This window comes from Nocardia sp. NPDC050712, from assembly GCF_040654295.1.
Taxonomy (GTDB): Bacteria; Actinomycetota; Actinomycetes; order Mycobacteriales; family Mycobacteriaceae; genus Nocardia.
Map to the genome: position 1 here is coordinate 622657 of NZ_JBFAHT010000003.1, position 56291 is coordinate 678947.

Annotated in this window: 54 protein-coding genes (1 of these 54 running past the window's edge); 24 read left to right on the forward strand and 30 right to left on the reverse strand. The window is 69.2% G+C overall.

Going from position 1 to position 56291, the window contains the following annotated elements:
* Positions 1-239: the beginning of an acyltransferase gene (locus tag AB0H76_RS23315; protein WP_357327610.1), read on the reverse strand. The gene continues 928 nt to the left of window position 1, outside the view; 239 of the gene's 1167 nt are visible here — the first part of the coding sequence; its start codon is at positions 237-239; the stop codon falls past the left edge of the window.
* Between the two features lie 203 nt (positions 240-442).
* On the opposite strand from AB0H76_RS23315, the gene AB0H76_RS23320 reads away from it, so the two are divergent.
* Positions 443-1558, forward strand: a complete 1116-nt coding sequence (locus AB0H76_RS23320) for a DUF3068 domain-containing protein (protein ID WP_357327613.1) — start codon at positions 443-445, stop codon at positions 1556-1558.
* A 95-nt stretch (positions 1559-1653) separates the two neighbouring features.
* Positions 1654-2589: an FAD-dependent oxidoreductase gene (locus AB0H76_RS23325; protein WP_357327616.1), complete on the forward strand. Its 936-nt coding sequence runs from the start codon at positions 1654-1656 to the stop codon at positions 2587-2589.
* Here AB0H76_RS23325 and AB0H76_RS23330 read toward each other — a convergent pair whose 3' ends face one another.
* The gene (locus AB0H76_RS23330) at positions 2590-3726 is read right to left on the reverse strand and encodes a polysaccharide biosynthesis protein (RefSeq protein ID WP_357329830.1); all 1137 of its coding nucleotides are present in this window, start codon (positions 3724-3726) and stop codon (positions 2590-2592) included.
* Between the two features lie 148 nt (positions 3727-3874).
* Between AB0H76_RS23330 and AB0H76_RS23335 the strand changes: the two genes are divergently transcribed.
* The 3 genes from AB0H76_RS23335 (at position 3875) to AB0H76_RS23345 (ending at position 8052) form a co-directional block, all read left to right on the forward strand.
* Entirely contained in the window at positions 3875-4432 is a 558-nt protein-coding gene (locus AB0H76_RS23335) for a 1,4-alpha-glucan branching protein (protein WP_357327619.1), read from the forward strand.
* Between the two features lie 43 nt (positions 4433-4475).
* Positions 4476-5039: a hypothetical protein gene (locus AB0H76_RS23340; RefSeq protein ID WP_357327622.1), complete on the forward strand. Its 564-nt coding sequence runs from the start codon at positions 4476-4478 to the stop codon at positions 5037-5039.
* Between the two features lie 496 nt (positions 5040-5535).
* Positions 5536-8052 carry a hypothetical protein gene (locus tag AB0H76_RS23345; protein ID WP_357327624.1) on the forward strand — a complete coding sequence of 839 codons (2517 nt, stop codon included), beginning with the start codon at positions 5536-5538 and terminating at the stop codon, positions 8050-8052.
* On the opposite strand, the gene AB0H76_RS23350 is transcribed toward AB0H76_RS23345, so the two are convergent.
* Both AB0H76_RS23350 and AB0H76_RS23355 read right to left on the reverse strand, forming a co-directional pair.
* Positions 8042-8443, reverse strand: a complete 402-nt coding sequence (locus tag AB0H76_RS23350) for a hypothetical protein (protein WP_357327627.1) — start codon at positions 8441-8443, stop codon at positions 8042-8044. The two genes, AB0H76_RS23345 and AB0H76_RS23350, sit on opposite strands and share 11 nt — an antisense overlap.
* Positions 8444-8519: 76 nt before the next feature.
* Entirely contained in the window at positions 8520-9695 is a 1176-nt protein-coding gene (locus AB0H76_RS23355; RefSeq protein WP_357327629.1) for a glycosyltransferase family 4 protein, read from the reverse strand.
* A 232-nt stretch (positions 9696-9927) separates the two neighbouring features.
* Between AB0H76_RS23355 and AB0H76_RS23360 the strand changes: the two genes are divergently transcribed.
* Both AB0H76_RS23360 and AB0H76_RS23365 read left to right on the forward strand, forming a co-directional pair.
* Entirely contained in the window at positions 9928-10074 is a 147-nt protein-coding gene (locus AB0H76_RS23360; RefSeq protein ID WP_357327632.1) for a hypothetical protein, read from the forward strand.
* A 142-nt stretch (positions 10075-10216) separates the two neighbouring features.
* A complete protein-coding gene (locus AB0H76_RS23365; protein WP_357329832.1) occupies positions 10217-10981 on the forward strand; it encodes a class I SAM-dependent methyltransferase in 765 nt (254 codons plus the stop codon).
* Positions 10982-10983: 2 nt separating this feature from the next.
* Here AB0H76_RS23365 and AB0H76_RS23370 read toward each other — a convergent pair whose 3' ends face one another.
* Entirely contained in the window at positions 10984-11289 is a 306-nt protein-coding gene (locus AB0H76_RS23370; protein WP_357327635.1) for a hypothetical protein, read from the reverse strand.
* Positions 11290-11492: 203 nt separating this feature from the next.
* Between AB0H76_RS23370 and AB0H76_RS23375 the strand changes: the two genes are divergently transcribed.
* The gene (locus AB0H76_RS23375; RefSeq protein WP_357327638.1) at positions 11493-12938 is read left to right on the forward strand and encodes an aldehyde dehydrogenase; all 1446 of its coding nucleotides are present in this window, start codon (positions 11493-11495) and stop codon (positions 12936-12938) included.
* On the opposite strand, the gene AB0H76_RS23380 is transcribed toward AB0H76_RS23375, so the two are convergent.
* The 5 genes from AB0H76_RS23380 to AB0H76_RS23400 all read right to left on the reverse strand — a co-directional run bounded on the left by AB0H76_RS23380 (position 12935) and on the right by AB0H76_RS23400 (position 18973).
* The gene (locus AB0H76_RS23380) at positions 12935-13126 is read right to left on the reverse strand and encodes a hypothetical protein (protein WP_357327641.1); all 192 of its coding nucleotides are present in this window, start codon (positions 13124-13126) and stop codon (positions 12935-12937) included. The two genes, AB0H76_RS23375 and AB0H76_RS23380, sit on opposite strands and share 4 nt — an antisense overlap.
* A gap of 241 nt (positions 13127-13367) precedes the next feature.
* A complete protein-coding gene (locus AB0H76_RS23385; protein ID WP_357327643.1) occupies positions 13368-15194 on the reverse strand; it encodes a phosphoenolpyruvate carboxykinase (GTP) in 1827 nt (608 codons plus the stop codon).
* Positions 15195-15466: 272 nt separating this feature from the next.
* A complete protein-coding gene (locus tag AB0H76_RS23390; protein WP_357327646.1) occupies positions 15467-16993 on the reverse strand; it encodes a hypothetical protein in 1527 nt (508 codons plus the stop codon).
* On the reverse strand, positions 16980-18071 hold the full coding sequence (locus tag AB0H76_RS23395; protein ID WP_357327648.1) for a hypothetical protein: 1092 nt from the start codon (positions 18069-18071) through the stop codon (positions 16980-16982). The genes AB0H76_RS23390 and AB0H76_RS23395 overlap by 14 nt, the downstream gene beginning before the upstream one ends.
* 119 nt (positions 18072-18190) lie before the next feature.
* On the reverse strand, positions 18191-18973 hold the full coding sequence (locus AB0H76_RS23400) for an SDR family oxidoreductase (protein ID WP_357327651.1): 783 nt from the start codon (positions 18971-18973) through the stop codon (positions 18191-18193).
* A 213-nt stretch (positions 18974-19186) separates the two neighbouring features.
* On the opposite strand from AB0H76_RS23400, the gene AB0H76_RS23405 reads away from it, so the two are divergent.
* The 4 genes from AB0H76_RS23405 to AB0H76_RS23420 all read left to right on the forward strand — a co-directional run bounded on the left by AB0H76_RS23405 (position 19187) and on the right by AB0H76_RS23420 (position 25298).
* Positions 19187-20662, forward strand: coding sequence for a lipase family protein (locus AB0H76_RS23405; protein WP_357327654.1), 1476 nt, complete (start codon positions 19187-19189; stop codon positions 20660-20662).
* 126 nt (positions 20663-20788) lie between these two features.
* Positions 20789-21502 (forward strand): tRNA (guanosine(46)-N7)-methyltransferase TrmB, encoded by a 714-nt coding sequence (gene trmB / locus AB0H76_RS23410; protein ID WP_357329834.1) that lies wholly within the window; start codon positions 20789-20791, stop codon positions 21500-21502.
* Positions 21502-22224, forward strand: coding sequence for an NYN domain-containing protein (locus AB0H76_RS23415; RefSeq protein ID WP_357327659.1), 723 nt, complete (start codon positions 21502-21504; stop codon positions 22222-22224). Before trmB ends, AB0H76_RS23415 begins: the two co-directional genes overlap by 1 nt.
* Positions 22224-25298 (forward strand): MMPL family transporter, encoded by a 3075-nt coding sequence (locus AB0H76_RS23420; RefSeq protein WP_357327662.1) that lies wholly within the window; start codon positions 22224-22226, stop codon positions 25296-25298. The genes AB0H76_RS23415 and AB0H76_RS23420 overlap by 1 nt, the downstream gene beginning before the upstream one ends.
* A 42-nt stretch (positions 25299-25340) precedes the next feature.
* Here AB0H76_RS23420 and AB0H76_RS23425 read toward each other — a convergent pair whose 3' ends face one another.
* Complete coding sequence (locus AB0H76_RS23425; protein ID WP_357327665.1) at positions 25341-27548, reverse strand: DUF2339 domain-containing protein; 2208 nt, start codon at positions 27546-27548, stop codon at positions 25341-25343.
* Positions 27549-27638: 90 nt separating this feature from the next.
* Complete coding sequence (locus tag AB0H76_RS23430) at positions 27639-28097, reverse strand: hypothetical protein (protein ID WP_357327668.1); 459 nt, start codon at positions 28095-28097, stop codon at positions 27639-27641.
* A gap of 287 nt (positions 28098-28384) precedes the next feature.
* Here AB0H76_RS23430 and AB0H76_RS23435 point away from each other — a divergent pair, with 287 nt between their 5' ends.
* A complete protein-coding gene (locus tag AB0H76_RS23435) occupies positions 28385-29575 on the forward strand; it encodes a helix-turn-helix transcriptional regulator (protein ID WP_357327671.1) in 1191 nt (396 codons plus the stop codon).
* 4 nt (positions 29576-29579) lie between these two features.
* On the opposite strand, the gene AB0H76_RS23440 is transcribed toward AB0H76_RS23435, so the two are convergent.
* From AB0H76_RS23440 to AB0H76_RS23455, 4 genes are all read right to left on the reverse strand, one after another.
* Positions 29580-30218 (reverse strand): DUF1707 domain-containing protein, encoded by a 639-nt coding sequence (locus AB0H76_RS23440; protein ID WP_357329836.1) that lies wholly within the window; start codon positions 30216-30218, stop codon positions 29580-29582.
* Between the two features lie 90 nt (positions 30219-30308).
* The gene (locus AB0H76_RS23445; protein ID WP_357327674.1) at positions 30309-30968 is read right to left on the reverse strand and encodes a response regulator transcription factor; all 660 of its coding nucleotides are present in this window, start codon (positions 30966-30968) and stop codon (positions 30309-30311) included.
* Complete coding sequence (locus tag AB0H76_RS23450; protein WP_357327677.1) at positions 30965-32152, reverse strand: DUF5931 domain-containing protein; 1188 nt, start codon at positions 32150-32152, stop codon at positions 30965-30967. Before AB0H76_RS23450 ends, AB0H76_RS23445 begins: the two co-directional genes overlap by 4 nt.
* On the reverse strand, positions 32130-33386 hold the full coding sequence (locus AB0H76_RS23455; RefSeq protein WP_357327679.1) for an AI-2E family transporter: 1257 nt from the start codon (positions 33384-33386) through the stop codon (positions 32130-32132). Before AB0H76_RS23455 ends, AB0H76_RS23450 begins: the two co-directional genes overlap by 23 nt.
* A gap of 182 nt (positions 33387-33568) precedes the next feature.
* Between AB0H76_RS23455 and AB0H76_RS23460 the strand changes: the two genes are divergently transcribed.
* Genes AB0H76_RS23460 through AB0H76_RS23470 form a run of 3 tightly spaced genes read left to right on the forward strand, consistent with a single transcriptional unit; the run spans position 33569 to position 36602 of the window.
* Positions 33569-35089 carry an adenylate/guanylate cyclase domain-containing protein gene (locus tag AB0H76_RS23460; protein ID WP_357329838.1) on the forward strand — a complete coding sequence of 507 codons (1521 nt, stop codon included), beginning with the start codon at positions 33569-33571 and terminating at the stop codon, positions 35087-35089.
* A gap of 4 nt (positions 35090-35093) precedes the next feature.
* Positions 35094-36188 (forward strand): YbhN family protein, encoded by a 1095-nt coding sequence (locus AB0H76_RS23465; RefSeq protein ID WP_357327683.1) that lies wholly within the window; start codon positions 35094-35096, stop codon positions 36186-36188.
* Positions 36189-36233: 45 nt separating this feature from the next.
* On the forward strand, positions 36234-36602 hold the full coding sequence (locus AB0H76_RS23470) for a DUF3054 domain-containing protein (protein ID WP_357327686.1): 369 nt from the start codon (positions 36234-36236) through the stop codon (positions 36600-36602).
* A gap of 1 nt (position 36603) precedes the next feature.
* On the opposite strand, the gene AB0H76_RS23475 is transcribed toward AB0H76_RS23470, so the two are convergent.
* Complete coding sequence (locus AB0H76_RS23475) at positions 36604-38226, reverse strand: NTF2-like N-terminal transpeptidase domain-containing protein (RefSeq protein WP_357327689.1); 1623 nt, start codon at positions 38224-38226, stop codon at positions 36604-36606.
* A 416-nt stretch (positions 38227-38642) separates the two neighbouring features.
* Here AB0H76_RS23475 and AB0H76_RS23480 point away from each other — a divergent pair, with 416 nt between their 5' ends.
* Both AB0H76_RS23480 and aroQ read left to right on the forward strand, forming a co-directional pair.
* Positions 38643-39248: a hypothetical protein gene (locus AB0H76_RS23480; RefSeq protein ID WP_357327692.1), complete on the forward strand. Its 606-nt coding sequence runs from the start codon at positions 38643-38645 to the stop codon at positions 39246-39248.
* 14 nt (positions 39249-39262) lie between these two features.
* Positions 39263-39706 (forward strand): type II 3-dehydroquinate dehydratase, encoded by a 444-nt coding sequence (gene aroQ, locus AB0H76_RS23485; RefSeq protein ID WP_357327695.1) that lies wholly within the window; start codon positions 39263-39265, stop codon positions 39704-39706.
* Here aroQ and AB0H76_RS23490 read toward each other — a convergent pair.
* Positions 39699-40145, reverse strand: a complete 447-nt coding sequence (locus tag AB0H76_RS23490; RefSeq protein WP_357327699.1) for a nitroreductase/quinone reductase family protein — start codon at positions 40143-40145, stop codon at positions 39699-39701. The two genes, aroQ and AB0H76_RS23490, sit on opposite strands and share 8 nt — an antisense overlap.
* Positions 40146-40293: 148 nt before the next feature.
* Here AB0H76_RS23490 and AB0H76_RS23495 point away from each other — a divergent pair, with 148 nt between their 5' ends.
* On the forward strand, positions 40294-40536 hold the full coding sequence (locus tag AB0H76_RS23495) for a helix-turn-helix transcriptional regulator (RefSeq protein WP_357327701.1): 243 nt from the start codon (positions 40294-40296) through the stop codon (positions 40534-40536).
* A gap of 1 nt (position 40537) precedes the next feature.
* On the opposite strand, the gene AB0H76_RS23500 is transcribed toward AB0H76_RS23495, so the two are convergent.
* Both AB0H76_RS23500 and AB0H76_RS23505 read right to left on the reverse strand, forming a co-directional pair.
* Positions 40538-41395, reverse strand: a complete 858-nt coding sequence (locus AB0H76_RS23500) for an NAD(P)-binding domain-containing protein (RefSeq protein WP_357327704.1) — start codon at positions 41393-41395, stop codon at positions 40538-40540.
* Complete coding sequence (locus tag AB0H76_RS23505; RefSeq protein WP_357327707.1) at positions 41392-42270, reverse strand: NAD(P)-binding domain-containing protein; 879 nt, start codon at positions 42268-42270, stop codon at positions 41392-41394. The genes AB0H76_RS23500 and AB0H76_RS23505 overlap by 4 nt, the downstream gene beginning before the upstream one ends.
* A 129-nt stretch (positions 42271-42399) precedes the next feature.
* Here AB0H76_RS23505 and AB0H76_RS23510 point away from each other — a divergent pair, with 129 nt between their 5' ends.
* Entirely contained in the window at positions 42400-42753 is a 354-nt protein-coding gene (locus AB0H76_RS23510; RefSeq protein WP_357327710.1) for a helix-turn-helix domain-containing protein, read from the forward strand.
* 12 nt (positions 42754-42765) lie between these two features.
* Entirely contained in the window at positions 42766-43143 is a 378-nt protein-coding gene (locus tag AB0H76_RS23515; protein WP_357327713.1) for a VOC family protein, read from the forward strand.
* Here AB0H76_RS23515 and AB0H76_RS23520 read toward each other — a convergent pair.
* Both AB0H76_RS23520 and AB0H76_RS23525 read right to left on the reverse strand, forming a co-directional pair.
* Positions 43140-44267, reverse strand: a complete 1128-nt coding sequence (locus tag AB0H76_RS23520) for a glycerate kinase (protein WP_357327716.1) — start codon at positions 44265-44267, stop codon at positions 43140-43142. The genes AB0H76_RS23515 and AB0H76_RS23520 overlap by 4 nt on opposite strands.
* Positions 44268-44349: 82 nt before the next feature.
* Positions 44350-45906 (reverse strand): alpha/beta fold hydrolase, encoded by a 1557-nt coding sequence (locus AB0H76_RS23525; protein WP_357327719.1) that lies wholly within the window; start codon positions 45904-45906, stop codon positions 44350-44352.
* Between the two features lie 171 nt (positions 45907-46077).
* Here AB0H76_RS23525 and AB0H76_RS23530 point away from each other — a divergent pair, with 171 nt between their 5' ends.
* Positions 46078-46389 carry a GNAT family N-acetyltransferase gene (locus AB0H76_RS23530; protein WP_357327722.1) on the forward strand — a complete coding sequence of 104 codons (312 nt, stop codon included), beginning with the start codon at positions 46078-46080 and terminating at the stop codon, positions 46387-46389.
* Here AB0H76_RS23530 and AB0H76_RS23535 read toward each other — a convergent pair.
* Positions 46383-47186: a 1-acyl-sn-glycerol-3-phosphate acyltransferase gene (locus tag AB0H76_RS23535; protein ID WP_357327725.1), complete on the reverse strand. Its 804-nt coding sequence runs from the start codon at positions 47184-47186 to the stop codon at positions 46383-46385. The two genes, AB0H76_RS23530 and AB0H76_RS23535, sit on opposite strands and share 7 nt — an antisense overlap.
* Before the next feature lie 86 nt (positions 47187-47272).
* Between AB0H76_RS23535 and AB0H76_RS23540 the strand changes: the two genes are divergently transcribed.
* Positions 47273-47917 carry a YqgE/AlgH family protein gene (locus tag AB0H76_RS23540; protein ID WP_357327728.1) on the forward strand — a complete coding sequence of 215 codons (645 nt, stop codon included), beginning with the start codon at positions 47273-47275 and terminating at the stop codon, positions 47915-47917.
* Positions 47918-47963: 46 nt separating this feature from the next.
* Here the strand turns inward: AB0H76_RS23540 and AB0H76_RS23545 are convergent, their stop codons facing one another.
* The 5 genes from AB0H76_RS23545 to AB0H76_RS23565 form a co-directional block, all read right to left on the reverse strand.
* Positions 47964-48758, reverse strand: a complete 795-nt coding sequence (locus tag AB0H76_RS23545) for an ABC transporter permease (RefSeq protein ID WP_357327731.1) — start codon at positions 48756-48758, stop codon at positions 47964-47966.
* A complete protein-coding gene (locus AB0H76_RS23550; RefSeq protein WP_357327734.1) occupies positions 48755-49711 on the reverse strand; it encodes an ATP-binding cassette domain-containing protein in 957 nt (318 codons plus the stop codon). Before AB0H76_RS23550 ends, AB0H76_RS23545 begins: the two co-directional genes overlap by 4 nt.
* Positions 49712-49821: 110 nt before the next feature.
* Positions 49822-50343, reverse strand: a complete 522-nt coding sequence (locus tag AB0H76_RS23555; RefSeq protein WP_357327737.1) for an EXLDI protein — start codon at positions 50341-50343, stop codon at positions 49822-49824.
* A gap of 44 nt (positions 50344-50387) precedes the next feature.
* Positions 50388-50699 (reverse strand): hypothetical protein, encoded by a 312-nt coding sequence (locus AB0H76_RS23560; protein ID WP_357327740.1) that lies wholly within the window; start codon positions 50697-50699, stop codon positions 50388-50390.
* 541 nt (positions 50700-51240) lie between these two features.
* Positions 51241-51642: an SdpI family protein gene (locus AB0H76_RS23565; protein WP_357327743.1), complete on the reverse strand. Its 402-nt coding sequence runs from the start codon at positions 51640-51642 to the stop codon at positions 51241-51243.
* Between the two features lie 106 nt (positions 51643-51748).
* Between AB0H76_RS23565 and leuS the strand changes: the two genes are divergently transcribed.
* Positions 51749-54592 (forward strand): leucine--tRNA ligase, encoded by a 2844-nt coding sequence (leuS, locus tag AB0H76_RS23570; protein ID WP_357327746.1) that lies wholly within the window; start codon positions 51749-51751, stop codon positions 54590-54592.
* A 48-nt stretch (positions 54593-54640) separates the two neighbouring features.
* Here the strand turns inward: leuS and AB0H76_RS23575 are convergent, their stop codons facing one another.
* Both AB0H76_RS23575 and AB0H76_RS23580 read right to left on the reverse strand, forming a co-directional pair.
* Complete coding sequence (locus tag AB0H76_RS23575; protein WP_357329840.1) at positions 54641-55414, reverse strand: polysaccharide deacetylase family protein; 774 nt, start codon at positions 55412-55414, stop codon at positions 54641-54643.
* A gap of 141 nt (positions 55415-55555) precedes the next feature.
* Positions 55556-56254, reverse strand: a complete 699-nt coding sequence (locus tag AB0H76_RS23580; RefSeq protein ID WP_357327749.1) for an SDR family oxidoreductase — start codon at positions 56252-56254, stop codon at positions 55556-55558.
* Between the last annotated feature and the right edge of the window lie 37 nt (positions 56255-56291).

The following is a 56291-nucleotide window of genomic DNA, read 5'->3' on the forward strand; positions in this document are numbered from 1 at the left end:
GCGTGCGGGCGCCACAGCAGGAAACCCGACAGCGCGAAGAACACCGCGACGGCCATGTCGAAGCGCTCCCACACCTTGCCGACGACCGGCATCGAACTCGCTCCGGTCTGGAATGCCACGTGCGTGACGATCACGCCGAGGGCGGCCATGCCGCGCATCCCCTCGAGGGCGGGAACGAAGCCGCGCGATCGGGCGGGGGCGGCCGGGGTGGCGGCGGACACAGGGGCGGTGGCGGTCATCGCGCTCCAGTCTGCACTATCGATTTCCCAGGTGAGAACACTTCGTTTCACTTTTCGCGCTACACTCAGCGCGATTTTGGTCGGAAACCGGACTCGGCAGGGCATGTTACTACTCGGTCCTGTTAGTGTCGGGGCTCACGAGTGCCGCGGGCTGCCCGCAGTACGCGGAACGACCTGTGTGTTCTAAGACGAGGAGTGTTTGCATGGCACTGAGTGCCGGAACCAGAAGGACGGTGGCCTGCCTGCTCGTGGGTCTCGGCGCGTTATTGATCGTGATGGCGCTGATGATCCCGGCCTACACCGTCGGCAAACTGGCGAAGACTCCTCTCGACCTCGAGATCACGACCATCGCCAAGAATGCCCCCGGCTCCGAAAGCCAGGTGCTCGACGCCAAGTCGCTCACCTCGCCCGAGGGTTCGGCCAAGGTCGACAGCAACGTGCCCCTGGTGTCCCAGCGGTTCCTGACTGTCGAAGAGCCGTCCGACGCCAACGAGCTGACCGTTCAGGCCGGTCAGACGCTGCGCCGCATCGACAAGCAGGGCGACACCGGCCTGCTGACCGCGTCGGTCGACCGCGTCACCATCGACCGCAAGACCGGTGAGCCGGTCGCCACGCAGCCCAACGGCTCCATCGCCGTCGGTGTCGACAAGGAAATGAAGAGCGTCGCCGAGCCGGTGCAGCACGTCGGCCTGCAGTACCGCTTCCCGCTCGGCACCGAGCAGAAGACCTACCCGTACTTCGATCTCAACGCCCGCAAGACCTTCGACATCAACTTCGTCGAAGAGACCGAGATCAACAGCATGAAGGTCTACCACTTCTCGCAGACCATCCCGGCCACCAGCATGTGGGACGTCGTCAAGGCGCCGACCAACAAGCTGGAACTGCCGGCCGCGAAGTGGGGCGTCGAGGGTGACGGCCCGGTCACCATGACCCGGTACTACACCAACACCCGCGACCTGTGGGTCGAGCCCGAGACCGGCACCGTCATCAAGGGCGGCGAGCAGATCCACATGTACTACGCTCGCACCGCCGACAAGCCCGAGGTCACCGCGCTCAAGGGCAACATCGTCTTCGACGAGAACACCATCGAGTCGCAGATCGCGGTCGCCAAGGAGAACATCGACAAGCTGTCGCTGTACGGCCGGATCATGCCGATCGTGCTCGGCGTGCTCGGCGCGATCCTGCTGATCGTCGGCGTGCTCATCGGCATCCGCGGCGGCTCGGCTCCGGCCGGCCGTAGCAACAACCGCCTCGCCGGCGGCGGCCCGGTGCGCGGCGACGATTCGCCGACCCAGGTGATCGACACTCGCAACCTCTGACCTCGTCAGGTTCTCGAATTCGGCCCCCCGGCTTTTGCCGGGGGGCCGAATTCTTTTTGCGCACATGGCTTCTCGCGCGTTGTTAGGGTGCCGGTATGAGTGACGCGGATGTGGTCGTGCTGGGTGGCGGGGTCGCCGGACTGACCACGGCGATCGTCCTCGCCGAGCGGGGCGCGCGGGTCCGGATCTGGGCGAAAGAGCTGGCCGCCTGGACGACCTCGGCGGTGGCGGGCGCGCTCATCTGGCCGTATCACATCGAGCCCGCGGAGCTGGTCGCCGTGTGGGCAGTGCGGTCGCTGCGGGAGTATCGGGAGCTGGCCGGCGATCCCGCCTCCGGCGTCCGGTTGGTGACCGGAGTGCAGGCCGAGACGCCGCTGGATTTCATGCCGGTGTGGACCGACGCGCTCGACGGCGTCCGAGAGGCAACCGCCGCCGAACTACCCGTGGGCTGCGGCCAGGGGCTGCGGGCCACGGTGCCGCTGCTGGATATGCGCGTGCACCTCGAGTATCTGGCGCGGCGGCTCGCGGCCGCGGGCGGGATGATCGAGGAGCGCGCGGTCGCCGGGTTCGGTGCGGCGGCGCGAGTAGCGCCGGTGGTGGTCAACTGCACCGGTCTCGGCGCCCGGACGCTGGTGCCCGACACCTCCGTGCGGCCGGTGCGCGGGCAACTCGTGATCGTCGAAAACCCCGGTCTCACCGAGTGGTTCGCGCACGCCGGCGCCGAGCTGACCTATCTACTGCCGCGACCGGGGTACGTCATCCTCGGCGGCACTTCACAACCCGGCTCCTGGGACCTGACCCCGAATCCGGCGACCGCCCGCGGGATCGTGGACCGCTGTGCGCGCATCCATCCCGAACTCGCCCACGCCCGCGTTCTGGAACACCGGGTCGGGCTGCGACCGGCCCGGCCCAGCGTGCGGGTCGAACGGGAAGAGCTCGACGGTGCGCTGCTCGTGCACAACTACGGTCACGGTGGTGCGGGCGTCACCGTGGCCTGGGGCTGCGCGGAGGCCGCGGCCGCGCTGATCTGATTACTCGCGCGCGGTGCCGGCGGTACGCAGCACGGTCGCGGCGACCACCGCGGTCGTGGTCGCGGCGACGCAGACGCACAGGGTGATGAGCGTGGAAATCGAATGGGCGAACAGCAGGGTCAGCGTGACCTCCACCGCAAGACCGACCCAGGCCAAGGTGGCCAGGGCGGTGCGGTCCAGGGCGATGGCCGAGAGCACCGCGCCCTGCAGCACCGCGAGGATCGCGCCGTGCAGGGCGAACAGCCAGAGCAGGCCTTGGATCGGGGCGTAGTCCGAGCCCGCGAACAGCGGGGCCAGCGGGGCCGCGACGGCCGCGCCGAGCACCGCGACGACACCGATGCCCGAGAGCACCGCCAGCGCGTCCCGGATGGCCCGGGCAGACTGGGTCGGCTGCGCCATCCGCGGATAGAGGACCACTCCGACGGCCTGCGGCAACCAGAAAGCTATCTTCGCGGCGACCGTGCCGAGCGCGTAGCGGCTGGCGTCGTCGGTGTCGCCGAGCACCATGCGGACCACGATCAGGTCGGCCGAGGACAACGCCATCAGCGCCGCCTGCACCTGGGCCGCCCGGATCACCGGCAGCACGCCCACCGTGTGCTCGGTCAGCACGGCCCGGACCTGCGGCGCACCGGCCACGAAACGCGCGAAGGCCGCCGCGGCGGTCAAGCCGAGCGCGGCCGCGGCCAGCGCGGCCGCCGTGCCGCCACCGAGCACCAGCACCGCCAGCGCGGGCACGACCCGGGCGATCCCCGCGACACCGAGCACCACCGCCAAGCGGCGGAAACGATTGCTGCCCTGCAAGATTCCCTGCTCACCGGAGAGCAGGACCAGCGCGGGCGCCGCGCCGAGGGCAGCGGCGCACGCGAGCACGTTCACGTCCAAAGCCAGCGTCACCAGCGGTACCAGCACCGCCGCGAGCGCGGCCACGATCACCGCGCACCGCCACTGCAAGCCCCGCAGCGCGGACACGCTCGCACCGCGCACCAGCTCGCGCGCCACCACGTTCTGCAACGCCAGCGCCGGCACCGCGCACAGCAGCTGCACCGCCAGCAAACTCGCGAATTCACTGAACCCGGCGACACCCAGCCACCGGCTGGCAAGCACCTGGAGCAGATACCCCGCCACATTCGCCGTCATCGCCCCCGCCGTCACCAACGTCAGATCCGCGACGGCGGGCAGGCGACGAACTTCGGGCACACCCCATCGTCGCACCTCACCACCCCGGCACCGCAGCCCAGCCCACCGTGCGGTCGCTTCCGGGCGCGCAGCTGCCTAGGGTCGGACAATGGCCGTCGTACACAACACCACGATGAAACCCACCAAGTGGGAACTGCTGACCGCGTGGCTGCCGCGCCAGGACTGGTTCCGGGGCGGCGCACCGGTGGTGCGCAAGGCGGGTGGATTCCGCCTCGACGATCCCGCGGGCGCGGTCGGTCTCGAATTCATGATCGTGCTCGACGAGTCGGTCACGCCGCCGGTCGCCTATCACGTCCCGATGACCTACCGCGACGCTCCGGTGGCCGGGAACGAGGCCGCGTTGATCGGCATCTCCGAACACGGTGTCCTCGGCACCCGGTGGCTCTACGACGGCGCGGCCGACGACGTGCTGGTGGCGCAGGCCTCGGCGCTGCTCACCGGGCAGGCGCGGGCGCAGGCGCAGAACACGAGTGACGCTCTCGATCCCACCGTCGAGGTCACGGCGGCGGCCGCCGCGACCGCGGTGCGGATCGTCCGGACACCCGGCGACCACCCGCTCTCCCCCGACGCCGTCGGGCACGTGACCGGAGCATGGCAGTCGCCGGACGGCACGCCGCGCGGGATCCTCCTCGAGGCGGTGGGCTGAAAAACGATCGCCCGGGCCCCCGCCGCGCGGGAATAATGCTGCGGTGAGCAAGCATCGGATCGCCGTGGTCGGCACGTCGGGGTCGGGCAAGAGCACGCTGGCCCGCCGGATCTCCCGGCGGCTCGGGATCCCGCACATCGAACTCGACGCCATCCACCACCAGCCCGGCTGGACGCCGATGCCCACCGCGGAATTCCGCGCCGCGGTCACCGAGCGCCTCACCCCGGAGAGCTGGGTGGTAGACGGCAACTACCACGGCAAACTCGGCGACCTCGTCTGGCGGCACGCCGACACGGTGATCTGGTTCGACCTCCCCCGGCCCCTGGTCACCTTCCAGATCGTCAAACGCACCCTGGGCCGCGCCCTGACCCACCGCGAACTCTGGAACGGCAACCGGGAGCGCCCCCGCAACTTGCTGTCCCTCGACCCGGAGCGCTCGGTGATCATGTGGTCCTGGACCACACACGCCAAAAACCGCGCCCGCTACACCGCCGCCCAAACCAACCCCGCCTACCAGCACCTCACCTTCATCCGCCTGCGCTCCCACCGCGAGGCCGACGCCTTCCTCGCCGCCCTCGGCAGCGCCGCCGTCGACCGCCAAGGCTGAGCAGTCCGCAGAGCAGCGGACCGATATCGCTGGGAGATCAGCGGCAGCGTCGGCCAGCGGTTGTGTTGGGACACCTGTCGAGCAATGCGCTGTCGTGTCGGTTGGCTGCTGTGTCGGCAGGCCGGTCGTGTCAGCTGGCTGCTGTGTCGGCAGGCCGGTCGTGTCAGCTGGCTGCTGTGTCGGCAGGCCGGTCGTGTCAGCTGGCTGCTGTGTCGGCAGGCTGGTCGTGTCAGCTGGCTGCTGTGTCGGCAGGCTGGTCGTGTCGGCAGGCTGGTCGTGTCGGCAGGCTGCTGTGTCGCCGGGCTGCTGTGTCGGCAGGCTGCTGTGTCGGGAGACCTGTCGAACAAGCACAGCCGCAGCGGCACGCTGTTGCGCGACGCGAAATCGAGGGCACCGGTCGGGGTGGGGCCGGATTTGTCGGCTCGGGGAGTTCAGCGGGCGGTTCGGGCACGTAGGGTGGCGAGCCGTGGGTGACAGGAGCGGGTGGCGGAGGTTGGTGCCGGCCGGGTACAGCGCGGTGCTGGCCCTGCTCATTGCCGGGCCGCTGCTCGGGCCCGGATATCTGCTGCTGCGGGACGCGGTCAGTACGCCGCGGTCCTACCTGACCGATTCGGCCCTGGGGCTCGGCGACGCCGCGCCGCGGGCGGTGCCGCAGGACGCGATGCTCGCCGTCCTATCCCCGATCATCGACGGCGGACTACTCGTCAAGGCGATCCTGGTGATCGCGCTGTGGGCAGCCGGCTACGGAGCCGCGGTCCTCGCGCGGGAACTGCTGCGCGCCGGACTCGGACCACAATTGGTCGCAACCACAGTCGCCCTCTGGAACCCCTACATCGCCGAACGTCTCCTCCAAGGACATTGGAGCCTGCTCGCCGGTTACGCCGCGCTCCCATGGACCGCGCTCGCCGCCTACCGCCTGCGCTCAGCGCGTGCGCCCCGCACTGACGCCGGGATTTCCTGGCGCGCACGGAATTCCCTCGGCACACAGATTCCCACCGGCGCACAAGGCTTTCCCGGTGCCCAGGATTCCCTCGGCGCACCGGATGCCCCCAGCGCTACAGATTCCCCCCGCGCTACAGATTCCCTCGGCGCCTCAGATTCCGTTGGCGCTACGGATTCGCCCGCGGCTACAGATTCCGTCGCCGCTACGGATTCGTCCGCGGCTACAGATCCCGTTGGCGCTACGGATTCGCCCGCGGCTGCAGATTCCGTCGACGCTGCAGATTCCCCTGGGGCTACAGATTCTGTCGACGCCACCAATACGCCCGGGGCTACAGATTCCGTCGGCGCACGAAACTCCCTCGGCGCGTGGGGCGCACTGGCGGCATGCTTCGCCGCCGCCGGTCTCACTCCGACCGGCGCACTGCTGGCCGGGTTGACGGCACTGATCCTGGTCCGCGGGCGCCAAATCCCCGGCACGCTGATACTGCTGGCGTTGGCCAGCGCGCCGTGGCTGACCGCGACAGCGCTCTCTGGAGCGGGGGCCGAGCCCTCCGACCCGGTAGGTATCGCCGCCTTCGCCGCCCGCGCCGAACCCGGCCTCGGCACCCTGGGCAGCCTCGCCGGGCTCGGCGGCATCTGGAACGCCGACGCCGTACCCGGTTCCCGCACAACCCTTCTGGCCCTGTTCGGAACGGCGATCCTCCTGGCACTCGTGGCGACCGGCCTCCGCGCGTTAGCCAACCCCCGGGTAGGCGACGCTCCCTCCGATTCGACCCGAGCGGGTTTACGCCGCGCAGCGAGTGCCCGCGTGGCAACGAACCACCGCACCAGCGCCTCCCCGCAAACAGGCGACACCGCCTCCGCGGCAGATCCGACCCGACCCGCATCGAGCGGCCCTACCGCAACAGACCACCCCGCCGGAATCTCTCCACGGATGAACGGCGCTTCCGCCGTGGCGAATTCGGGCCGAGCCGTGTCCGAGCCGGACAACAGCGCGCGACCAGACGACGAATCCTCCTTCATTGCTGATCCGGCGCGGATACGGACTCGGCGGGCGCTGCTGGTGCTGGCTGTGGCGGCGGTCGTGGTGCCCGCGCTGGCCGCTACCGGGTTGGGGCGCGAGGTTATGGAATGGCTTGTTGTGCAGGTGCCGGGGGCGGGGCTGCTGCGCGATACGCAGAAGTATGTCGCGTTGGCGGTGCCGGGATATGCGCTGTGCGCGGCTGCCGGTTGCCAGGTGCTCGCGAATCGATTCGGGCGGTCGAGCGGTCGCGAAGAGTTCGAAGGTGCGGATTCCGTTGCTGAAGTGAGCTATCGGGAGGGGCGCGCGGCGGAGCCGACTGCGACGGATTCCCCAGTCGACGGCAACGAAGTTCCGCGCGAATCGGCCGGTGGTGAATTGTCCACAGCTGTCCCCAGGCGCGGTGTGGATGGAACCGCCGGCGCGCGTACGCCGGGCACCACCTTGATCGCGGCCGCGTTCATAGCGCTGCTGATTCTGCCGCTGCTCGACCTGGCGTGGGGGGTCGGGGGCGCGGTGCGGCCGGTGCGGTATCCGGGTGGGTGGGAGCAGGTGGCCGCGCGGATCGAGGGGCCCGGGGATGTGGCGGTGCTGCCGGGCGGAATGTTCCGGAGGTTCCCGTACAGCGGGAAGGCGCCGGTGCTGGATCCGGCGCCGCGAATGCTGCCCAATGACGTGTTGCAGACCGGGCAGCTGCCGGTGCGCGGGGCGGTGGTGGCCGGTGAGGGTCGACGCGCGCAGCAGGTGGAAGAACTACTGCTACACGGCAGTTCGGCAGGGCAACTAGCGGGGCTGGGGGTCGGGTGGGTGCTCGTCGAGCGGACGACACCCGGGCCGCTGGGCAGGTCGGAGCAGGCGCTCGCCGAACTCGAGCCGGTGTACTCCGACGATCAGCTCGCGCTGTATCGGGTGCCGGGCGTCCAGGTCACCGAATCGCAAGCGGCACACCGGTTCATCACGGGTGGCGCGCACATCCTGTGGGCGGCAGTGCTTTTCGGCGGCCTGCTGGCGGCAGGGCGCGGCCGGACCAGGACCGAAGTCAGTCCTTGACTTCGGTGTGCTTGTCCCGCATCTCGGCCAGCGCCGCCGCCCGGCGGGCCGCGCGCCGTTCCTGCGAGGCGCTGCTGCGGCGGGACTCGGACGCGGAAGGTTCGTCGTCGTAGTCGAATTGGGGCCGTCCGACGTCGGAGATGTCGATGGCGCGCAGTCCGTCGATCAGGAGCAGGACCGGCGCGATGAGCACGACCCAGAAGATGCTGAAGGTCTCCGTGTCGGTGAATGCCGCGAGATAGATCAGATATCCGGCGTAGCCGAGACATCCGAGGCCCGTCACGGTTTCGATCGTCTGGCGAACGATTCCCAGTTCACGCAGTGACAGCGCGAGCCCGATCAACACCACTCCGGCGATCACGAGCAGCACGACGTAGGTGCCGAACACCAAGCCCCCAGAACATCAACAGCCTTGCGGCACCCGACAAATCAGACATAACGCTAACATCGACCGCCGGGTCTCCGGCTCAGAGGCGCGGTTCGGGCCCGGCGACCAGACCGGACACGTGCTCGCCGCGGGCCACCGCCGCCAGCACCTGATAAACCCCGTTTCCGGTTTGCTCCCAAGAGAATTCGCGGGCGCGGGCCCGGGCCTTCTCCCCCATCACCGTGCGGCCTTCGGCATCCTCGAGCAGGTCGCCGACGGCGGCGGTGAGGTCGGTGACGTCGTCGACGAGCAGGCCGGTGACGCCGTCGACGATGGAGTCGGTGAGGCCGCGCGAGCTGCGGTAACCGACGGTGGGCACACCGTGCTGGGCGGCTTCGATGACGGCCAGGCCCCAGCCTTCCTTGCGCGAGGGCAGCACGTGCACCCAGGCGTGGGCGAGCAGTTCGTGCTTCCGGCGTTCGTCGACGTGACCGTGGAAGGTGACGGCGTCGGCGATGCCGAGCGCGGCGGCGTCGGCCTGGAGGTTCTCGGCCCACCAGCCGCCGCCGATGACGTCGAGGCGCAGGCCGGGGACCCGGCCGCGCAAGCGGGCGACGGCTTGCAGCGCGTCCTCGATCTGCTTGTGCGGCACCAGCCGGGACAGCACCACGATGCGCGGTTCGGGTGTGCGGGTCTGCACGGCGCCGGTGGGCGCGCCGGCGGGCACCGGTTCGGCGCCGTTGCGGACGACCGCGATGCGTTCCCGTTCGACGCCGAGGGTGGCGAGTTCTTCGGCGGAGGGCAGCGAGACGGTGAGGTACTGGTTGGCGCGGTGCACGCGCGGGGACAGCCGGGATTCGATCCACCAGCCGATGCGGCCGACCAGGCGACCGGCCACCGGCCACTGTTCGCGATGTCCGTGGTGCACGAGCACGACGGAGGGCGCGTCGGCGGCCGTGGCGGCGAAGAAGGGGATGCCGTTCTGGGTGTCGATCACCGCGTCGGGGCGCAGGCCGCGCAGCGGGCCGATCCCGATCCGGCCGAGGGCGATGGCGGCGAGCGCGCGGGGGTAGACGGTGTAGCGGCCGCCGGCGCGACTGATGTCGATGCCGTCGAGGTGTTCGCGCTTGGCCGCGCCCGGATAGCGCGCGGTGCGCAGGGTGACCTTGACGCCGCGCGCCGCGAGCTGGGCGCCGACCTGCTCCAGGTAGCGCTCGCTGCCGCCGCCCTGCGGGTGCCCCGTGTCACGCCAGCAGAGCAGGAGAACTTCGCGCACGGTGGAGCTTCTCTCGGTCGTCATGATCACGGCAACGCGCTCCACAATAACCTGCCGCATCCCCGTGGCAACCCTCCCACCTGCTCAGTCGCCGGGAACGATGGCGCGAATGCGTCATGGTGAATTTATTGAAACGCCGACATTTCACAGCGAGTTCTCGATAACGTCCCTGCACCCGCCGAACCCGGCGGGCGTGGTCGGGTACCGCACTCGGCATTGATGAGGAGGACACATGAAAGCAGTACGGACTAGAACTGGCGGCAACACCGGCACCGGAAGCGGCGCGGGCGGGGACCTGGATGGCCTCCTCGGCGTAATCCTCGCCCTCATCACCTCGTCGACCTCCACCGGCAGCGGCGCCTCCAGCGGCGTCGGCTGACCCAGCGCGGGCCCGGTCGCGCGCGGCGACCGGGCCTGCCCCGCCGGAGATACCGGAGCGGCGGACAGTCCTCGACGCCGGTTATGCGACACTCGCCGTCGTGCCGAGAGCTGACATCACGCCCGCCGAAGTGACGGGACCGCTGCCCGGGTGGCGACCGTCGTCGCGGTTCGCGCGGCGAGCGAGCTTGCGCCGATCCTGGCGGCTGCTCAGTAGCTTCCGGTTCGAGCAGAGCGATCCGGCGCTGTTCTACGGCGGGATCGCCGCGGACAGCGCGGCGATGATCGCCGATTTCTACCGCGATGTCACCGGCCACGATTTGCGCGACGCGATCGTGCTGGACGTCGGGGGCGGCCCCGGATATTTCGCCGACGAGTTCGCCGGCACCGGAGCCCGGTACATCCCCGTCGAGCCGGACCCGTCGGAAATGCACGCCGCCGGCCTCTCGGTGGCGGGCGCGGTGCGCGGTTCCGGAATGGCGCTGCCTTTCCGCGACGACGCGGTCGATATCTGCTTTTCCTCGAATGTCGCCGAGCACGTGCCGGATCCGTGGCTGATGGCCGACGAGATGGTGCGCGTGACCAAGCCCGGCGGCTTGATCGTGTTGTCCTACACCGTGTGGCACGGGCCCTTCGGCGGCCACGAGACCGGACCCTGGCATTACCTCGGCGGCGAGTACGCCGCCCGGAGGTATCGCCGTAAGCACGGACGCGAACCGAAGAACCGTTTCGGCCGGTCCCTGTTCGCGGTCCGCGCCGCGGACGGATTGTGCTGGGCCGCAGGCACTTCCGCCGACGTGCGCGCCCTGTTCCCGCGGTATCACCCCCGGTGGGCCTGGTGGCTGGTCCGGGTACCGCTGATCCGGGAGTTACTGGTGAGCAACCTCGTCGTGGTGGCGACGAAGTAGCGCTATTTCTCCAGCCAGCCCCGGCGCCAGCTGCGTCTGGCGCAGGTGTTGCCGGGAATCATCTCGCTCCAGGGCGATTCCTGGATCGCGAGGCCCACCGTCTCCAGCGTGGTGAGCCCGACCTGATCAGCCAGCAGCTTGAGATAGGCGATCGCCTCCGCGGCTTGCATTGCGGCCGTGGCCTGTTCGATTGTTAACGTGCGCCCGGGCAGGAATGACACCACCCAGCCCCCGCTGCCTACGCTTCTGGCCTGATGTTCGGTTTGGTCGCTGGTCATTACCGAACGTCCGACAACTTGCACCGCCATGACCCGTCTCCCCTGCATTGGTTCCGAGAATCGAGCGAGCTGATCAGTAGCTATCAGCATCCTCGCTTCAGCAACAGAACGCAATAGTGCGTTCTCCGAGAAGCGAACCGACAGGTTGGAATTCGTGCAGTTCAACGCGGCGGCACGGAAGAAAACTGAAACATGTTACAGACAAGCGGGCAGCAAAACTGTAACGTGTTCCCATGCATTACGACAGCTTGTTCATCGGCGGCAAATGGACCGCGCCAGCCAGTTCCGAGCGCCTCCAGGTCATCTCCCCGGTCACGGTGGAACCGGTGGGCAGCGTCCCGGTCGTCGAACGCGCCGACGTCGACGCCGCGGTCGCCGCCGCCCGGCAGGCCTTCGACTCCGGGCCCTGGCCGCAAACCCCACCGGAGGAACGCGCCCAGGTGCTCACCCGCGCCGCGCGCCTGATCGAGGAGCGCTCCGCCGAACTGGTGGCCGCGCTCAGCGCCGAGATGGGCGCACCGCAGATGTTCGCCATGATGCTCAACCAGATTCCCGCGACCGCCGCCCTGGACACCTACGCCGGACTGGCGAAGTCGTTCCCCTGGAACGAGACTCGCACCGGCATGTTCGGCACCACCCGGGTCACCCGCGAGCCGCGCGGCGTCGTCGCGGCGGTCACCGCCTGGAACGTCCCGCTCTTCCTCGCCGTCAACAAGCTCGCCCCCGCCCTGCTGGCCGGCTGCACCGTGGTGCTCAAGCCCGCGCCGCTGACGCCGATCACCGCCAACATGGTGGCCGACATCTTCACCGACGCCGGCCTGCCCGAGGGCGTCCTGTCGGTCCTGCCCGCCGAGGCGGAGGTGGCCGAGTACCTGGTCTCGCACCCGGACGTGGACAAGGTGACCTTCACCGGCAGCACCGCGGTCGGCCGCAAAATCGGAGCTATCGCCACCGGGCAACTCAAGACGGTGTCGCTCGAGCTCGGCGGCAAGTCCGCAGCCATCATCCTGGAGGACGCGGATCTCGCGGCCGCCATCCCGCAGCTGGCCTTCTCCGGCCTGATGAACTCCGGCCAGGGCTGCGTCGCGCAGACCCGCATTCTGGCCCCGCGCAGCCGCTACGACGAGATCATCGACGCGCTGGTCGCCCACGTGAAGACGATGAAGGCCGGTGACCCCACCGACCCCAGCGTGCAACTGGGCCCGCTGATCTCCGAGGCCCAGCGCGACCGCGTCGAGGGCTACATCGCCAAGGGCAAGGCCGAGGGTGCGCGCCTGGTGCTCGGCGGCGGCCGTCCCGAGGGCGTGGACCGCGGCTGGTTCGTCGAGCCGACGATCTTCGTCGACGTGGACAACAAGTCCACCATCGCACAGGAGGAGATCTTCGGACCGGTGCTGGCGGTGATTCCGTACGAGACCGAGGAAGAGGCCATCGCGATCGCCAACGATTCGGAGTACGGCCTGGCCGGCTCGGTGTGGACCACCGATATCGAGCACGGCGCCGAGATCGCGGCCAAGGTGCGCACCGGTACCTACGCGATCAACTGGTACGCCTTCGATCCGGGCGCACCGTTCGGCGGCTACAAGAACTCCGGCCTGGGCCGGGAGAACGGCCCGGAGGGCATCGACGCGTTCTGCGAGCAGAAGTCGCTGCTGATGCCGCTCGGCTGGACCGGCTAGTCCGGCATCACCACACGCAAGGCGGGCTGACCGTCCGGAATGTGCGCGCCGACGACCTCGACGCGCCAGCCGGGCGGTAGCACGGCCTCCAGCCGTCCCGCGGCGCGCCGCAGCGGGGTGCTCGCGCGGACGAGTTCCAGGCCCGTGACCATCGGGATCCTGGGCCCGCCGAATTCGAGATCGGTCATGCGCAAACCACCTCTCGACTGGAAGCAGTTCAGAGCGGATAGCTAATTTTCAGCATCCGGACTGGTCAGCCGTCATCGGCTGGTCGGCGCAAGCATAAGACACCCTCTAGCAAACCCTGGGCAGTGGTCCGGCCGCACGGTCACCGGCCCGAAAACGCCGGTAGAACCCGTTGGCCGCCAATAAGAACCGCCCGCACCGTTCGGAAACGGTGCGGGCGGTCGGCGTTTCAAGCGGCGGGGATCAGCCCAGGCGCTGCTTCAGCGCCTCGAACTCGTCGCGCACACCGGAGGGCAGCTTGTCGCCGACGAACTCGAACCACTCCTCGATCATCGGGATTTCCTTGCGCCACTCCTCGACGTTCACCGCGAGCGCCTCGTCGACATCGGCCGGATCGACATCCAGGCCCTCCAGGTCGAGGTTGGTGGCGTGCGGCACGGTGCCGATGGCCGTGGCCTCACCCTCGGCCGAACCGTCGATACGACCGACGATCCACTCCAGCACGCGGGAGTTCTCGCCGAATCCGGGCCACAGGAAGCGGCCGTCGGCGCCGCGCCGGAACCAGTTGACGTAGAAGATCTTCGGCAGCTTGTCCGCGTCCGCGTTCTTGCCGAGCGAGATCCAGTGGTTCATGTAATCGCCGACGTGGTAGCCGAGGAACGGCAGCATGGCCATCGGGTCGCGGCGCACGGTGCCGACCTTGCCCTCGGCCGCGGCGGTCTGCTCCGAGGACATGGTGGCGCCCATGAACACGCCGTGCTGCCAGTCGAAGGACTCGGTCACCAGCGGGATGGTGGTCTTGCGGCGGCCACCGAACAGGATCGCGGAGATCGGCACGCCCTGCGGGTCGTCCCACTCCGGCGCCAGCGTCGGGCACTGCGACATCGGGGTGCAGTAGCGCGAGTTCGGGTGCGCGGCCAGCGTCTCGGTCTCCCGCAGGTACCAGTCGTTGCCCTTCCAGTCGATCAGGTGATCGGGCTCGCCCTCCAGGCCCTCCCACCAGACGTCGCCGTTGTCGGTCAGCGCGACATTGGTGTAGACGGTGTTGCCCGCGTCGATGGTGGCCATCGCGTTCGGGTTGGAGGAGTGGTTGGTGCCGGGCGCGACACCGAAGAAGCCGAACTCCGGGTTGACCGCGTACAGCTGGCCGTCCGCGCCGAACCGCATCCAGGCGATGTCGTCGCCCAGGGTCTCCGCGCGCCAGCCGGGAACCGTCGGCTGCAGCATCGCCAGGTTGGTCTTACCGCAGGCCGACGGGAACGCCGCGGCGATGTAGTAGGCCTTGTTCTCCGGGGAGATCAGCTTGAGGATGAGCATGTGCTCGGCCAGCCAGCCCTCGTCGTGCGCCATCGCCGAGGCGATCCGCAGCGAGTAGCACTTCTTGCCGAGCAGCGCGTTGCCGCCGTAGCCGGAGCCGTAGGACCAGATCTCGCGGTCCTCGGGGAAGTGGGTGATGTACTTGGTGTCGTTGCAGGGCCAGGGCACGTCGGCCTGGCCCTCGGCTAACGGCGCGCCGACCGAATGCAGCGCCTTCACGAACGGGCGATCGGTGCCGAGCTTGGCCAGCGCCTCGGCGCCCATGCGAGTCATCACGCGCATCGAGACCACGACGTACTCGGAGTCGGTCAGCTCGACGCCCAGCTTCGGATCGTCGGCACCGAGCGGGCCCATGCAGAACGGCACCACGTACATGGTGCGGCCCTTCATCGAGCCGCGGTACAGCTCGGTCATGGTGGCGCGCATCTCGGCGGGATCGACCCAGTTGTTGGTCGGGCCGGCGTCGGCTTCGGTCTTGGAACAGATGTAGGTGCGGGATTCGACACGCGCCACATCGGAGGGGTCCGAGAGCGCCAGGAACGAGTTCGGCTTCTTCTTCTCGTCGAGCTTCTTGAAGGTGCCCGCTTCGACGAGCTGAGCTGTTAGTCGATCCCACTCCGCGTCGGAACCGTCCGCCCAGACCACCCGCTCCGGCTGGGTGAGCTCTGCGACTTCCTGTACCCAGGCGAGCAGTTCGCGGTGCGCGGTGGGCGCGTTGCCGTCGGACAGACCAGGAATGGTCGCTGAGGTCATGAAAACTCTCCTGAGACGGGCGGCTCGAGGTGCTGACGCCCGCCTGGCCGACCATTTCGAGCGACCTGCAAGCAGTCACTACGATAGGCCACTTGACCAGCGCGAACTCACCAAGCGCCACCATTGGCGGTGAAGGCTCCCGCTACGACCAGTCGATAAGCGCGCCCCGGCTGAGCGGCGTACAAGGACGAAGCGGACGCCCAGGTTCCTGCTTAGAGGTTAACGCGGTATGACGACCAGTACGGAATCGGGTGCTCTTCTATTACCCACTCTCAGTCCGGATCAACAGGGCGAAGCTGCTGATCCAGCGTGTCGACGTCGCGTTTGCACGCGGCGAGTTGCCCCGGCTGCTCCGACCCCGCGCGGCGGATCCGGGACTCCAATTCCGCCACCCGACGGTCGGTTTCGAGGATCCGGGCGGCACTGGCGCGCACCACCTGCGCGGCCAGTTCGGTCTCCGACTCCACCAGCCCCGTGGCAACCCGCTGTTCGAGTTGAGCTTTGACGTTGACCAGCGCGTCGGCGACCCACTGCCGCACATGCGCCCGGTCGGCAACCTGACGGCGCGCCCGCACGACCCACCACGCGACCAGGGCGCCGAGCAGCAGAGTTACCGGAATACTGGCGAAATCCAAGGCCGGAACCAGGGCCAGCGGAGCCACCAGCAGGCGGCCCAAACCGACGCCGGCCGAGGCGCCGAGCGCGACCATCAAGTGATCTTCGACACCCCGATGCCGCGGTTCGGGTTCCGGGCCGACGCGCGGGGCCGGATCGTGGCGCAATTGCGGCAGGCCGGTGGCGCCGTCGAGCCGGTCCACCAGCACGGCCAGGCGGCGATCGATCTTCTGGTCCACGGCCCCGGTCAGCTCGGTGACGGAATGCTGCAAATGCTCCGGATAGTCGCCGAGCGCCTTCGGGCGCAGCCGGTCCAATTCGGCGCGGGCGGTCACGTGCAGCGACCGGACCTGCGAGCCGACCTCGGTCATCAGATCGACCCGGGCCAGGTGCAGCTGGCCGCGCAGCGCCGCCATCACCGAGGCGCGCCCGCCGTCGCGCCCGGCGAGCAGGGTCGCGCGTTCCTCGCGCCAGCGGTCCACCTCGGTGGCGGAGCGCAGCTTCTCGACCTGGCCGATGATGCGGCGGCGGGTGTCGGTGAGCACGCGGGCGGTGACGGCGGCGAACCGGCCGTCGCCCGGGGTGCCGGTGGCGGCGGAGGTCAGTGCGGCGTGCAGCGCGGTGAGACCGGAGCGGTCGAGCAGGCTGGCGTCGTCGGTGACGCGGGCGGCGGCGGCGAGTTTCGCCGAGACCGGCAGGATCTCGAGGTCGTCGTAGCCGTGCGCGGTGAGCAGTTCCTGATTGTGCCGGTGCACCGAGCGCCAGTCGCCGTAGGCGTGAATGGCGTTCATGGCGAGCAGGATCCGGATGTCCTCGGCCCGCAGGCGGCGGAGCAGATCCAGGGTGCCGGTGCCCAGGGTGTTGCCCGCGTCGAGCAGGACCAGGGCGATCGTGTGCGGGACCGAGCCCACCGGCGAGGTCTGCTCCACCGCCGCGCCCCGGTCCGGCATGGGGTCGCTGAGATCGATGTGCGGCTCGAAGCGCGCCAGCTCGGTGCGCAGCAGCGTGGTGTTGGCGTCGTCCGGACCGATCAGGGACACGGTCGCCGCGCCCCCGCCGGCCCGCATCGCCGCCAGCAGCGCGGCGCCCTGCGGATTCCAGCGCGCCACCACCTTCTCGACCTCGGGCGGCAAGCTCGGTGCAGCGGCGGCGGGCCGCGTCGCCCGCCGCTCAGAGTCCGGCACTGCTCATTCGCTCCCATAGCCGGACGTACCCGTTGTGCACGCGCAGGGCGGCACGCCGGGCCGCCGGGGACATGTCGCTGGAGACCACCGCGCGCCAGCGGGCGGCCCGGTGCAGCGCGTCGTCGGCGTCGGCGGGCGCGGGTGAGGAGTATCCGGCGGCGAGATGAGCGACCGACGGATGGGCCACGCCCGCGCACAGTGCGGTCCACATCGCGTCGTCGCTGTCCAGATAGCCCTCGATCAAGTCCCGGGCCCGGCCGTGCACGCCCGGCACGGCGCGCGCCGCCAGCCGCGCGAGTTCGTCGAGCATCTCGCCGCCACGCAGCGCGGTGACCTGCTCGTAGCGGCGGTGCAGCAGCCGATGCAGCGGATCGACACCGCTGACCGCGTGCAGCAGTTGCAGGACCTGGTGGCCGTTCAGGCCGGGATCGCGGCGCAGCGCGCCCAGCGCGCAGGTGATGCCGTAGAAGTCCCAGCGCTCCAGGAGTTGTTCGCGCTCGGCCACATCCGGGCCGAGCGAGGGCGAGGTGAACAGGTCCGAGGACAGCGTCAGCGACGGGTCACCGGATTCGGCGAGCCGGCGCAGCGTGTCCAGCTCCGGGTCGGACACCGCCCCGGCCCGGGTGCGCACGGCCAGCGAGGCGACCACCGGCAGCACCACGATGCCGAGCTCGCGGCTGTACTGGTCGGCGGCGAACACGGCGTCGGCCCAGCGGGTGCCGATGGCGTCGGCCTTGTTCAGCACCACCACGGTGCGCTCGGGCGGCAGTGCGTCCAGGATCCGGCGATCGGCCGGCAGCGGCGAGCCGGAGAGCACGTAGACGACCAGATCGGCGTCGATCTCCGGATCCGGCTGCCCCGGCTCGTCCACCGGGCCGGTCTCCGCCGCGGACATCAGCGCCAGCGCGTGCAGCACGGTGGTGCGGCCACTGTGCGCCCGCCCCGTGACCTGGATGCGCGGCGGGCGGCGCCAGGAATTCGCCGCGACGCCGGCGTGATATCCGATCTGGGGATCCGCCCCGGACGCTTGTAACTGGACGAGCAGCTGATCCAGCTGATCCTGTTCCCGTGTCGGCACTCCGCGCTCCCGCGGCTGGCCAGTGAATTCGGTCGCTGTCGGCAAGGCTCTATACCCCCTTCTCGCTGCGCAATTCTGTCAGACGCAGCGCCGGCGCACGCGCCGACCGCATCCTTCGCTCAGCGTTTGGCCAGGTATTTGTTGACCGTTCGGGTGGCCCATCCCGGCGAGTACTTGCCGGCGGCGGCCAGCAGTTTGGCCTGCACGCCGATCTCGTAGTGCACCTTGGGCAGCCGGGGGCGCTTGCCGACGGCGGACCAGATGCCGGTGGCCACGTCCGCGGCGGTGAGGTGCACGCCGAGGGATTGCGTGGTGCCGGTGTGCACGCCATCGACCATGGCGGTGGCGACGAACATCGGCCAGATCGCGATGACCCGGATGTCGTGGCGTTCCCACTCCAGATCCAGGGCCTCGGTCAGGCTCTTGACCGCGGACTTGGAGGCGCCGTAACTGGACAGTTCGGCCTGGCCGTAGATGGCCGAGGCCGAGCACAGGTTCACGACCTGGGCGCCCGGGGTGTCGCGCAGGTAGGGGAAGGCGGTGTGCGTGCCCGTCAGGACGCCGACGACGTTGACCTCGATGATGGCGCGGTGCGCGGCGATCTCGATGTCCTCGAAGGCGCCCGAGCGCAGGATGCCCGCGTTGTTGATCAGGACGTCGAGCCGGCCCGTCGCGGCGTGGAATTCGGCCAGGCGTTCGGACCACTGCGTGGCGTTCGTCACATCCAGGACGCCGGTCTGCACCGTGCCACCGGCCTCGGTGACCTCCGCGGCCAGCCGCGTGAGCCCGACCTCGTCGATGTCGTAGGCGCCGACCCGATAGCCCTGCGCAGCGAAAAGCAGGGCCGTGGCCCGGCCGATACCCGCGGCCGCACCGGTGATGAACACCGTCGGTGAGTTCATGGACGCAGTCTAGTGCCGCCCGCCAGTCCTATAACCAGGGTTCACAGACACCCCGCACGCCCCTTACCCTCCAAAGAGGAACAGCATGAGTAACGGTGCGTACCAGTCGTTTTCGAACGATATGCACAATTCCTGCCGATCTGCGGAACAGACATCGAGGCTGGACCGATAAATAGAGAAGTCCGCCCACCGGGGCGGGCGGGGAGGGTTGTGATGAGCAGCGACGCCATTACCGACACCGCACCGAAGCGCATGCGCCAGGGCCGGATCGACGCGATGCCGGCCGCGAGCGGTCCCGTGCGCGGCAGCGCCGCCCAGGTGCTGCGCAACTCCGTGCAGATCCTGCTGAATTCCGCCCAGATCCTCGCGGATTCGGCCCAGTTGCTCTCCAACCGGTCCACCCCGCTGCCCAGCGCGGACCCGTTCCACCGCCCGCCCAAGGGCTTCGCGAACCGCCCGGCCGGCACCGTGCTGCGCAGCCGCAAGATCGAGCTGGCGCTGTTCGGCCTGGTGCCGCAGCAGGTTTCGGCCTGGCAGCTGCTGTATCGCAGCGCCGATCTGCACGGCACCCCCGAGGTCGCGATCACCACGGTGCTGCTGCCCGAGGGCGCGGACCCGGCCGAGGACCGCCCGCTGCTCGCCTTCCAGACCGCGATGGACGCGGTCACCGAGAAGTGCTCCCCCTCTTATGCTTTGCGCCGCGGCGCGCGGGCGATCGGCGCGGTCACCCAGTTCGAATGGCTGCTCGTGGCCAACGCGCTGCGCCGGGGCTGGGCGGTCTCCATCGCCGATCACGAAGGGCCGCACGGGAATTTCGGCGCGCCCCGCGAACCCGGGTACCGCGCGCTCGACGGTGTCCGCGCCGCACTGAGTTTCGCGCCGCTCGGCCTGCATCCCCGCACCCAGATCGCGGCCTGGGGGTACTCCGGCGGCGGCATGGCCAGCTCCTGGCTGGTCGAGATGGCGCCCACCTACGCCCCCGAACTCAATCTCGTCGGCGCGGTGCTCGGCGCACCCGTCGGCGATCCGGGCCAGGTCTTCCTGCGACTCAACGGAACCGCCTACGCCGGGCTGCCCGCGGTCGTCATCGCCGCGTTGCACCGGCTCTACCCGGTGCTCGGCGCGGTGGTCCGCGAGGGCCTCACCGCCGACGGGCAGAAGTTCGTCGCGCACGCGCAGAACTCCACGCCGGTCGGCTCGATCGTCGGGCTGGCCAATCAGAAGCTCGGCGACTTCCTCACCGGCGAGCCGCTGGAGCAGATGCTCGACACCCCGGAGTTCCAGGCCATGTTCGACGACCTGCGCCTGGGCAACTCCACCCCGGACTGTCCGCTGCTGGTGGTGCAGCCGGTGCACGACCAGGTCATCCACATGGACGGGGTGGACGGGCAGGTGGCGCGCTACCGCGCGGGCGGCGCGAACGTCACCTACGTGCGCGATCGGCTCAGCGAGCACTTCTCGATGCTGGTGCTCGGCGCCCCGATCAGCCTGGCCTGGCTGGCCGATCGGCTCGCCGGTCATCCCGCGACCGCCAACGCCGATGCCACCGTCTGGTCGGTGATCGCCTCGCCCGCCGGTCTGCGCGGGCTGCTGGAGATGGCCTCGACGACCGCACGCGTGGTGCTCGGTCAGCCGCTGCGCCCGGAAACCGCACCGGCTCCACAGCTACGCAGCGAGCGGGCCGCTTGAGTCCGGCCTGAATATTCGGGGAGGCGAGCAGGCAGGCACAATGGACGCGTGAACGACGCCGCCAACCACACTGATGAGTCGGTTCCGGGGCCGTCCGCTGTCCCGCTCGATGCCGGACGCCGATCCCTGACCGGGTCCCGGCTGTACCCCCGGGTCACCAGCTTCCGCTCCCGGCGGGGTGCGCTGACCCCGAACCAGCAGGAGTCCTGGGACCGTACCTGGCCGGTCATCGGCCGTCCGGTCGGTGACGAGCAGCTGGACGCCGACGCCTGGTTCGGGCGTTCCGCGCCGCTGGTCGTCGAGATCGGCTGTGGCACCGGCACCGCGACCGCCGAGATGGCGCAGGCCGAGCCGCACCTGAACCTGATCGGCATCGAGGTCTACACCCCGGGCCTGGCGCAACTGGTACAGCGCGTCGAACGCGACGACATCAGCAACATCCGCCTGCTGCGCGGCGACGCCGTCGACGTCCTGGAGAACATGATTGCGGAAAATTCGCTTACCGGCGTCCGCGTGTTCTTCCCGGACCCGTGGCCCAAGGCCCGCCACCACAAGCGCCGGCTGCTGCAGCCCGCGACCCTTGCCCTGATCGCCAGCCGCCTGCGGCCCGGCGGTGTGTTGCACGTCGCTACCGACCATGCCGACTACGCCGAGTGGATCGCCGCGGTCGGCGCCGGAGAATCCCAGTTCATCGGCCTGAACGAGACCACCGGCGGCGTCAGCGCCGAGCATCGCGACACCGCGCCGATCGGGTTCGACCGCCCCGTCACCAAATTCGAAGGCAAGGCGCATCGCGCCGGAAGCGCCATCACCGAGTTCATATGGGGCAAGATCGAATGATGATCGCCAGTGAGATGGCCGCCGAGGTCGCCGATGTTGCCGGGGAGGTGCAGGGCCCCGAAAGTCTGAGTGTCTCGACGCCGGACGTCCGCCGGGTACTGCTTGTCTGGGACGCGCCGAATCTCGATATGGGCCTCGGCGCCATCCTCGGCGGCAGACCGACCGCCGCCTACCGCCCGCGCTTCGACGCCCTCGGCCGCTGGCTGCTCGCGCGCACCGCCGAGCTCTCCGTCGGCAGCCGTGCCCGGGTCGAGCCCGAAGCCACCGTCTTCACCAATATCGCGCCCGGCACCGCCGATGTGGTGCGGCCGTGGGTGGAGGCCCTGCGCAACGTCGGCTACGCGGTCTTCGCCAAGCCCAAGGTCGACGAGGATTCCGATGTCGACGCCGACATGCTGGCCCACATCGAACTCCGCAGCCGGGGCGCCGGCCTGGCCGGCATCATGGTCGCCTCGGCCGATGGCCAGGCCTTCCGCGAGCCGCTGGAAAAACTTGCCGCGCACGGGATCCCCGTACAAGTATTAGGCTTCCGCGAGCACGCGAGTTGGGCTGTCACATCGGATACCCTCGAGTTCATCGATCTCGAGGACATCCCGGGTGTGTTCCGTGAACCACTGCCCCGGGTCAGCCTCGACTCGCTGCCCGACGAGGGTGCTTGGCTGCAGCCGTTCCGGCCGCTGTCTGCACTGCTCACCTCTCGCCCCGCCCAAGGAGTCGCTTAGTGTTCACACGCTGGGGCGATCTGGTCCATCGGCTGCGCTTCGCCGTCATCGGCGTGATCGCGGCCGCTCTACTCGCGCTGGGCTATTACGGCCTCGGCGTCAACGACCATCTCAGCTCCAGCGGTTGGGACGATCCGACGTCCCAGTCCACGCAGGCAGCGATCATCGCCGACGGCTCCTACGGACGTGACCACAACAGCGACGTGCTGGTGCTCTACTCCGCGCCCGAGGGCAAGACGATCGATGATCCGCAGTTCAAGGCGCAGGTGCTGGAGAGCCTGAACCGGCTCCCCGAGCAGTACCCGAACCAGATCGCGAAGATCAACGGCGCCTACTGGCAGACCAAGACCGGCGCGGCACAGCCGTCGCTGTTCGGGTCCAAGGACAAGAAGCACACCTTCGCCTCCATCGCGATCCGCGGCGACAACGACACCGTCATGCTGCGCAATTTCCGGGACGTGAAGAACGTCTTCGGGATTCCGGGCGTCGAGACGCAGGTCGCCGGTCTGCAGCCGGTCGCGGGCACGTTGAACGACACCATCGCGCACGACTCCAAGCGCATGGAGGTCATCGCCTTCCCTGCGGTCGCGCTGCTGCTGTTCTTCATCTTCGGCGGCGTCGTCGCGGCTGCGTTGCCGCTGATCGTCGGCGGTCTGACGATCATCGGCGCCAACGGCATCGTGATGTTCCTGACGAAGTTCACCCTGGTGAACAGCTTCGTCGGCAATATCGTCTCGATGATCGGCCTGGGTCTGGCAATCGACTACGGCCTGTTCATCGTCAGCCGGTTCCGTGAGGAACTCGCCGAGGGCTACGACACCAAGGCCGCCGTGCGGCGCACGGTCATGACCGCGGGCCGCACCGTCGTCTTCTCCGCGACCATGATCGTGGCCAGTCTCGCGGGGCTGCTGCTGTTCCCGCAGGGCTTCCTGAAGTCGATCGCCTACGGCGCCATCGCGACGGTGACGCTGGCCGCGCTGACCTCGATCACCATCCTGCCCGCGATGCTCGCCATCCTGGGCAAGCGCGTCGACTGGCTCGGGCTCAAGTTCTTCCGCAAGTCCAAGACCGCCGAAGAGGTGGAGAGCGGATTCTGGGGCCGGTCCACCCGCTGGGTGATGCAGCATCCGCTCAAGATCGCGGTGCCGATCACCATCATCCTGCTGCTGCTCATCATCCCGGTGAAGAACCTGGCGTTCGGCGGTATCAACGAACGCTATCTGCCGCCGGACAATTCGACCCGGCTCGCCCAGCAGCACTTCGACGAGATCTTCCCGCTGCGCAAGACCGACCCGATCATGCTCGTGTTCGTCTCACCGAACAGCAGCAATGTCGGCAAGGTGTGGAAGGAAGCGAACGCGGCACCCGGCCTGGCCGGCCCGTTCGAGGTGCCGTCGCGCTCGCAGCAGGACACGAACGTCTACCGAACCACCGCGACGCTGGCGGACTCGCAGAACGCGGACGCGACCATCGACTATCTGCGGGATCTGTCCGTGCCCGACGACGTGGAGATGTACGTCGGCGGCACGCCCGCGACCACCAAAGACAGTATCGACGCGCTGATCAACCGCATGCCGATGATGATCGCGCTGGTGCTGGCGGTCACCATGCTGCTGATGTTCCTGACCTTCGGATCACTGGTGCTGCCGATCAAGGCCGCGCTGATGAGCGCGCTCGGGCTCGGCTCCACCCTCGGCATCCTGACCTGGGTCTTCATCGACGGTCACGGCGCCGGACTGCTGAACTTCACGCCGCAGCCGATCATGTCACCGATCCTGGTGCTGATCATCGCGGTGGTCTACGGCTTGTCGGTCGACTACGAGGTCTTCCTGCTCTCCCGCATGGTGGAAGCGCGCGCACAGGGCGCCTCCACCACCGAGGCGGTGCGGATCGGCACCGCGCAGACCGGCCGCATCATCACCGCCGCCGCGCTCATCCTGCTCGTGGTCGTCGGCGCGTTCGCGTTCTCCGACCTGGTGATGATGAAGTACCTGGCCTACGGCATGGTCGCCGCGCTGCTCATCGACGCCACCATCCTGCGCATGCTGCTCGTGCCCGCCACCATGAAGCTGCTCGGCGACGACTGCTGGTGGGCGCCGAAGTGGATGAAGCGGGTACAGCAGAAGATCGGGCTCGGCGAGCCCATCCTCGATGACGAGCGGCCCGGCGGTGGTCAGCTCGTCGACCTGGTGAAGACCACCCCCGTCACCGACCCGGTCACGATGGTGATCCCGATCGTCGAGGACGGCACGCGCCCGCCGCGTTCCCCCCGGCGGCCGCGAACCGTCGCGGAGATCGAGGCGGAAGCGCCCACGCAGCGGTTGGACAAGGTGCCGCCGGTGAGTCCGGCGACTCCCCCGGCAAGCCCGGCGGTCTCTCCGGGCAGCCCGGCGGTTTCCCCGGCGACGCCGCCGCGCAATCCGCGGATTCTGCCGCCGAAGTCGAAGCAGTCTGCCGAGTCGGTGCAGCCGGCTGAATCTGCCCGGTCGACAGACTCGGCGCGGGCCACGGATTCGGCAGGGCCTGCGGAATCGGCCAGGCCGACAGACTCGGTGCGGGCCACAGACTCCGCGCGGCCTACGGACTCGGCACGGGCTACGGAATCAGCCAGGCCGACGGGCTCGGCATGGCCTACTGAATCGGCGCGGCCCACAGACTCGGCACGACCTACCGAATCGGCGCGGCCGGGATCCTCGCGGCTCGCGCCGCCGGAACCTGCTCCGCCCACGCCGATGCCCGCCGCACCGGATCCGACGCGTCCGCGGGTCGCCCCGCCGGTGCCGTCTCCCGAGGTGTCGCGTTCGGTGCCGCCGGCCCCGGAACCGGAGCCGATCAACACAGAACCGTTCACCCCGGGTGTGGAGGACGACCGTCCTACGCACCACGCCGCCCCGGAACCCGAGGCTGAGGCGCCTGCGGGTGACGACAGTCGGAGCACCATCGAGAACTGGATGGCCGAGCTGCGTTCCTCCCGCCGCCGGATCGCCGGGACCGAACCGCCCGGGCGGCACGCCGGCGGCGACAGCCGCACGGTCAGCGTCAACGAACTGTTGCGCCGCCGCGACCAGGAGTAAGCCGAAGGGCCCGTCCAGTGGACGGGCCCTTCGCTTTGCCGCTCAGCGGGATTCGGTGTCCCGATCGCCCGCCTCGGCGAAGGCGCGGGCGTAGCGGGTGCCCGCCAGCAAGAGCAGGACGCCGACGATCAGGAAGGCCGCGACCCGGACGAGTCCGTCGAGAGTGGCCAGATCGAACAGGAAGAGCTTGGCCAGTGCGGCGGCGGTGACGAGCAGACCCGAGCCCAAGGCGACCTTCGCGACCGCGGCCGAGCCGGCCAGGTTGCGCAGCCCGTACAGCAGGGCGGCGGTGGCCGCGCCCATCCAGAGAATGGTGGCGGCGCTGTGGCCGATGAGGAAGCCGTCGGTCGCGCCGGTGGCGACACCGAGGGAGACCGCGGCGGCCGTAACCGCGTAGAGGGCACCGGCACTCGCGAAGATCCACAGCATCGACTGGCCGGTCTCGTCCTTGGTCAGGGCCGGGGTGCGGCGCAGGCCCCACACCGCGACCGCGAGCACCGCCACGGCGAGCAGTGCGGCCAGCAGGGTCGGCAGGTCCAGGTACTGCTCCGCGAGCCGTTGCGTCGCCAGCGTTTCCGGGTCGACCCGGGCGACGAAGGTGAGCGCGCCGAGCAGCCCGAAGACACCGCCGATAGCCGCGGCGACGCGATTGCGTTGCCCGCCTGCCACACCCAGATAGCCGAGGGCCACCAGGAACAGGGCGATCGGCGCGGTCTGCACCCGGGTCGCCTGAACACAGACTTCGAGCAGGGCGAACGCCCCGGTGACCGCGGCGGCGACGCCGGTGTGCGCCGGAATTCTGCTCACCGTACGGAGTTTCGGCAGCATCGCCGCGACGGCGACGGCGGTCAGGACCACGGCGGCGGCACCCGCGATGATCATGCTCGGCGCGCGGTCGAACAGGCCCGCCACGGCCAGCAGCGGAATCGTCGACACCGCGAACGCCAGCGTGGCGACGAGATCGCGCGGGCGTTTACGCACCACGAGCAGCGTGCTCACCAGGCCGATCGACGCCACCACGACCGCGGCGGCCAGCACCCAGTGCACGCGGTCACGCTGCGCGGAATCGAAGGCGGCGATCGCGATGTAGAGCAGTGTCGCCAGCACGGCAGGTAGTGTCCGCACCACGTGCAGCAAGGGCCAGTCCCGAACCAATTGCACAGGCGCACAGGTCAATTGCAGCACGATGAGGAAACCGAGCAGCACCAGTTCCGAGGTCACCACGGGCGCGAGCAACGCCGCCCCCGTCACCACCAGCACCGCCAGCGCCTGCGCGTTCCACCGCATCGCCAACGCGACCCCGCCCGCGGCAATCGCAAGCGCCAAAGCCAAACCCCCGACTCGGGGCAGCCACTCGTAAATCGAGGTCGCCGCGATCACATCGAGATACGCCCCGGCAAAACCGGTGGCCGCCAACGCGATTCCACCGACCCGTCCACCGGCCCGCCCGAACACCCGCATACCGGCGACCACCAAAACCCCCGAGAAAACCGCTCCCGCGAGAACTCTCGGCACCGGCCCGAATACTCCGGCCTGAGCGGCCAGCACCAACAGCATCACAACACCGACCAGCGTGACGCCGACCCCGGCCACCGCCAACAGGCGACTGATCACACCCTCGCGCTGCCACCACGGCGTCCCGGACGGTTTACGAACCGGCGGCCGCATCCCGGGCGGCATCTGCGGCGGCACCGGCCCCCGCATCCCGGGCTGGGGAGCACCCCACCCGTACGGCGCAGGATTCTGCTGACGCGGCGACCCATAGGGCACCGCAGGGGTTTCCGCACCGCGAAAACCGCCGGCCTGGTGCGCCCAGTGCTGCCCAGCGGGCGACTGCGGATACCCGGCTGATGGCACTTGCGACTCCGTCGAGCGACCTGCCAGGTGCGTCGCGCCGGGCTGCGGCGCCGAAAGTGGAATCCCCGCCTGCGCGACAGCTTCCGGCGTCTGCGCACCGGGGTCCGTTGCCGGATGCGCCGTCGGTTGGTGCGCTGCTGCGCGCTCCCCCGGCTGGGCAGCCTGCGTGCGCTCTCCTGAAGCGGCCGGATCAGGTCCGGTCGCTGGAGGACGCGTTGCGGCTCCCGGCGCAGCCGATCCGGACTGTGCCTGGGAGGCCGCCTCGGCGGTGACCGCCACGACCTGGGTACGCAGGGCCTCGAGATCTCGCCCGAGTTCCCCCATCTGCGTACCCAGGGTGGTGAACTCCCCCGACAGCCGCGTGAGCAGCGCCGGATCGATTGCTGTAGTCATGCTTCAATGCTCGGACCCGGGCCCGCGCGAAACATGAGTAGAAACCCCCGGCGGCGGCTCGATATCTACCCGACCGCACGGGTTCGCCGGTCAGGGGGCCGGGGCGTGTAACTCGATCACTCGGTGGACGGCTTCGATGACGGCCGAGCGGGGTGGTAAACGCAGGACCCCCGGGGCGGGTTCGGCGGCCCAGTGCCAGCCGAGCAGGGAGTCGGTGGTGGGCAGGAGGATGAAGCGGCCGCTCGGGACGACGGTGACCTGGTGGGCGGCCAAGTGCTGGCGGACGCCGATGTCCACCATTTTGACGGGACTGGGCGGGGTGACCAGAAAGGTCCAGGTGCGGTTGCCGGGGTCGGCGACCACGGGTGCCCGCAGGTCGGAATCCATCGCACCGAGCACTTCACAGCCCAGGTGCGGCGGCATGACCAGGGCGCCGAGGATGGAGCCCGTAGTGATGATGGGACGGCCCGCGAGCAGCTGGACCGGCAGGCCGAAGCGGCGGCGCAGCAGATGCGCGACCTCGTGCGGAGAGTGACAGCTTTCGAACATGTCGCTCACCCCTGCCCGAATCCGGCGCCGGAACCTTCCGGTAATGCGGGTCTGGCGGATAAGCGCTGGGTATCGCGCGTGAGATGGGCACCGATCGCGCGGTCGGCGCGAGAAATGGTGTTCGGCATGGTTGTCATTGCCGCCGCCTTTTGCTTTCTCAAAGTTGCAGAAACACAACGGTATTCCGAAAGTCCGGGAACAAGTCGTACGCAATGTCCCACTTTCACCAAGTCGCAACCGCCTAGCGTCGTACTCTGAAATGTGGATGTAACAAAGGAATTGGGTAGATGGACGATTCGTCGATCGGCGTGCGGATCCGGCGCTTCCGCGGCAAGGCGCTCACGCAACGTCAGCTCGCCGACCAGGCCGGAGTCAGTGTCGACCTGGTGCGCAAACTCGAGCAGGGTGGCCGCCAGACCGCCTCGATCGCCAGCCTGCAAAAGCTGGCGCGCGCACTGGATGTCGATATCGCCGACCTGATCGGGAAACGCCACGGCGTGCCCTCGGGCAATCCCGACGCCGGCATCGTGGCGATCCGCCGCGCCCTGACGCCGGTGGACGATCTACTCGGCGAGCCGCCCGAGGACCGGGCCATCAGCCTCGAAGAGGCCGCTCGCGCGGTCGATTACGCCTGGGGCGCGTACTGGGTGGGCCGCTACGAACTGCTCACCACTGTGCTGCCGCCCGGCCTCACCCAGCTCCGCGCCACCGTGCACGCCGCGCGCAACGGCGCCGTCGAACCCGCGAACGAACTGCTGGCGCGGATGTACTGGGTCACCGGCTGCACGCTGGTGCATCTCGGGCAGACCGATCCCGCGTTCCTGGCCATCCGGCAGGCCCTGACCGCCGCCGAGCGCGGCGCGGATCCGTTGCTGCTGGCCACGATTCGCGGTTCGGTGGCCTGGCAGCTGCTGGTGCAGGGCCGCTACGAGGAGTCGCGCCGGGTCGCGCTGCGGGCCGCCGCCGAACTCGAACCCACCGGCGAGGCCACCTCGGCCCATCTCTCGTCCTACGGCTCGCTCGTGCTCCAGGGTGCGACGGCGGCCGGGCGGGCCCAGAACATCGGCGAGGCGATGACCCTGCTCGATGCCGCGGGCGAGGTGGCGCTGCGTCTCGGCGCCGATCGCCGCGATTACGAAACCTATTTCGGCCCTTCCCAAGTCGTCATGCAGACGGTGGACGTGAACGTCTCCTCCGAGCGCTACACCGAAGCCCTGACCGCGGCCGGCAAGATGCCGGACACCGTCGGCCTGCCCCAGGCTTCCCGGGCGCGCCATCTCGCCGATACCGCCGTGGCCTGGACCCGCACGGGCCACCACCAGCGCGCCCTGGATGCCCTGCTGCATGCCGAACGCGTCGGCGGGCCGGACTGGATCAAATACCAATCCCTGCCCCGGCACATCGTTTCCGAACTCCTCGACCACGACCGCCGCACGCCGCTGCGCGCCTTCGCCAGCCGCCTGGGCGTGCACACCTGACGGTCTAGCGGCCCATCAGTTTGCGCCAGTGCGCGATGAACGGGTGCTTGGCGGTGACCGAGCCGAAGCGCAGCTGGCCGCGGATGACGAGGTGCAGGGGGCCGAAGGGCGGGCCGGTGCGGACCTTGTTGTTGATGCTGGACCCGATGAGGTCCAGGCCGTTGAGGTCGACGGTGGCCTCGGCGGGGACGACCAGGTTCAGTGAACCGAAGTAGTCGTCGACGTGGATCTCGACGACCTGGGTGGACATGATCGCCTCGGTGAAATCGAGCGTGACGCCGGAGAACCAGTTGTTCATGCGCAGGGTGGGCGGCACCTGCCAGGGGCCTTTACGCGTCACCCCGGACATGCGGCTGCGGATCACCGAGCCGGAGTTCTGCACGGGATGGTGGGCGGCCTTGGGAAACCCCGGCGCGGCATTGACGAACCTGGTCGGCGGCGCGGCGGGCTGACCGATCAACCGCACGCCGGGCAGATCGATCAGGACGGCGTTGAGCTCGCCGCGGGTCTTGGCGGCCAGCGCGGTGTCCATCCGCTCGGTGAACTCACCGAGCGAGAGCATGCCCAGGCCGACGGCCCGTTGCAGCAACTGACCGACGTGTTCGCGCTCGGCGTCGGAGACGCGCAACTCGCGGTCGCCGATCGTGCCGCCCGCACCATTGACTACTTCCGGGCCACCCATGTCATCGAGGGTAGCGAGCGCGGGCGCGCTCGACATCCGGGTAAACCCGGATTACTCCAGCCCCTGCTCGATCGCGTACCGGGTGAGCTCGACCCGATTCGCCAGCTGGAGTTTGCGCAGCGTCGCCTGCACGTGGTTCTCCACGGTCCGGTGGCTGAGCCCGAGCCGGGACGCGATCTGCTTGGCCGAGAGCCCCTTCGCCACCATGCGCAGCACCTCGGTCTCCCGGTCGGTGAGCGCGGGCCGGTGCGGTTCGTCGGGTTCGGCGGGCGTGGTGGCCATCCGGCGATATTCGCCGAGCACCAGCCCGGCCAGGCCCGGGGTGAACACCGGCTGCCCGGCCGCGGTCGCGCGCACCGCCTCGATCAGCTCGGTCGCCGAGGCGCTCTTGACCAGGTATCCCGAGGCTCCGGCCTTGATCGCGTCGAGCACGTCGTCGCGTTCGGCCGAGGCCGAGAGCACCAGCACCCGGCTCTGCGGCGACACCCGCAGCACCTCGGCGGTGGCCTGCGCGCCGTTGCCGTCGGCCAGCTGCATGTCCATCAGCACGACCGCGGGCTGCACCGCCGTCGCCCGCCGGGTCGCGGACCCGACCCCGTCGGCGGTGGCCGCGACGTGGAAGCCGGCCTCGGTCAGGTCGCGCGAGACGCCGTCGCGCCACATCGGATGGTCGTCCACCACCATCACCGTGATCGCCGCACCGTCGGTCATGACTTCTCCTTGCGTGGGATCCGGAATTCCCATTCTGCGCCGTCGTCGGCGGTCAGTAGTTCCGCGGTGCCGTCCAGGGTGGCGATCCGCCCGACCATGGAGCGGGAGACGCCCATCCGCCCTTCGGCCTCCGCCTCGGCGAGCCGGCCCGGCGCGATGCCGACCCCGTCGTCGCGCACGCTGACGATCACCTCGTCGCCGGTGTCCTCCAGCAGCACATAGGCTTTCGCGCCCGGACCGGCGTGCAGTTCGACGTTGGACAGCGCGTTGGCCACCACGGCGGCGATCTCGGCGGCCGCCCAGCGGCCCACCGGCACCGGCTCACCGGGCGTGGAAACGAACACCGTGGGCGTGGCGTGCACGGTCAACAGCGACCGCAGGTCCACCTCGGCCCCGCCCCGGTCCACCGGGGCGCCCTGCTCGGAGATGAGCACCCGCAGCGCGACCTCCTGCTCGCCGGCCCGCAGCGCCAATTCCTCGGTGGCGCCGCCGATCTGGGTGCCACGCCGCTTGATGTAGCTGAGCACCTGGAGCACGCCGTCGTGCACCTCGCGGGCCAGCCGCTCGCGCTCCTCGGCGGCGGCGGTCAGCCGCACCGCCTGCTGCAACTGCTCCTGCGCCCGGCTCGCGGTATTGGCCGCCAGCCCGAGCGCCAGCCCGACCGAGACCAGCACCGGCAGCGTCGCGTCGGTCCACACGTCCTGGCCCCACTGGTCGCGCACGGTGATGATCACCATGGAGATCAGGATGCCGGAGGCGATGCCGAGCACCGGCCCGCGCAGCAGCGCCGCCGAGATCACCGCGTTCGCGGCCCACAGCGTGGTCGGCAGCGTCTGATGACCGTGGTACCAGTCGTAGTCGGCGACCAGCCGGGTCGAGGCGATCAGCAGGATGACCACGATGTGGTCGCCGAGCACCACCCACAGCCGCACCCGCGCGACCGTCGCCACCCACCAGTGCGACAGCAGGAACGCCGAGGCGCCCGACCACACCGCCATCAGCGCGATGAACACCCAGCTCAACCGCTGATTGTCGTAGTACTGGACGGACGCGACCTGCTGCCCGATCGCGTAGATCAGCGTCACCAGCCGGAATGCCTGCACGGCCCGCCACAGCGGCGCGGTCGCCGCCTCGGCCGGGTTCAGCTCCCCGGCGGTCTGCTCAGCGGTCGCGTTCCACGTCATCGGTGTCCCCCGAGCGCGGCGGGGTCTCGGCCCGCTCTTCCTCCCGGGCCAGGGTCGCGGTCACGTCGAATCGGTCCGGATCGGGCCGGTCGGGCGCGGCCGAATACAACCGGTTGGCGTCCGGCCGTAGATCTTGGAACGCCTCCTCCGGGCTGCCCGCCAGCAGCGAGCGGATCGCCGTGTTCATCACCGCCACGAACGGCACGGCCAGCAGACCACCCGCGATACCGCCGAGCACCACGCCGGCCGTGATCGCCAGCACCACCGCCAGCGGGTGGATGCTCACCGCCCGGCCCAGCAGCAGTGGTTGCAGCACATGGCCTTCCAGCTGCATCACCGCGATGATGATGCCGAGCACGATCAGCGCCGTCACCAGGCCCTTGGTCATCAGGGCGATGAACACCGCGACGAACCCGGCCAGGAACGCGCCGATGATCGGGACGAACGCGCTGATGAACACCAGCGAGGCCAGCGGCAGCGCCAGCGGCACGCCGAGGATCGCCAGGCCCGCGCCGATGCCGATGGCGTCCACCCCGGCCACCACCACGGTGGCGCGCACGAAACCGACCAGCGTGCCGAAGCCGAGCTGCCCGGCGACCCGGACCCGCTCCCGGTGCGTGCGCGGCACGATCCGGGTGACGAAATTCCAGATCTGATCGCCGCCGTAGAGGAAGAAGATCAGGATGAACAGCGTCAGGAAGGTGCCGGTCAGAATGTGCCCGATCACCGTCGCGGTGGTCAGCGCCCCGCTGGTGAGACTGTCCTGATTAAACTGGATCGTCTTGACGATGGTGTCGCCGACGTTGCGGATCTGCTCGTTGCTCAGGTGCGGCGGCCCGTTGGTCAGCCAGTCCTGCACCTTCTTGATGCTCTCGGTGAACTCGTTCGTCAGCTTCGGCAGGCCGGCGACGAACTGCTCGACGACGAAGGTCATGATCCCGGCGACCACGCCGATCGACCCGATCAGCGCGACGAACACGCCCAGCGAGCGCGGCACGCCCAGCCGCTGCAGCCAATCCACCAGGGGCGCCAGCAAACCGGCCGCGAGCAACGCGATGGCCAGCGGAATCACCACCGTCGCCAGCCGTTGCACGATCATCGACAGCACCCACAGCGCCGCGGTGATCACCAGCAACCGCCAGGCCCACTCCGCCGACTGCCGGACCAGCGGATGCACCGCGTCGGCCGTGTTCGCGCGCGCCGGCGCGACCGGTCTTTGCTTCTGGTCGGTCACGCACTCGAGCCTAGTGCGCGCGGGAGGCTCCAGCGGGTGTCCGCATGATCGAAACGATAGATTGGTGTGCGTGCCGGCGCCTCCTGCGCCGCGAGCTCAGCGCCTGGAGGAGGTAGCGCAACGTGACCATGGAAGGCGTCGCGAGCGGCGCGAATCCCGCACTGCAGGCGGTCAAGCAGACCATGCGCACGCGCTGGCCGCTGTACCTGACCTCGATGCTGCTCGCCAATGCCTTCGGCGCGGTCCTGGTCTGGGCCTTCATCGAGTACGGCCTGCCCGTCCCCGAGGGCGAGCCGACCGGCGCCCGGCGCACCGGCCTGCTGGTGCCCGGCGTGGTGTTCATCACCGGCGGGCTGCTCAGCCTGGCCGCGTCGGCGCTGATGCTGCGGCCGGTGATGCGCTGGCAGGTGCGCGGCGGGCCGCCGAGCCGCCAGGAACAGATGGCCGCGTTGCACGCGCCGCTGCGGCAGTCGATCGTGCACCTGGCGCTGTGGCTGATCGGCGGCGCGGTGCTGGCCACCCTGATCATCTCCCGGACACCCGAGCTGGCGGGCGCGGTGATCGTCACCGAATGCATGGCCGCCACCATCGTGTTCGGCTTCACCTACATGCTCGGCGAGCGCATCCTGCGCCCGGTCGCGGCCCAAGCGCTGACCGAGGGCACCTTCGATCACACCCTGACCCCGGGCGTCGGCACCCGGATGGCGATGACCTGGGGCATGGGCACTTTCGCCCCGACCATCGCGATCGTGCTGCTCTGCGTCACCCAGATCACCTCGGATGTGAAGTTCTCGGCGCAGTCGCTGGCGATCTCCATCCTGCTGCTCTCCGGTGTGGTGATCATGCAGGCGCTGGCGCTGTCCATGCTGACCGGTTCCAGCATCACCGACCCGGTGCGCCAGCTGTCCCAAGCCATCAACCGGGTGCAGGAGGGCGCGCGCGACGTTCAGGTCGAGGTGTTCGACGGCTCCGAGATCGGGCTGCTGCAGGTCGGTTTCAACCGGATGATGGAGGAGGCGGCCAAGCGCCGCCAGCTGCAGGAGCTGTTCGGTCAGCACGTCGGCGAGGAAGTGGCCCAGCGCGCCCTGGACTACGGCACCGAGCTGGGTGGCGAGACCAGGTTCGTGGCGGTGCTTTTCGTCGACATGGTCGGCTCCACCGCGGCCGCCGCCGAGCGCCCGCCGACCGAGGTGGTCAGCCTGCTCAACGAGTTCTTCCGGATCGTCGTCGACGTGATCGACCGGCACCACGGTTTCGTCAACAAGTTCGTCGGCGACGCCGCGCTCGCCATCTTCGGCGCGCCCCTGGACCGGCCCGACGCCCCGACCGCGGCCCTGGCCGCGGCCCGCGAACTGCGCGAAGCGCTGCGGGAGGTCCCCGGGCTCGATATCGGCATCGGCGTGTCGGCCGGGCTCGCGGTGGCCGGCAATATCGGCGCCGCGAACCGCTTCGAGTACACCGTGATCGGCGACCCGGTCAACGAGGCCTCCCGGCTGACCGAGCTGGCCAAGGATCAGCCGGGCCGGGTGCTCACCTCCGGCAGCGCGCTGTATTTCGCCGACGAAAGTGAACAGGACTTCTGGGTCTCCGGCGACGAGGTGCAGTTGCGCGGACGGCGCCGGAAAACGCGTCTCGCCTGGCCGGAGGAGCCCGACCTGCCGCACGCCGATGCAGACAGTGAAAAGGCTCGTTCGTTAGGCTGACCGCGTGACGGCCAACGGTGAACTAGCGGGCGGGCCCGCACCCGGGCCGCCGGTGATGTCGCCCAGACGAAGCAGATTCCGGTGGCTCAAAGGGGTGCTCGGGCTCGCGCTGGTCGCGCTGCTGCTCGCCGAGGGCATCTATCTATGGCCCAGATTGCACGAGTCCTGGCAGAGTCTCAGCGAAATCCATTGGGGTTGGCTCGTCCTCTGTATCGCATTGCAAGCAGTTTCCATGAGCGGTTTCGGCCGGGTGCAGAAGCAATTGCTGCGCGCCGGCGGGGTGGAAGTATCCCAGCGCCGCTCGGTGGCCGTTGTCTACGGCGCCACCGCCATGTCGGTGACATTGCCCGCTGGCCAAGTCTTTTCCACCGCCTTCACCTACCGCCAGACGCGCCGCTGGGGCGCCAGCCCACTGGTCGCCTCCTGGCAGCTGGTCATCTCCGGGGTTGTCGCGGCCGCGGGCCTGGCCCTGCTCGGCGTCGGCGGGGCGCTGCTGGTCGGTAGTTCCATCGGGCCCTTCAAACTGATCCTCTCGCTGGCCGGTGTGGTGGCGCTGGTCTGGGCCGCCAACTACGTCGCGAAACATCCCGGCGGCCTGGAGGCCGTGCTGCGCCGGCTGCTCGGATTCGTCAACCGGCTGCGCAAGCGTCCGGTGGAGCAGGGCGTGGACAAGGTCAGCGAGGTGCTGGGGCAGCTGGACTCGGTGGACCTGCGCAAGCGCGACGGCGTCATGGTCACGGTGTGGGCGCTGATGCACCGCATCGCCGACGTGGCCTGTCTCGGCGCGGCCTGCTACGCCGTCGGCGCCGACCCCCGCTGGGCCGGTCTGCTGCTCGCCTTCACCGCCGGAAAAGCGGTGGGCTCCATCCCGTTCGCGCCCGGCGGCATCGTCTACGTCGACGCCACCCTGATCTACAGCCTCACCGTCGGGGCCGGTCTGCCCGCGGTGCAGGCGGTCGCCGCCGCGTTCGTCTACCGGCTGGTCAGCTTCATCCTGGTCGCGATCGCCGGCTGGATCGTGTTCGCGTTCCTGTTCCGCACCCCGCAGGCCGACGACGCCGAGTTCGAGAAGGAATTCGAGCAGCAGCGCCGATTCTGAGAGGTGCCAGCGGGCCCGGGTCCGCACCGCACTACCCTGACCCGGGTGAAGAAACTGATGCCATTGGTGGTTGATCTACTGCTGGTGATCCTCTTCTGCGTCATCGGGCGGCGCAGCCACGACGAGGCGGTGCTGACCGGGCTGCTGAAAACGCTGTGGCCGTTCGCCATCGGGCTCGCGATCGGCTGGGCGGTGGCCTACCTGGTCGCCGGCCGGATTCTGGACGGCGCTCGCTTCGACGGAACCGCGCTGTGGCCCACCGGCATCCTGGTGTGGCTGGGCACGCTGGGCGGCGGCATGCTGCTGCGGGTGGTCGGCGGCCAGGGCACGGCGCTGAGTTTCGTCATCGTCGCGGCCACCGTGCTCGCGCTGTTCCTGCTCGGCTGGCGCGCCGCCGTCAAGGCGCTGAACTGACTCAGGTCTCGGGCGAGGCCAGCGATTGCAGCATGCGCGCGGCCACCTTGGCCGCCATGTCGCCGCTGTCCGCGTTGTCGACGTGGACGGCGAAGGCCAGATCGCCCACGGTGGCGATGACCCAGCCGTCCTCACCGGCTCGCACCGCGTAACCCGCGAGATCCGGGAAGGCGCGCAGGCTCGCCATTTCGGGCCGGCCGACCCCCTCGCGCAGCATCGCGCGCAACCGGTCGACGACGGGGCCGTGCAGCGGTTCGAGTTTGGCGTCGGTGCTACTGGGCTTGCCGGCCTCGATCATCGGCGCGGGCACCTCGCCGCGCGCGATCGCGGCGGCCGCGATCGCCATGCCGAACGGGCTCGCGAGCACCGCGTCGGCGCCGCCGCCCTGCTTGACCTGCTCGGCGCTGCGGCCCGCGATGGCCAGCCGGCCGGTGACCTCGTCCAGGCCGGGCACCTGATAGTCGATGCCGATGCCGAGCCGGCTCGCGGCCTCGGCCGCCTCGGGCACCGTGATGTCCTGCGGCGGTTTGTTCTTGCTCACCGCGGCGATGGCGCGGAACAGTTCGATATTGCCGCCCGCCGGGTAGAGGCCGGTGAACGCGACCGGCCCGTGCTCGCTGGCCTGGCTGTTCTGCGCGACCGCGACCACCGCGCCGCTGGAGGGCTGGATCGCCACGACCGAGGTGGGTGAGGCGACGCTGACCACGGCGTCCTCGGCGGCGCGCTGCAAACGCTGGTCCATGGTGGCCCCGACGTCCGGGCCGGGCGGGCCCTGCACGCCGGCCACCTGGGTCACGAATCTGCCGTCCGGTTCGAAAATGTGCACGCCCCAGCCGGAATGCTGTTCCTGGCTGTCCTGCTGCACCTTGCGCAACGCGTCCAGCATGGGCGACCAGACCCGGCGGTCGGAGGAGATCAGGCGCTGCTGCTTCTCCATCACCACCCCGGGGATCGGCGCCATGCGCGGTTCCAGGATCTCGAAGTCGGGTTCGCGCAGGTTCACCGCGACGACGGGCTTGCCCTGCGAGGTCGAGAGCTGCTGCAGCAGGGCATCACCGGTGATCAGCGGCGCGACCGGCTCGATGACCGCGGCCAGCGCGTTCGCCGAGGCGCCCGGGTCGCCCATCTTCGACGGGTCGAGCTTGATGACGTTGATCGGCTGCTCGTGCATCAGCGGCGCGCCGACCAGGTCGACGACCTTCGGCGCGGGTGTCGGGGTGGTGCGCACCAGTTTCACGGTGCGGTTGTTCTCCAGCTGCGGCATGACCAGGTTGGGTTCCCAGGAAATGCGCCAGCCGATGGCGAGCTTGCGCACCGTGCCCTGCAGGCTGTATTTCCAGTCCTTCTTGTCACCGAAGTTCCAATTGGCGTCCAGGCTGAAAATGCCCTCGTTGGCGCCCAGGTTGATGAACTGGGATTTCTCGTAGTCGGCGGTGCCCGGATCCAGCCCCTCGAACATTTGCTTCAAGGTTGCCGTGGCCGCCGTCGGGTACGACGTAAGTTGCGCCGCCTTGGTGTAATCGCGGTCGTCGAGCAGATCGGTGAAGCGGTCGACGACGGCCTCGGGCTCGTTGGGCGCCTTTTCCTCGGCGCACGAGACCGTGCCCATCAGTACAGCCGCCACCCCCGCGAGTGCTACTGCGCTCCGGACGCGAAAGCGGCGGGATCCCCACTCATCCATTCGCCCACTCTTCACTCTTGTCACTCCAGTAACAAGATCACCGTACCTGACAGGACCATTACCGCGCCGCCCCGCGGACTGCCGGACGTTACACACGCTCAGCATCCAATTGTGCCCGATAGCCGGGTCCCGATGTGCCGATCATGAACGGTGTCCAGTCACAAGGCGATAACTGGCGCTGCCACCGTACCGGCTCGCCAGCCTGCCGTGGGCGACCTGCCCCCTTGAATACCCCCGCCCAAACCTGTTCACGCAAAGCGGAACTCAGGTATTCGATTGCGACGTAATGTTGTAATCAATGAAACACAGCAGCGCTGAAGGCCTTCCGGCAGCGCCCAGCGAGAAGAAGGTGACTCCCCATGCGGCACGAACACCGGGGACGTGGTTTCGGTAGACCCGGCGGTTGGCAACAGGCCGACCTCCCCGATCCGGCGGATGTCCCGGATTGGTTCGCGGGTCGTTTGCCCAGCGAGTGGTTCAGCGGGCCGCCGGTCATCGAGATCGATCGCGACGAAATCGTGGTGATCGGCGAACTGCCGATGCCGAAGGTGGAGAAGACCGAGGTGATCACCGACGCGGCGTCGGACGCGCCGACCGAGGAGGTGCCCCAGGCCACCAAGGAGGGAGCCATCTCGCGGTTCCGGGAATCGACCCGCCCGGCTCGGATGCAGATCGCCGGCGAGGCCCAGCACCGCTACGGGCGCAATGTCGCGTGGGGCGTCTCGGTCGACGGCGAACGCTTCGTCTTCACCAATATGTCGGTGCCCGTGATGACGCGGCTGCGTCAGCCCGAGCGCAAGGTGCTCGACACCCTGGTCGACTCGGGCGTGGCCCGGTCCCGGTCGGACGCGCTGGCCTGGACGGTGAAGCTGGCCGGCAAGCACGCCGAGGAGTGGCTCGGGGAGCTGCGTTCGGCCATGCGCAAGGTCGACGACCTGCGCGCCGAGGGGCCGCAGGGTCTCTGAACTAGGGTGACCGTATGGCTTCCGACGGTCCGATCCTGGTGCTCAACGGCCCGAACCTGAACATGCTCGGCACCCGCCAGCCCGACGTGTACGGCGCGGCCACGCTCGACGACGTGGTCGCCCTGTGCGAGCGGACGGCGGCCCGGTTCGGGCGCGAGATCCGGGCGTTCCAGTCGAATTCCGAAGGTGTCCTGATCGATCGGATCCACGCGGCGCGGGGCGCCGAGGCCGCGATCGTGATCAATCCCGGCGGTCTCACCCACACCTCGGTCGCGCTGCGGGACGCGCTGGTGATTCCGGAGGTGCCGATCGTGGAGGTGCACATCAGCAATGTGCACGCCCGCGAGGAGTTCCGGCACCACTCCTTCGTCTCCCCGATCGCGACCGCGGTGATCGCGGGTATGGGCATCCGGGGGTACGCGGCGGCCGTCGAATTCCTGGCCACCCGGGTCAGCTGACCCGGAAGACCGGGAATCCCGGTGCGATCGCGGCCAGTTCGGCATCGGTCGCGTCCTTGGTGATGCCCTCGAAGAACTTGCCGACCTCCCAGCCCCACTTCTTCAGGTACAGGCGCAGCAGCGGGACCTTGTCGGCGTCGGCCACCTCGGTCGCGGTGAACTCCTCGGTCTTGCGGCCCAGGCGCAGTTCGCCGCCGCCGAGCACCCGCAGGTTCTTCACCCACTGGGTCTGCCCGCGCGGCGCGACCAGGTAGCGCGCGCCGTCGGTGTCCACCATCAGGTTCACCATGGTGGTCCGCCATTCCCCGCTCTTGCGACCGCGCACCGCGAGCAGGCGCGAATTCATCACGCTGATGCCGTACTTGGGCAGCAGGTTGGCGATCCGGTTCATGATCGGCTCGAAGCCGGTGGGGGCGATGTAGCGGCTGCTGGCGTTCATGACGACTCCTATTTGTGAGCACTGCTCTCTGTTGTGAACAGCCTCGCACGGCAGGCGTCAGCAAGTCAAGAGCACTGCTCTCTTTTATCCGGAGTGACGTTGACCGCAGCGCAGTAGCGCGATGAAATGTAGTAGCTATGCTACGAACGTGACGACTGAGGTCATCTACAACCGGATCGCGATGTTGCGTGCCGAACGCGGCATCTCCCGCCGCGAACTCGCCGACGCGCTCGGCGTGCACTACCAGACGGTCGGCTACCTGGAGCGCGGCGAGTACAGCCCCAGCCTGCACTTGGCCCTGCGCATCGCCACCTATTTCGACGTGGCGGTGGAGGTCATCTTCTCCACCGCCCCCTTCGCCCGCCTCGGCTCGGCCACCGAATCCGCCTGAGTCATCGGGGATCGCGCAGGAGTTCGTAGGTGGGGACGGGCCGTCCCGCGATCTCACTGGCCGCGACCGCCCGCCGCCAGAAAGCGTGCGCCGCTTCGGTGAGCGAGGTGTCGACGCCGACCCCGCTGCCGGTCGCGATGACATGCTCGGCCCCGGCCGCCATCATCCGCAGGTTGCCCAGGTCACCCCAGCCACCGGCCTGCGCGGCCGCGGCCATCCCGGCGTAGAAATCGTCCGCGCCGTCCAGCGCCCGCTGCGCGTAGGGCAGGAAGTGGGCGATGTCCTGGCCGGCCCGGTCGATGGTGGCCAGCGCCTGTTCGAAACCGAGCAGCCAGGGCAGGAAGACCGTCAGCACCGCCTGGTAGTACAGCTGGGCCAGACCGTCGTCGGCACCCAGGTACTCCGGCACGCCGAGCGGGCGCAGCACCGCACGGTGCTGCTCGAAGACCGCGCGCGGTCCGCTGTAGAAGAGATAGGACGACGGCAGCGTGAGGCCGTCACTCTGCGCCATCACACCACCGCACAGGAATTCGCCGCCGTGACCGCGGACCCAGGCCGCACCCGCCCGGGTGGCCGTTGGGGAATCCGAGGACACATTGACGATCACCTTGCCCGGCAGGTGCTTTGCGGCCGGCGTCAGTACGTCGTACATGGCGGCGTAGTGAGTCAGGCTCAGGACCGTGACCTCGGACGCGGCCAGCGCCGCTGCGACCGTCTCGGCCCGGCGGGCGCCGATTGCGGCCATGGCGTCGGCCTTGGCGGCCGTGCGATTCCAGACGGTCACCTCGACGCCGGCCGCGAGCAGGACCCGGACCATGGCCTGGCCCATCGGGCCCAGGCCGATCACGGTGGCCCTCATGCCTCGGCGCCCAGCAGCTGATAGATCGAAACCGGCCGGCCGGAGGTTTCCGACTCGGCGACCGCCTTGCGCCACAGCGCTTGCGCGGCATGGGAGAAGACCGCGTCGACGCCGACTTCCTCGCTGGCGTCGATGATGTGCTGCGCGCCGGCGTCCATCATCTTGAACGAGGCCAGGTCACCCCAGCCGCCGGCCTTGGCCGCCTGCACCGACACCGCCATGAAGTGCGGATACGCCGCGCTGGAGCGCTGGGCGTAGGGCAGGAACTGCTCGACGTCGTGGCCGGAGTTGGCGATGGTGGCCAGGGCCTGGTCGAAGGCGATCAGCCAGGGGTGGAAGGTGATCAGCAGGGCCTGGTAGAAGATCTGGGCCAGGCCGTCGTCGGCGCCGAGGTATTCCGCGGGGCTCAGCGGGCGCAGCAGATCGGCGTGCGCGTCGAAGACCGCCCGCGGTCCGCTGTAGAAGATGTAGGACGCGGGGTGGTCGATCACGTCGCCCGCGGACATCACGCCGCCGGACAGGAATTCCGCGCCGTGCGACCGGACCCAGGTCGCCCCGGCGCGCGCTTTGTCCGGCGAGTCCGACGAGAGGTTCGCGATGACCTTGCCCGGCAGATGGTCCACCGCCGGGCCGAGGACGTCGTACATGGCGGCGTAGTGCGTGAGGCTGAGGACGGTCACCTCGTTCGCGTCCAGCGCCTCGGCGACGGTGGCCGCGCGCACGGCGCCCAATTCGACCATGGCCTCGGCCTTGTCGGCGCTGCGGTTCCACACGGTCACCTCGACCCCGGCCCGCAGGAAGGCCCGGACCATGGCCTGGCCCATCGGGCCCAATCCGATCACGGAAACGGAGCGGATCGCGGACTGCTCGGACATTGTGTGCCCCTTCGGTTCTGGTTCGCTGCTGGTGGAACCGATACTCATCCGCGCAGGTAGAGTCGACAAGACCGCACGTGGAGGTGGGGCTACTAACCTCTACGTAGGGAATCTGGTCAGGAGGACGCGATGACGGCGAACAGTGACGTGGATCACGACGTATGCGGCATGACCGTCGCGATCGACGTGGTCGGCGGCAAGTGGAAACTGCACATGATGTGGGTGCTGGGCGACGGGCCGAAGCGCTTCGGCGAGATCCGCCGCCTCCTCGACGGCGTCAGCGAGAAGGTGCTCGCCGAGAACCTGCGCCAGCTTGAGTCCTACGGCGTCCTGCACCGCGAGGTCTTCCCCGAGGTCCCGCCGCGCGTCGAATACTCCCTCACCCCGCTCGGCGAAACCCTCCGCGTCGCGCTGCTCCCCCTGGAAACCTGGGGCGACCAGAACCGCCGCGAACTGCTCGGCACCCTCGCTTCCGCGAGTTAGTAACGTCGGCTCATGGCTTGTCGCATGAGTGAACTGGTTCTGGACTGTCACGATCCCGAGACGCTGGCGCGGTTTTGGTGCGCGGTACTCGACTATCGGGTGCTCGAACGGGATACGGACGGCAGCATCGAGATCGGGCCCGAAGCGGGGTTCGGAGGCCTGCAGCCGACGATCCTGCTGAGCCCGATCACCGAGCCGAAGGTCGGCAAGCTGCGGCTGCACTGGGATGTCAACCCGACCGACGTCGACCAAGCGGTGGAATTGCAGCGCCTGCTCGCGCTCGGCGCCCGCCCGGTCGACATCGGCCAGTCCGGCGCAGAGTCCTGGCATGTGCTCGCCGACCCGGAGGGCAACGAGTTCTGCCTGCTGCGCTCCCGGCTGGATCCCTAGTCCGCCAGGTGTTCGGTCGCGATCCGCTCCCCGACCGTGTGCAGTAGTTCCGCGGCCGCGGCCATCGAGCGGGCCGTATCCGGTTCCAGCTCGGACAGCGGATAGCAGGCGGTGAAGCCCGCGTCCTGGATCGCCGCGGGGTCCAAGGTGGTACGCCCCGCGGCGGCCACGACCGGGACACCGGCGGCCCGGGCTACCGCGCAGACGCCGATGGGCGCCTTGCCGTGCAGGCTCTGCTCGTCCAGCGACCCTTCGCCGGTGATCGCCAGCGCCGCACCCTTGACCTGGGCCGGGAAGTCCAAGAGCTCGAGGATGACCTCGATGCCGCTGCGCATGCGCGCCCCGAGGACGGCCAGGGCGCCGAAGCCGGTGCCGCCCGCCGCGCCCGCACCCGGCAGCTCGGCGTAGCCGGGCCCGGCCAGGCGCGACCAGTTCTCCAGAGCCGCTTCGAGGATCGTGTGATCGGAGGCCGTCACACCCTTCTGCGGGCCGTAGACCGCCGTGGCGCCGGTCGGCCCGAGCAGCGGGTTGTCCACATCGCAGGCCAGGGTGAAACGCGCGGCGGCGACGCGGGAATCGAGTCCGGTGCGGTCGAATCGGACGGCCTGGGCCAGCGCCGCGCCACCGAGCGGCAGGTCGCGGCCTTCGGCGTCGAGCACCCGGGCGCCGAGCGCCTGCAACATGCCCGCGCCGCCGTCCGTGGACGCGCTGCCGCCCAGACCGATGATGATCTCGGTGGCGCCGCGGGCCAGGGCGTGCGCGATGACGACGCCGAGCCCGTAGGTGCTCGCCCCGAGCGGATCGGGTTCATCCGCGGGCAGTTTCACCAGCCCGACGACCGCGGCGAGTTCCACCACGGCGGTCTGCTCCCGCATCGCGTAGGCGGCCGGGCCGGGCTCGCCGGTCGGTCCGGGCGCGGTCAGGTCGACCCGCTCCCAGCCGGCCGCCACGAACGCGTCGACGGTGCCGTCCCCGCCGTCGGCGACCGGCACCTGGACCACGTCGGCTTCGGGCCGGACGCGGCGGATGCCCTCGGCCAGCGCCGCCGCCACTTCCTGGGCGGTCAGCGACCCCTTGAACTTGTCCGGGGCCACTACAACTCGGGGAGAGGATTCACGCGCCATGACCACATTCTGGACGCCGGGGCCGCGATTCCGACCACCCGCGAGCGCAGAAATCGGCACTTCTTTCCCGGGCGGCAAGCGTTCAGGGTTTCGGCAAAGGCGCCTGGTCGGCGGCGGTAATAGCGACCTGGCCGGTGCGCAGATAGGTCATGACGGCGTCGTCGAGCACGGTGTTGCCGCGGCCGAAGGTGCCGTGGTCGCCGCCTTCGACGGTGATCAGCGCACCGCTCAGCGCCCGCGCGAGGGCCGGGCCGCCCTCGTATTTCGTGAGCGCGTCGTGGCGGCTCTGCAGCAGCAGCGGTTTGGTGCGCAGGTCGGCGCCGGTCAGCGCGACCGGCTTGGTCACGGGCTCCCAGGAGCCGCAGGCCGCGCCGGAGCGCACCAGGTCGGCGCGCGCGTCCATGGCGTTGCCGCCGGTGGCGATGGTGCCCGCCGCGGCGGCGAGCAGTTCGGGCTTGCCGGGGATGCCGTTCTCGTTGCAGGTGATGGCGGCGAAGACGAACCGGCCGGTGGGGTCGGTGGCGGTGACGCCCTCCAGGGCCAGCAGCCGAGCGATGTTCGCCGGATCGGCGTGCGCCTCGGACATGGCGCGCGCGAAGGTGGGCCAGAAGCTGCGGGTATAGGTGGCGACGGCGGTGGCGCCGACCATCGGCGTCTGCGCCGAGGCGCCGCCGGAGAGCAGCGTGCGCACCAGGTTCTGCACCTTGCCCGCCTGCTCCATGGTCAGGTTGACTCCGTCGCGGGCGAGTTCGGCGAGCGGCGTGGGCAACTCGCCCGGCAGATCGGCCACGCTCGCGGGTGGCGGGGTGAGGTTGGCGTACCAGCCGCCGCCCTGCGCCGAGACCAGCCGCACCCAGTTCTCGTAGACCTGGAAAGGCGTGTCACCCAGGCGGTATTCGGCGTTGTGCTCGGCGATCCAGGCGAACAGATCGTCCAGGCGCTGCTTGCCGGCCACCTGCTGCTGGGCGAATTCCTCGGTCCACACCCAATCCGGGTTCACGTTGGAATCCAGGATCATCCGGTCGACGCGCTGCGGGAACAGCGAGGCGTAGACCGCGCCGAGGTAGGTGCCGTAGGAGACGCCGAGGTAGGCGATCTTCTCGACTCCCAGTGCGGCGCGTACGGATTCGAGGTCACGCGCGGTGTTCTCGGTGGTGATGGTGTCGAGGTAGCCGGGCTGCGCGGCGTCGCAGGCCTGCTTGACTTCCTCGCGGCCGCCGCTGATCTCCCCGGCGGTCTGGCAGGTCAGCGGTGTCGCCCAGCGCAATCCGCGCGGCTGCACCGCGATCCGGTCGTAGTCGGTGGCCAGCGCGGCGGGCAGCGCCTCGGTGCGCTTGGCCCAGTAATCCAGGGCGTCGGCGCCGGGGCCGCCCGGGTTGGCGAAGATGACGCCGCGGCGGGTACCGGTGGCCGCGATCCGGCTGACGGTGAGTTCGATCCGCGGGCTGTCCGGGTTCGCGTAATCCATCGGGACGCTGATCACCGCGCACTGCACACCGCGGTCGTCGGTCACCGCACCCGCTGGGCAGGAACCGAATTCGAGACCGGGCGCGGCCTGGGCCGCACCGGCGACGAGTGATCCGCCCAGGAGCCCCGCGGCGGCCACCAGAACCACCGCTCGCATCGCTGAATTACGCATATTGTCGTACCTCCGCCGGCCTGCCGCCGTTGCTCGAGCGTGCGGCGCGACCAAGAGCATTCTGCGCACCCGAGGCGCCGGTAGACAAGTCGGAACAGATCATTTCACATATGCGCCACCGATCCGCGGTGCGAGGCATCGTGATGCGGCGGCGCGGAGTAACGTCGAACCATGTCGACTGAGGTGCGCAACAACACCCAACTGGACCGCTTCGAGATCTCGGTCGACGGCGCTCTCGCCGGCTGGGCCGAATATCAGGACACCGCGTCCGAGCGCGCGTTCGTGCACACCGAAATCCAGGTCGGCTACCAGGGACACGACTACGCGGGTGTGCTGCTGGCGGCGGCCCTGCACACCAGCCGCGCAGAAGGTTTCGGCATTCTGCCGATGTGCCCGACGGTGTGCCGCTATGTCGAAACCCATCCCGAGTACGTCGCCTCGGTGCCCGCGTGGGCGCGCCCCAGAATGGGGCTTCCTCAGTAATTCGCTACCGCGCCGTCCAGCGCTTTCTGCAGGTCGATGCGGACCAGGCGCGCGATTTCCGCGGGTTTGGCGGGCAGGTCGAAGATCGGATTCCCGAAATAGAAGCTGGCCGACTTCGCCTCCTCCTTGGTCGGTTCGATCGCCGGATCCGGGCGCGGCCCGTAGCTGAGCCCGAGACTGAGCAGCGCCGGCTGCACACCGAGTTTCTGCGCCCGGAAAGCGATGTGCCCCACGCCGCTTCCGACCGCCTGCACCTGAGTCGGGTCGACCCCGTTGCAGGTGCCCTCGGGGAAAATGGCCAGATGTTCCGAGCGCGCCAGCCGCTGCGCGCAGATGTCCATCATGCGTTGCCCGGCCGCGTTGACCGCGCGCAAACCGTGGTCCCGCCCGCGAAATACCGGGATTCCGCCCATCATGTCGACTTTGCGCCGCTGCTCGGGATCGAGGAACAGTTCGTCCTTGGCCAGCACCCGCACGCTGCCGATGGTGGGGCGCAACGGACTGCGCCAGGCGGCCGCGGCCACCGTGTACGGATCGTTCTGCGAGAGATGGTTGATCGCGATGAGCAGCGGGCGGCCGGACTGCACCAGCGCGCGCACCTGCTCGCGGGCCTGCGGCGCGTAGCTGATCCGCGGGTGGTACCGCCGGCCGAGGAGCGCGTACGAGGCCTTGGCTTTCAGCCGGTTCTGCCGATGCTGCAGATAGAAGTCATAAACAGCGTCGCTATTTTCGAGAATGACCTCGGGGGATGGTAGCCGGCGCAGCCGGCGGGGCGGGTTATCGCCGCGCAGTTCCATGGGCCGACTCTACTTCGCAATTCCACACCGAAACGCCGGGGATCCAGACCAGTGCGGATCGAGGTGACAGCTGCGAGAATGTGCGGGTGGCACGCGGAGACGACCCGGACGAGCGGAGAACGCACGGCGGACACGGTGACCGCCGTCGGCGCGATTTCCGACATAGCGAGCAGTTGGTTCGTGCGGGCACCTTGCTGGTGTCCGCGACGGATCTGGTCGAGCCCACCTTCCGGCGCACCGTCGTCTACATCATCGAGCACAACGATGGCGGCAGCCTGGGCGTGGTGCTGAATCGGCCGAGCGAGACCGCGGTACGCGATGTGCTGCCGCACTGGGACGTGGCCACCGCCGCGCCGCACCGATTATTCGTCGGCGGGCCGGTGAAACGTGATGCCGCACTGTGTCTGGGCACGCTCAGAGTCGGCGCGTCCATCGCCGGGGTGTCTGGCCTGCGCCGGGTCGACGGCCGGGTGGTGCTCGTCGATCTCGATTCCGATCCCCGGCTGGTCGCGCCGCTGCTCGAAGGCGCGCGCATCTTCGCCGGCTACGCGGGCTGGACCTTCGGGCAGTTGGAGGGGGAATTGCAGAACAACGACTGGATCGTGTTGTCCGCCTTGCCCTCCGACCCGATCTGCGTCGGGCGCCCGGACCTGTGGGCGCATGTCCTGCGCCGGCAACCGCTGCCGCTGGCGCTGCTGGCCACCCACCCGATCGAGCTGGAACGCAACTGAACGATCCCGCCGGTCCGAGACCGGCGGGATCGTCGCGTGTTCGAGGTCAGCGGCTCTGCTTGCGGAACAGCGACTTCGACCACAGGAAGCCGCCGAGCGCGATCACGGCACACCAGCCCACCGAGATGACACCGCTGGCGCCGATCTCACTGCCCATCAGCAGTCCGCGCATCGTCTCGGTGAACGGGGTGAAGGGCTGGTACTCGGCGAACTGACGCAGGCCCATCGGCATGGTGTCGGTGGGCACCAAACCGCTGCCGAGGAAAGGCAGCATGATGATCGGGAAGGGCAGGTTGCTCGCGCCCTCGGGATTCGGCGCGAGCAGGCCGAACGCCACCGACAGCCAGCCGAGCGCGAACACGATCATGGCGATCAGGCCGATCGCGGCCAGCCATTCCAGCGGGTTGGCGTCGGGGCGGAACCCGATCAGGAAGGCCGTGCCGACCATGGCCGCGAGTCCGAGCACCGCCTGGATCATCGAGCCCAGCACGTGGCCCGTCAGCACCGACGAGTGCGAAATCGCCATGGTGCGGAAGCGATTCACGATGCCCTTGGTGGTGTCGGTGTTGACCGACACCGCGATCGAGGCGGTGAGATACGCCGGCAACAGCAGCAGCATGCCCGGGGTCAGGTAGTCGATGTACTCGCCACCGCCGGTGCCGGCCTCCAGCGCGCCGCCGAAGACGAAGTTGAAGATCAGCAGCAGCACCACCGGCATGATCACGATGCTGAACGTCATGGACGGATAGCGCTTGGCGTGCAGCAGGTTTCGCCGCAGCATGGTGAAGGTGTCGGCGAACGGGGCGGGCCCCGCGGTGCGGGGTGCGGTGATCGTGGTCATCGCACGGTCTCCTTCTCAGCGGTGGAATGTCCGGTCAGGGTGAGGAATACGTCGTCGAGGGTGGGCGTCTGCACGGACAGGCCCGCGACCTCGATCTGCTCGTAGTCGAGGCGATCGAGGACGGCGCGCAGTGACTGCACGCCGCCGTCGCTGGGCACGGCCAGGGTCAGGTCGTCGTCGGCGCCGGGCACCGCGGTGCCGGTCCCGAGCGCGGCGGCCGCGGCGGCCAGCGCGTTCCGGTCGGCGAACTCCAGGCGGATGTGCCCGCCGGGGATGAGGCGCTTCAGTTCGGCCGCGGTGCCTTCCGCGACGATGCGCCCCTGGTCGAGCACCGCGATGCGGTCCGCGAGCTGGTCGGCCTCCTCCAGATACTGGGTGGTGAGGAAGACCGTGACGCTGTAGTCGTCGACCAGGCCGCGGATGATCTCCCACATGGAGCGGCGGCTGCGCGGGTCCAGGCCGGTGGTCGGTTCGTCGAGGAAGATGATGCGCGGATCGCCGACCAGGGTCATCGCCAGATCCAGGCGCCGGGTCATGCCGCCGGAGTAGGTGGAGGCGGGCTTGTCGGCGGCGTCCACCAGATCGAAGCGCGCGAGCAGCTCCGCTGCCAGTTTGCGGCCGACCTTGCGCGGCAGATGGTGCAGATCCGCCATCAGCAGCAGGTTTTCGCGGCCGGTGAGCAGTTCGTCGACGGCCGCGAACTGGCCGGTGACGCCGATCGCCAGGCGTACCGCGTTGGCCTCGGTGACCAGGTCGTGCCCCGCGACCCGGGCTTCGCCGCCGTCGCGGCCGATCAGAGTGCTCAGGATCTGCACGGTCGTGGTCTTGCCGGCGCCGTTCGGGCCGAGCAGCGAGTAGATGGTGCCCTCGGGGACCGCGATGTCGATGCCGTCGAGCACCACTTTGTCGCCGTATGACTTTCGCAGCCCCTGCGCAAAAATCGCGTTCGTCATGGGGGTGTTCCTTCCAGGAAATTCATTAGAAGATGCGAATGTACGCATGCTTCAGCCGCACCGCTCCCGTCCTGCGGTGCGGCGTTGTGTTTTTCGGGGAGGCCGGAGCCTTAGATGTCGAGTTCCTCGATCGGCGGACGCTCCGCGATGTCGGCGACCCGGGTGTAGAGCTTGTCCGGGAGGTGGTCCTTCAATTCCTCGATCGAATCGACGATCACCAGGACGAAGTCGCCCCAGTCCGGATCGCCGACGCCGAGCATGCGCCGCCAGTTCGTCAGGTCCTTGATCCAGTTACCGGATTGCCCGGTCGGATAATCGGTCCAGTCGGCCAGCAGCGCGTGCATCACGTATTTGCCTTTACGGCTGCGATACACCCGATAGCGCGCCATGCGATGCTCGTCGTCGTCCTGCAATTCACCGATCAGCGCACCGGAGAATCGCACCTGCCGGACGCCGTTGTGGCCGACCTTGAGCACCACTTCCTCATAGCCCTCTTCGCGCCCCTCCTCCAGTTCGATGAACCGGCGCAGCGCCGTGGTCACGGCGCCGGAGAGGTTGCCGCCGACCAGTTCCTGCGCCCGCTGGAACAGGGGCAGGTCATCGTCGGAAACGTAGATGGTCTTATTGGGCATGACACGACTATACGTAGATGTATACGTACACGCAAGACCTGACTTCAGCTGCCTCCGCCGCAACCACCGCCGCCGCCCCCGCAGCTACTGCCACCGCCACAGCTACTCCCGCCGCCGCAGCCACTACCGCCACCATCTCCGCCGCCGAAAAAGCCGCCGCCGCCGGCACTCCAGGAACCGGACCGCCGCCGCCCGCGACCACGACCGCCGCCACTGTCATCTCGCGACATGATCGCGATGAACACCATGGCGACCGTTATGGCGACGAACATCGCGCCGGCGAACAACTCCCCCGCGATGAAGTTGACGACCGCTCCGATAACGCAGAACACGCCGATGATCAGGATGAATGCCATTGGTTCCTCCCCCGAGGAGAAGGCCTCCCCCACGAAGGCCACTACCGCCAGGCTACGGAAGCCCAGGCCGGCGCGCACTATCTTTTAGTCGGCGATGCCAAAAGTTCAGCTGCCGCCACCGCAACCACCTCCGCCGCCGCAACCGCTACTCCCGCCACCGCAGCTACTACCACCACCGCAACCGCTACCGCCCCCGGAGTCGCTACCGCCGCCGAAAAAGAAGGCGCCGCCGCTGCTACCGCCGGCACCCCAGGACGCGGATCGCCCACGGCGGTTGCCGCTACGACCGCGCGACCTGCTCGCTTGCGACAGCAGCAGAACAGCGAGGATCGCGCAGGTCACGCCAACGAACAGCTCTCCGCTCACAAAGCCGATTAAGGCCACGAAGCCGAGCAGAATCCCGAAGATGACGAGTGTCATAGTTCCTCCCCGAGAGGGATCCGGGCCTCCCCCACGAAGGCCGTTGCCGTCAGGCTACGGGAGAACGTGACACCTGGGCACTACCTTTTGGTCAGCGATGCCAAAAGTTCACGTAAGGCGGTCAGTTCGACGGCGCGCAGGTGTCGCGCAGCGAGCACGAACCGCAGGAGGAACCACACCCGGACTGGGCCGGAACCAGGCTCGCGATCGCCTTGTCGGCCGCGACGGCGCCACCGCCCAGGGTGAACAGGGCCACGGCCGCGCTGACCACGGCCACGATCAGCCCGGCGACGACACCGGCCTGCGAGGCGATGAGACCACCGGCGAACAGCAGCGCGCCGGCACCGATCGAGGTGGGCGCGGCGACCCGGTTCGCGATGCGGAAGGTCTCCTCGGTGCTGAGGGCGGACTCGGTGTGCACGCCGACGAAGCGGTTGCGGGGCAGCCGGCCGGTGAGCCCGAGCATGCCGGTTGCGATGGCGACGAGGGCCAGCACGAACAGGGCGAGAGCTACGAAGAACACCCGGCCAGGGTATCGCACCGGGTCTTTTCGGTGTCACAGGCCCGACGCTCTACCCTGATACACATTTACTTTTGTCGGTGATCGGCGAGGACAAGAAGGCAGGACCGTGCAGGACAACCGTGGCAATGAGAGCGATGTACCCGAGCACCGGTACAGCGCCGACCTCGCGGGCCGCATCGAACGCCGGTGGCAGGAGAACTGGGTAGCACGCGGCACCTTCTACGCGCCGAACCCGACCGGCCCGCTGTCCGGGGCGACTCCCGCCGACAAGCTGTTCGTCCAGGACATGTTCCCCTACCCCTCGGGCGCGGGCCTGCACGTCGGGCACCCGCTGGGCTACATCGCCACCGACGTGTTCGCGCGCTACCACCGCATGCAGGGCCGCAACGTGCTGCACGCGCTGGGCTACGACGCCTTCGGCCTGCCCGCCGAGCAGTACGCCGTGCAGACCGGTGCGCACCCGCGCGACACCACCATGTCCAACATCGCGACCATGCAGCGCCAGCTGGACCGGCTGGGCCTGGGCCACGACCGCCGCCGCACCTTCGCCACCACCGATCCCGAGTACTACCGCTGGACGCAGTGGATCTTCCTGCGCATCTACAACGCCTGGTACGACCAGGAAGTCGGCCGGGCGCGCCCGATCGCGGAGCTGGAGGCCCAGTTCGAGAGCGGCGCCCGCCGCGCCCCCGAGGGCCAGGACTGGGCGAGCCTGTCACCCGCCGAGCGGGCCGCGCTGATCGACTCCTATCGCCTGGTCTACCAGACCGATTCGGTGGTGAACTGGTGCCCCGGCCTGGGCACGGTGCTGTCCAACGAAGAGGTCACCGCCGACGGCCGCAGCGAGCGCGGCAACTTCCCGGTGTTCCGTAAGCGCCTGTGGCAGTGGATGATGCGGATCACCGCCTACTCCGACCGCCTGGTCGACGACCTGGACCTGCTGGACTGGCCGGACAACGTGAAGTCCATGCAGCGCAACTGGATCGGGCGTTCGCGCGGCGCGCAGGTGAGGTTCGACTCGCCCGCCGGGCCGATCGAGGTCTTCACCACCCGGCCCGACACCCTGTTCGGCGCCACCTACCTGGTGCTGGCGCCCGAGCACGAGCTGGTCGACCGGCTGGTCACCGCCGTCTACCCCGAGGGCACCGACGCGCGCTGGACCAACGCCGGCGGCACGCCCGCCGAAGCGGTTGCGGCATACCGGAAGTCGATCGCCGCCAAGTCGGATCTGGAGCGTCAGGAGAACAAGGAGAAGACCGGCGTCTTCTTGGGCGCCTACGCGGTGAACCCCGCCAACGGCGCGCCGGTCCCGGTGTTCATCGCCGACTATGTGCTGAGCGGCTACGGCACCGGCGCCATCATGGCGGTGCCCGGCCACGACCAGCGCGACTGGGATTTCGCGGACGCCTTCGGCCTGCCGATCGTGGAGGTCATCGCCGGCGGCGACGTGTGCGCCGCCGCGTACTCCGGCGACGGCAAACTGGTCAATTCCGAATACCTGGACGGGCTTTCGGTCGAGGAGGCCAAGGCCACGATCGTCGGCAAGCTGGAAGAGCAGGGCAACGGCGCGGGCACCGTGCAGTACAAGCTGCGCGACTGGCTGTTCGCGCGCCAGCGCTACTGGGGCGAGCCCTTCCCGATCGTCTACGACGAGACCGGCGCCGCGCACGCGCTGCCGGAATCGATGCTGCCCGTGCAACTTCCGGAGATGGCGGATTTCGCGCCGGTCACCTTCGACCCGGACGACGCGAACTCCGAGCCGTCCCCGCCGCTGGCCAAGGCCACCGACTGGGTCAACGTCGAACTGGATCTGGGCGACGGCCCGAAGCGGTACCGGCGCGACACCAACGTCATGCCGAACTGGGCGGGCAGCTCCTGGTATCAGCTGCGCTACACCGACCCGACCAACTCGGAAGTGTTCTGCGCCAAGGAGAACGAGAGCTACTGGGTGGGCCCGCGCCCGGCCGAGCACGGCCCGAACGACCCGGGTGGCGTCGATCTGTACGTCGGCGGCGTCGAGCACGCGGTGCTGCACCTGCTGTACGCGCGGTTCTGGCAGAAGGTGCTCTTCGATCTGGGTGACGTGAGCGGCCGCGAGCCGTACCGGCGCCTGTTCAACCAGGGCTACATCCAGGCCTTCGCCTACACCGACGCGCGCGGCGCCTACGTGCCCGCCGCCGAGGTGGTCGAGCGTGACGGCAAGTTCTTCTGGACCGACACCGCGGGCGTCGAGGCCGAGGTCTTCCAGGAGTACGGCAAGATCGGCAAGTCGCTGAAGAACGCCATCTCCCCCGACGAGATGTGCGATCTGTACGGCGCCGACACCTTCCGCTTCTACGAGATGTCGATGGGTCCGCTGGATACCTCGCGCCCGTGGGCCACCAAGGACGTCGTCGGCGCGCACCGCTTCCTGCAGCGGGTCTGGCGGCTGGTGGTGGACGAGGAGACCGGCGGGGTCCGGGTCACCGAGGGCGATCCGTCCGCCGAGACGGCTCGCCTGCTGCACAAGACCATCGCCGGTGTGGACGAGGATTACGCCGCGCTGCGCGACAACACCGCCGGCGCCAAGCTGATCGAGCTGACCAATCACCTCACCAAGAACTACCCGCAGGGTGCGCCCCGCCACGTGGTGGAGTCGCTGGTCCTGATGCTGGCGCCGCTGTCCCCGCACATCGCCGAGGAACTGTGGGAACGCCTGGGCCACCCCGAATCCCTGGCGCACGGCCCCTTCCCGGTCGCCGACCCGGCCCTGCTGGTCGACGAGACGGTGGAGTACCCGATCCAGGTCAACGGCAAGGTCCGCAGCCGGATCCAGGTCCCCGCCGACGCCGACACCGCGACCATCGAAGCGGCCGCCCTGGCCGACGAGAAGATCGCGGCCCTGCTGAACGGCGCCGCCCCGCGCAAGCTGATCGTCGTCCCGGGCCGCCTGATCAACATCGTCGCGTAGCCGTTCCGGAAAGCGCCCACGTCGAAAACGGCGTGGGCGCTTTACTTTTCAGGCCGGCGCGAGGACGTCGTTCAGGGTGACCATCGACAGGTTGCGTTCCCGGATGATGTCGACCAGTTGCCCATAGCAGTGGGTGACGGCCGGGGCGTTGGCGTGGCCGATGATGATGGTCTGCGGGTTGAAATACTTGTGCGCGCATTCGATCAGGTACTGCTCGGTGATGACGCCCGAGTCGGACAGCGAGCCGTACCACATGGTGGGGACGGTGTAGCCGAGGTCGGCGGCGATGCGGTCGACGGTGCCGTTGTGGCGGCCGAACGGCGGGCGGTAGTACGGGGTGCCGTCGACGCCGAAGGTGTTGTGCAGGAATGTTTTCGCGCCCTCGAGCTGAGCGGCGACGGCCGCGCCGGAGATCGCGGTGAGATCGGCGTGGCTCCAGGTGTGGTTGGCGAGCTGGATCTGGCCGGAATCCACCAAGGGGCGCAACGCGTCTCGGTGAATCGACCACGAGTCGTACTGCGCGGTCACGAAAAAGGTGAACCGGGCGCCGGTGTCCCTGGCGAACTGGATGTAGGCGCCGACCACCTCGGGGCTGGCCCCGTCGTCGACGGTGAGCGCCATGCTCGAGCCCGGCCCGGGCAGCGCGGTGATGGTCTGCGCCGGGATCGGGACCTTCGGCCCGCCGGGCGGTGGCGCCAGCCGGGGCGGCGCGGGCAGCGGCTTCGGTAGCTCCGCCACCAGCGCCGCCGAAGGTTTGCCCGCGGGCTCGCCCTCGGCACCGGCGCATCCGCTCAGCGCGGCCGCCGTGCCCGCGGCCAGCATTGTCAGCAAGCCTCGTCTGTCCACGTCCCTGCCCTCGATGGTGTCCGGAATGTATAATTTCCGGCACTCTAACCAGCGAAGATGGCCTTGGGCCCAACCCGCGCGGGCGTGTTCGCGAACCGAGATCGACGAGTGCGGCGCTCAGCCGAAGGGGCGCAGCACGATCTCGGTCGGGTGCGCGTCGCGCGGGGTGTCCAGGGCGTTGCGCACCGTCCAGGCGACGGTCTGCGGGGTGAGGAATTCCTCGGGCTGGTACTCGCGGCCCTCGCCCGCGATGATCTCGCGCTGCATGTCGGTGTCGATGCGCCCCGGGTGAATCGAGGTCACCCGCAGCTGCGGCTCCTCGAGGCGCAGCGCGTCGCCGAAGGCCTTGAGCGCGAATTTGCTCGCCGCGTAGGAAGCCCAGCCCGCGTTCGCGCGCAGCCCGGCGCCCGAATTGATCAGCACCACGTGCCCGCCCGAGCGGCGCAGCGCGGGCAGCAGCAGCCGGGTCAGCTCGGCAACGGCAATCACGTTGGCCTCCAACGTATTCCGCCACTGCTCCACCGACGACTCGGCGATCGTCCCGAGGTCGGCGATGCCGGCGTTGTGAACAAGCACATCCAGGCGCTCGATCTCCGGCACTGCCGCGGCCACGGCCGCGTAGTCGGTCAGCGGCACGGGCCAGCCGGTGGCGCCGGGCAATTCGGCCAGGATCGGCCCCAGCGCGTCGGCGGAGCGGGCGCCGAGCAGCAGTTCGTAGCTCGGCGCGAGTTCCCTGGCGATGGCGGCGCCGAGCCCGCGGCTGGCGCCGGTGATCAGTGCGGTCGGCTTCGGGAGGCTGGTCACGGCAGTGGTCATGGGGCCCCACCGTAGTGGCTTGGCACAAACCCGGGGG

Bases quoted from the DNA above. Each gene is read 5' to 3' on its own strand.
- AB0H76_RS23320 (WP_357327613.1), top strand. From the start codon at position 443: ATGGCACTGAGTGCCGGAACCAGAAGGACGGTGGCCTGCCTGCTCGTG.
- AB0H76_RS23325 (WP_357327616.1), top strand. From the start codon at position 1,654: ATGAGTGACGCGGATGTGGTCGTGCTGGGTGGCGGGGTCGCCGGACTG.
- AB0H76_RS23330 (WP_357329830.1), bottom strand. From the start codon at position 3,726: ATGACGGCGAATGTGGCGGGGTATCTGCTCCAGGTGCTTGCCAGCCGG.
- AB0H76_RS23335 (WP_357327619.1), top strand. From the start codon at position 3,875: ATGGCCGTCGTACACAACACCACGATGAAACCCACCAAGTGGGAACTG.
- AB0H76_RS23360 (WP_357327632.1), top strand. From the start codon at position 9,928: ATGAAAGCAGTACGGACTAGAACTGGCGGCAACACCGGCACCGGAAGC.
- AB0H76_RS23370 (WP_357327635.1), bottom strand. From the start codon at position 11,289: ATGGCGGTGCAAGTTGTCGGACGTTCGGTAATGACCAGCGACCAAACC.
- AB0H76_RS23375 (WP_357327638.1), top strand. From the start codon at position 11,493: ATGCATTACGACAGCTTGTTCATCGGCGGCAAATGGACCGCGCCAGCC.
- AB0H76_RS23380 (WP_357327641.1), bottom strand. From the start codon at position 13,126: ATGACCGATCTCGAATTCGGCGGGCCCAGGATCCCGATGGTCACGGGC.
- AB0H76_RS23385 (WP_357327643.1), bottom strand. From the start codon at position 15,194: ATGACCTCAGCGACCATTCCTGGTCTGTCCGACGGCAACGCGCCCACC.
- AB0H76_RS23400 (WP_357327651.1), bottom strand. From the start codon at position 18,973: ATGAACTCACCGACGGTGTTCATCACCGGTGCGGCCGCGGGTATCGGC.
- AB0H76_RS23405 (WP_357327654.1), top strand. From the start codon at position 19,187: ATGAGCAGCGACGCCATTACCGACACCGCACCGAAGCGCATGCGCCAG.
- AB0H76_RS23415 (WP_357327659.1), top strand. From the start codon at position 21,502: ATGATCGCCAGTGAGATGGCCGCCGAGGTCGCCGATGTTGCCGGGGAG.
- AB0H76_RS23425 (WP_357327665.1), bottom strand. From the start codon at position 27,548: ATGACTACAGCAATCGATCCGGCGCTGCTCACGCGGCTGTCGGGGGAG.
- AB0H76_RS23430 (WP_357327668.1), bottom strand. From the start codon at position 28,097: ATGTTCGAAAGCTGTCACTCTCCGCACGAGGTCGCGCATCTGCTGCGC.
- AB0H76_RS23435 (WP_357327671.1), top strand. From the start codon at position 28,385: ATGGACGATTCGTCGATCGGCGTGCGGATCCGGCGCTTCCGCGGCAAG.
- AB0H76_RS23445 (WP_357327674.1), bottom strand. From the start codon at position 30,968: ATGACCGACGGTGCGGCGATCACGGTGATGGTGGTGGACGACCATCCG.
- AB0H76_RS23450 (WP_357327677.1), bottom strand. From the start codon at position 32,152: ATGACGTGGAACGCGACCGCTGAGCAGACCGCCGGGGAGCTGAACCCG.
- AB0H76_RS23460 (WP_357329838.1), top strand. From the start codon at position 33,569: ATGCGCACGCGCTGGCCGCTGTACCTGACCTCGATGCTGCTCGCCAAT.
- AB0H76_RS23480 (WP_357327692.1), top strand. From the start codon at position 38,643: ATGCGGCACGAACACCGGGGACGTGGTTTCGGTAGACCCGGCGGTTGG.
- aroQ (WP_357327695.1), top strand. From the start codon at position 39,263: ATGGCTTCCGACGGTCCGATCCTGGTGCTCAACGGCCCGAACCTGAAC.
- AB0H76_RS23490 (WP_357327699.1), bottom strand. From the start codon at position 40,145: ATGAACGCCAGCAGCCGCTACATCGCCCCCACCGGCTTCGAGCCGATC.
- AB0H76_RS23500 (WP_357327704.1), bottom strand. From the start codon at position 41,395: ATGAGGGCCACCGTGATCGGCCTGGGCCCGATGGGCCAGGCCATGGTC.
- AB0H76_RS23505 (WP_357327707.1), bottom strand. From the start codon at position 42,270: ATGTCCGAGCAGTCCGCGATCCGCTCCGTTTCCGTGATCGGATTGGGC.
- AB0H76_RS23510 (WP_357327710.1), top strand. From the start codon at position 42,400: ATGACGGCGAACAGTGACGTGGATCACGACGTATGCGGCATGACCGTC.
- AB0H76_RS23515 (WP_357327713.1), top strand. From the start codon at position 42,766: ATGGCTTGTCGCATGAGTGAACTGGTTCTGGACTGTCACGATCCCGAG.
- AB0H76_RS23520 (WP_357327716.1), bottom strand. From the start codon at position 44,267: ATGGCGCGTGAATCCTCTCCCCGAGTTGTAGTGGCCCCGGACAAGTTC.
- AB0H76_RS23525 (WP_357327719.1), bottom strand. From the start codon at position 45,906: ATGCGTAATTCAGCGATGCGAGCGGTGGTTCTGGTGGCCGCCGCGGGG.
- AB0H76_RS23530 (WP_357327722.1), top strand. From the start codon at position 46,078: ATGTCGACTGAGGTGCGCAACAACACCCAACTGGACCGCTTCGAGATC.
- AB0H76_RS23535 (WP_357327725.1), bottom strand. From the start codon at position 47,186: ATGGAACTGCGCGGCGATAACCCGCCCCGCCGGCTGCGCCGGCTACCA.
- AB0H76_RS23545 (WP_357327731.1), bottom strand. From the start codon at position 48,758: ATGACCACGATCACCGCACCCCGCACCGCGGGGCCCGCCCCGTTCGCC.
- AB0H76_RS23550 (WP_357327734.1), bottom strand. From the start codon at position 49,711: ATGACGAACGCGATTTTTGCGCAGGGGCTGCGAAAGTCATACGGCGAC.
- AB0H76_RS23555 (WP_357327737.1), bottom strand. From the start codon at position 50,343: ATGCCCAATAAGACCATCTACGTTTCCGACGATGACCTGCCCCTGTTC.
- AB0H76_RS23560 (WP_357327740.1), bottom strand. From the start codon at position 50,699: ATGGCATTCATCCTGATCATCGGCGTGTTCTGCGTTATCGGAGCGGTC.
- AB0H76_RS23575 (WP_357329840.1), bottom strand. From the start codon at position 55,414: ATGCTGGCCGCGGGCACGGCGGCCGCGCTGAGCGGATGCGCCGGTGCC.
- AB0H76_RS23580 (WP_357327749.1), bottom strand. From the start codon at position 56,254: ATGACCACTGCCGTGACCAGCCTCCCGAAGCCGACCGCACTGATCACC.